Source organism: Methylocaldum gracile, from assembly GCF_053646815.1.
Genome location: NZ_CM132196.1, coordinates 2,055,440 through 2,110,920 on the forward strand (window position 1 = coordinate 2,055,440; position 55,481 = coordinate 2,110,920).

At 60.9% G+C, this 55,481-nt stretch carries 55 protein-coding genes, 1 tRNA gene and 6 pseudogenes (2 of these 62 running past the window's edge); 36 read left to right on the forward strand and 26 right to left on the reverse strand.

What is annotated here, in order from left to right:
- A protein-coding gene (locus ACWJJK_RS08950; protein ID WP_454128896.1) for a hypothetical protein crosses the window boundary here: on the forward strand, window positions 1–179 show its 3' portion. The gene continues 1,315 nt to the left of window position 1, outside the view; the window shows 179 of its 1,494 coding nt (coding positions 1,316–1,494); its start codon lies off the left edge, out of view; it ends in the stop codon at window positions 177–179.
- 75 nt (window positions 180–254) lie between these two features.
- On the opposite strand, the gene ACWJJK_RS08955 is transcribed toward ACWJJK_RS08950, so the two are convergent.
- Window positions 255–404 (reverse strand): hypothetical protein, encoded by a 150-nt coding sequence (locus ACWJJK_RS08955; RefSeq protein WP_156881698.1) that lies wholly within the window; start codon window positions 402–404, stop codon window positions 255–257.
- A gap of 11 nt (window positions 405–415) precedes the next feature.
- Between ACWJJK_RS08955 and ACWJJK_RS08960 the strand changes: the two genes are divergently transcribed.
- On the forward strand, window positions 416–730 hold the full coding sequence (locus tag ACWJJK_RS08960) for an ATP-binding protein (protein WP_077731068.1): 315 nt from the start codon (window positions 416–418) through the stop codon (window positions 728–730).
- Window positions 731–1,765: 1,035 nt separating this feature from the next.
- Here the strand turns inward: ACWJJK_RS08960 and ACWJJK_RS08965 are convergent.
- Window positions 1,766–2,833, reverse strand: coding sequence for an NAD(P)-dependent alcohol dehydrogenase (locus ACWJJK_RS08965; RefSeq protein WP_156881699.1), 1,068 nt, complete (start codon window positions 2,831–2,833; stop codon window positions 1,766–1,768).
- 291 nt (window positions 2,834–3,124) lie between these two features.
- Here ACWJJK_RS08965 and ACWJJK_RS08970 point away from each other — a divergent pair, with 291 nt between their 5' ends.
- The 6 genes from ACWJJK_RS08970 to ACWJJK_RS08995 all read left to right on the forward strand — a co-directional run bounded on the left by ACWJJK_RS08970 (window position 3,125) and on the right by ACWJJK_RS08995 (window position 8,494).
- On the forward strand, window positions 3,125–3,514 hold the full coding sequence (locus ACWJJK_RS08970; protein WP_156881700.1) for a CopG family transcriptional regulator: 390 nt from the start codon (window positions 3,125–3,127) through the stop codon (window positions 3,512–3,514).
- 102 nt (window positions 3,515–3,616) lie between these two features.
- Entirely contained in the window at window positions 3,617–4,870 is a 1,254-nt protein-coding gene (locus ACWJJK_RS08975; RefSeq protein ID WP_156881701.1) for an extracellular catalytic domain type 1 short-chain-length polyhydroxyalkanoate depolymerase, read from the forward strand.
- 175 nt (window positions 4,871–5,045) lie between these two features.
- Window positions 5,046–5,828: a 3-hydroxybutyrate dehydrogenase gene (locus ACWJJK_RS08980; protein WP_434113048.1), complete on the forward strand. Its 783-nt coding sequence runs from the start codon at window positions 5,046–5,048 to the stop codon at window positions 5,826–5,828.
- A gap of 66 nt (window positions 5,829–5,894) precedes the next feature.
- Window positions 5,895–6,716, forward strand: a complete 822-nt coding sequence (locus ACWJJK_RS08985) for an alpha/beta fold hydrolase (RefSeq protein ID WP_156881703.1) — start codon at window positions 5,895–5,897, stop codon at window positions 6,714–6,716.
- Window positions 6,717–6,980: 264 nt separating this feature from the next.
- Window positions 6,981–8,192, forward strand: a complete 1,212-nt coding sequence (locus tag ACWJJK_RS08990; RefSeq protein ID WP_156881704.1) for a molybdopterin-dependent oxidoreductase — start codon at window positions 6,981–6,983, stop codon at window positions 8,190–8,192.
- Entirely contained in the window at window positions 8,189–8,494 is a 306-nt protein-coding gene (locus tag ACWJJK_RS08995) for a cytochrome c (RefSeq protein ID WP_454128897.1), read from the forward strand. The genes ACWJJK_RS08990 and ACWJJK_RS08995 overlap by 4 nt, the downstream gene beginning before the upstream one ends.
- 427 nt (window positions 8,495–8,921) lie before the next feature.
- Here ACWJJK_RS08995 and ACWJJK_RS09000 read toward each other — a convergent pair whose 3' ends face one another.
- From ACWJJK_RS09000 to ACWJJK_RS09025, 6 genes and pseudogenes are all read right to left on the reverse strand, one after another.
- Window positions 8,922–9,311: a hypothetical protein gene (locus ACWJJK_RS09000; protein WP_434113044.1), complete on the reverse strand. Its 390-nt coding sequence runs from the start codon at window positions 9,309–9,311 to the stop codon at window positions 8,922–8,924.
- A gap of 85 nt (window positions 9,312–9,396) precedes the next feature.
- Window positions 9,397–10,430, reverse strand: a pseudogene (locus tag ACWJJK_RS09005) (IS630 family transposase).
- Between the two features lie 134 nt (window positions 10,431–10,564).
- The gene (locus ACWJJK_RS09010) at window positions 10,565–11,929 is read right to left on the reverse strand and encodes a TldD/PmbA family protein (protein ID WP_454128898.1); all 1,365 of its coding nucleotides are present in this window, start codon (window positions 11,927–11,929) and stop codon (window positions 10,565–10,567) included.
- Complete coding sequence (locus tag ACWJJK_RS09015; RefSeq protein WP_454128899.1) at window positions 11,926–13,398, reverse strand: TldD/PmbA family protein; 1,473 nt, start codon at window positions 13,396–13,398, stop codon at window positions 11,926–11,928. The genes ACWJJK_RS09010 and ACWJJK_RS09015 overlap by 4 nt, the downstream gene beginning before the upstream one ends.
- Before the next feature lie 514 nt (window positions 13,399–13,912).
- Window positions 13,913–14,815 (reverse strand): haloalkane dehalogenase, encoded by a 903-nt coding sequence (locus tag ACWJJK_RS09020; RefSeq protein WP_077732195.1) that lies wholly within the window; start codon window positions 14,813–14,815, stop codon window positions 13,913–13,915.
- Between the two features lie 38 nt (window positions 14,816–14,853).
- Entirely contained in the window at window positions 14,854–15,309 is a 456-nt protein-coding gene (locus ACWJJK_RS09025; RefSeq protein WP_143735278.1) for a 2,4'-dihydroxyacetophenone dioxygenase family protein, read from the reverse strand.
- Window positions 15,310–15,386: 77 nt separating this feature from the next.
- On the opposite strand from ACWJJK_RS09025, the gene pdxR reads away from it, so the two are divergent.
- Entirely contained in the window at window positions 15,387–16,847 is a 1,461-nt protein-coding gene (pdxR, locus tag ACWJJK_RS09030) for a MocR-like pyridoxine biosynthesis transcription factor PdxR (RefSeq protein ID WP_245245699.1), read from the forward strand.
- A gap of 145 nt (window positions 16,848–16,992) precedes the next feature.
- Window positions 16,993–17,580, forward strand: coding sequence for an alpha/beta fold hydrolase (locus ACWJJK_RS09035; RefSeq protein WP_454129037.1), 588 nt, complete (start codon window positions 16,993–16,995; stop codon window positions 17,578–17,580).
- A gap of 646 nt (window positions 17,581–18,226) precedes the next feature.
- On the opposite strand, the gene ACWJJK_RS09040 is transcribed toward ACWJJK_RS09035, so the two are convergent.
- The gene (locus tag ACWJJK_RS09040; protein ID WP_454128900.1) at window positions 18,227–18,697 is read right to left on the reverse strand and encodes a hypothetical protein; all 471 of its coding nucleotides are present in this window, start codon (window positions 18,695–18,697) and stop codon (window positions 18,227–18,229) included.
- A 395-nt stretch (window positions 18,698–19,092) separates the two neighbouring features.
- Here ACWJJK_RS09040 and ACWJJK_RS09045 point away from each other — a divergent pair, with 395 nt between their 5' ends.
- Complete coding sequence (locus tag ACWJJK_RS09045) at window positions 19,093–19,941, forward strand: class I SAM-dependent methyltransferase (protein WP_077732180.1); 849 nt, start codon at window positions 19,093–19,095, stop codon at window positions 19,939–19,941.
- Between the two features lie 169 nt (window positions 19,942–20,110).
- On the opposite strand, the gene ACWJJK_RS09050 is transcribed toward ACWJJK_RS09045, so the two are convergent.
- The 3 genes from ACWJJK_RS09050 to ACWJJK_RS09060 all read right to left on the reverse strand — a co-directional run bounded on the left by ACWJJK_RS09050 (window position 20,111) and on the right by ACWJJK_RS09060 (window position 21,890).
- A complete protein-coding gene (locus ACWJJK_RS09050) occupies window positions 20,111–20,746 on the reverse strand; it encodes a ParA family protein (protein WP_454128901.1) in 636 nt (211 codons plus the stop codon).
- Window positions 20,747–20,834: 88 nt separating this feature from the next.
- A tRNA-Leu gene (locus tag ACWJJK_RS09055) sits at window positions 20,835–20,908 on the reverse strand.
- A gap of 55 nt (window positions 20,909–20,963) precedes the next feature.
- Window positions 20,964–21,890, reverse strand: coding sequence for a tyrosine-type recombinase/integrase (locus ACWJJK_RS09060; protein ID WP_454128902.1), 927 nt, complete (start codon window positions 21,888–21,890; stop codon window positions 20,964–20,966).
- A gap of 327 nt (window positions 21,891–22,217) precedes the next feature.
- Between ACWJJK_RS09060 and ACWJJK_RS09065 the strand changes: the two genes are divergently transcribed.
- The 12 genes and pseudogenes from ACWJJK_RS09065 (at window position 22,218) to ACWJJK_RS09120 (ending at window position 32,864) form a co-directional block, all read left to right on the forward strand.
- Complete coding sequence (locus ACWJJK_RS09065; RefSeq protein WP_077732177.1) at window positions 22,218–22,505, forward strand: integrative conjugative element protein, RAQPRD family; 288 nt, start codon at window positions 22,218–22,220, stop codon at window positions 22,503–22,505.
- 42 nt (window positions 22,506–22,547) lie between these two features.
- The gene (locus tag ACWJJK_RS09070; RefSeq protein WP_347258670.1) at window positions 22,548–22,913 is read left to right on the forward strand and encodes a TIGR03745 family integrating conjugative element membrane protein; all 366 of its coding nucleotides are present in this window, start codon (window positions 22,548–22,550) and stop codon (window positions 22,911–22,913) included.
- A complete protein-coding gene (locus ACWJJK_RS09075) occupies window positions 22,913–23,317 on the forward strand; it encodes a TIGR03750 family conjugal transfer protein (protein WP_077732175.1) in 405 nt (134 codons plus the stop codon). The genes ACWJJK_RS09070 and ACWJJK_RS09075 overlap by 1 nt, the downstream gene beginning before the upstream one ends.
- A gap of 7 nt (window positions 23,318–23,324) precedes the next feature.
- Entirely contained in the window at window positions 23,325–23,993 is a 669-nt protein-coding gene (locus ACWJJK_RS09080; RefSeq protein WP_240502632.1) for a PFL_4703 family integrating conjugative element protein, read from the forward strand.
- A pseudogene (locus ACWJJK_RS09085) lies at window positions 23,990–24,803 on the forward strand (DUF3438 family protein). Before ACWJJK_RS09080 ends, ACWJJK_RS09085 begins: the two are co-directional and overlap by 4 nt.
- Window positions 24,790–25,845 (forward strand): TIGR03752 family integrating conjugative element protein, encoded by a 1,056-nt coding sequence (locus tag ACWJJK_RS09090; protein WP_454128903.1) that lies wholly within the window; start codon window positions 24,790–24,792, stop codon window positions 25,843–25,845. Before ACWJJK_RS09085 ends, ACWJJK_RS09090 begins: the two are co-directional and overlap by 14 nt.
- Window positions 25,846–25,856: 11 nt before the next feature.
- Window positions 25,857–26,228: a hypothetical protein gene (locus ACWJJK_RS09095; RefSeq protein ID WP_205780867.1), complete on the forward strand. Its 372-nt coding sequence runs from the start codon at window positions 25,857–25,859 to the stop codon at window positions 26,226–26,228.
- Window positions 26,176–26,586: a TIGR03751 family conjugal transfer lipoprotein gene (locus ACWJJK_RS09100; RefSeq protein ID WP_454128904.1), complete on the forward strand. Its 411-nt coding sequence runs from the start codon at window positions 26,176–26,178 to the stop codon at window positions 26,584–26,586. The genes ACWJJK_RS09095 and ACWJJK_RS09100 overlap by 53 nt, the downstream gene beginning before the upstream one ends.
- On the forward strand, window positions 26,586–29,375 hold the full coding sequence (locus ACWJJK_RS09105; RefSeq protein WP_454128905.1) for a conjugative transfer ATPase: 2,790 nt from the start codon (window positions 26,586–26,588) through the stop codon (window positions 29,373–29,375). Before ACWJJK_RS09100 ends, ACWJJK_RS09105 begins: the two co-directional genes overlap by 1 nt.
- Before the next feature lie 288 nt (window positions 29,376–29,663).
- Entirely contained in the window at window positions 29,664–29,822 is a 159-nt protein-coding gene (locus ACWJJK_RS09110) for a DUF1525 domain-containing protein (RefSeq protein WP_454128906.1), read from the forward strand.
- Window positions 29,819–30,874 (forward strand): TIGR03756 family integrating conjugative element protein, encoded by a 1,056-nt coding sequence (locus ACWJJK_RS09115; RefSeq protein WP_454128907.1) that lies wholly within the window; start codon window positions 29,819–29,821, stop codon window positions 30,872–30,874. Before ACWJJK_RS09110 ends, ACWJJK_RS09115 begins: the two co-directional genes overlap by 4 nt.
- Window positions 30,875–30,887: 13 nt before the next feature.
- A complete protein-coding gene (locus ACWJJK_RS09120; RefSeq protein WP_454128908.1) occupies window positions 30,888–32,864 on the forward strand; it encodes an integrating conjugative element protein in 1,977 nt (658 codons plus the stop codon).
- Here the strand turns inward: ACWJJK_RS09120 and ACWJJK_RS09125 are convergent.
- The 3 genes from ACWJJK_RS09125 to ACWJJK_RS09135 form a co-directional block, all read right to left on the reverse strand.
- The gene (locus tag ACWJJK_RS09125; protein WP_156881721.1) at window positions 32,821–33,348 is read right to left on the reverse strand and encodes an RES family NAD+ phosphorylase; all 528 of its coding nucleotides are present in this window, start codon (window positions 33,346–33,348) and stop codon (window positions 32,821–32,823) included. The two genes, ACWJJK_RS09120 and ACWJJK_RS09125, sit on opposite strands and share 44 nt — an antisense overlap.
- A gap of 8 nt (window positions 33,349–33,356) precedes the next feature.
- The gene (locus tag ACWJJK_RS09130) at window positions 33,357–33,701 is read right to left on the reverse strand and encodes a helix-turn-helix domain-containing protein (protein ID WP_086132883.1); all 345 of its coding nucleotides are present in this window, start codon (window positions 33,699–33,701) and stop codon (window positions 33,357–33,359) included.
- A gap of 83 nt (window positions 33,702–33,784) precedes the next feature.
- The gene (locus tag ACWJJK_RS09135) at window positions 33,785–33,958 is read right to left on the reverse strand and encodes a hypothetical protein (RefSeq protein WP_168183689.1); all 174 of its coding nucleotides are present in this window, start codon (window positions 33,956–33,958) and stop codon (window positions 33,785–33,787) included.
- Window positions 33,959–34,221: 263 nt separating this feature from the next.
- On the opposite strand from ACWJJK_RS09135, the gene ACWJJK_RS09140 reads away from it, so the two are divergent.
- From ACWJJK_RS09140 to ACWJJK_RS09155, 4 genes are read left to right on the forward strand one after another with little or no spacing between them, the layout of a single operon-like run.
- Entirely contained in the window at window positions 34,222–34,467 is a 246-nt protein-coding gene (locus ACWJJK_RS09140) for a hypothetical protein (protein ID WP_086132884.1), read from the forward strand.
- Between the two features lie 60 nt (window positions 34,468–34,527).
- Window positions 34,528–35,127 (forward strand): Ivy family c-type lysozyme inhibitor, encoded by a 600-nt coding sequence (locus ACWJJK_RS09145; RefSeq protein WP_210024176.1) that lies wholly within the window; start codon window positions 34,528–34,530, stop codon window positions 35,125–35,127.
- The gene (locus tag ACWJJK_RS09150) at window positions 35,124–36,017 is read left to right on the forward strand and encodes a DUF3262 family protein (RefSeq protein WP_434113022.1); all 894 of its coding nucleotides are present in this window, start codon (window positions 35,124–35,126) and stop codon (window positions 36,015–36,017) included. The genes ACWJJK_RS09145 and ACWJJK_RS09150 overlap by 4 nt, the downstream gene beginning before the upstream one ends.
- Before the next feature lie 11 nt (window positions 36,018–36,028).
- Window positions 36,029–37,582 carry a conjugal transfer protein TraG N-terminal domain-containing protein gene (locus tag ACWJJK_RS09155; protein WP_434113020.1) on the forward strand — a complete coding sequence of 518 codons (1,554 nt, stop codon included), beginning with the start codon at window positions 36,029–36,031 and terminating at the stop codon, window positions 37,580–37,582.
- Between the two features lie 105 nt (window positions 37,583–37,687).
- On the opposite strand, the gene ACWJJK_RS09160 is transcribed toward ACWJJK_RS09155, so the two are convergent.
- From ACWJJK_RS09160 to ACWJJK_RS09180, 5 genes and pseudogenes are all read right to left on the reverse strand, one after another.
- Window positions 37,688–38,083 (reverse strand): hypothetical protein, encoded by a 396-nt coding sequence (locus ACWJJK_RS09160; protein WP_077732162.1) that lies wholly within the window; start codon window positions 38,081–38,083, stop codon window positions 37,688–37,690.
- 90 nt (window positions 38,084–38,173) lie between these two features.
- Window positions 38,174–38,377: a hypothetical protein gene (locus ACWJJK_RS09165; RefSeq protein ID WP_077732161.1), complete on the reverse strand. Its 204-nt coding sequence runs from the start codon at window positions 38,375–38,377 to the stop codon at window positions 38,174–38,176.
- Between the two features lie 31 nt (window positions 38,378–38,408).
- A pseudogene (locus ACWJJK_RS09170) lies at window positions 38,409–38,579 on the reverse strand (transposase); the annotation flags it as partial.
- Window positions 38,568–38,846 (reverse strand): annotated as a pseudogene (locus ACWJJK_RS09175) (transposase); the annotation flags it as partial. The pseudogenes ACWJJK_RS09175 and ACWJJK_RS09170, both read right to left, overlap by 12 nt.
- 536 nt (window positions 38,847–39,382) lie before the next feature.
- Window positions 39,383–41,299, reverse strand: coding sequence for a sigma 54-interacting transcriptional regulator (locus tag ACWJJK_RS09180; protein ID WP_454128909.1), 1,917 nt, complete (start codon window positions 41,297–41,299; stop codon window positions 39,383–39,385).
- A gap of 428 nt (window positions 41,300–41,727) precedes the next feature.
- On the opposite strand from ACWJJK_RS09180, the gene ACWJJK_RS09185 reads away from it, so the two are divergent.
- The 9 genes and pseudogenes from ACWJJK_RS09185 to ACWJJK_RS09225 all read left to right on the forward strand — a co-directional run bounded on the left by ACWJJK_RS09185 (window position 41,728) and on the right by ACWJJK_RS09225 (window position 47,728).
- Window positions 41,728–42,927, forward strand: coding sequence for a lactonase family protein (locus ACWJJK_RS09185; RefSeq protein WP_240502631.1), 1,200 nt, complete (start codon window positions 41,728–41,730; stop codon window positions 42,925–42,927).
- Window positions 42,928–43,039: 112 nt separating this feature from the next.
- Entirely contained in the window at window positions 43,040–43,585 is a 546-nt protein-coding gene (locus ACWJJK_RS09190; protein ID WP_454128910.1) for a cytochrome P460 family protein, read from the forward strand.
- Window positions 43,586–43,621: 36 nt separating this feature from the next.
- Window positions 43,622–43,788: pseudogene (locus tag ACWJJK_RS09195) on the forward strand (protein-methionine-sulfoxide reductase catalytic subunit MsrP); the annotation flags it as partial.
- Window positions 43,788–43,952 (forward strand): hypothetical protein, encoded by a 165-nt coding sequence (locus ACWJJK_RS09200; protein ID WP_205780863.1) that lies wholly within the window; start codon window positions 43,788–43,790, stop codon window positions 43,950–43,952. The pseudogene ACWJJK_RS09195 and the gene ACWJJK_RS09200, both read left to right, overlap by 1 nt.
- Window positions 43,949–44,113: pseudogene (locus tag ACWJJK_RS09205) on the forward strand (sulfoxide reductase heme-binding subunit YedZ); the annotation flags it as partial. The gene ACWJJK_RS09200 and the pseudogene ACWJJK_RS09205, both read left to right, overlap by 4 nt.
- A gap of 23 nt (window positions 44,114–44,136) precedes the next feature.
- Window positions 44,137–44,319 carry a cytochrome b family protein gene (locus tag ACWJJK_RS09210; protein WP_240506747.1) on the forward strand — a complete coding sequence of 61 codons (183 nt, stop codon included), beginning with the start codon at window positions 44,137–44,139 and terminating at the stop codon, window positions 44,317–44,319.
- 433 nt (window positions 44,320–44,752) lie between these two features.
- A complete protein-coding gene (locus ACWJJK_RS09215; RefSeq protein WP_454128911.1) occupies window positions 44,753–45,661 on the forward strand; it encodes a spondin domain-containing protein in 909 nt (302 codons plus the stop codon).
- A gap of 67 nt (window positions 45,662–45,728) precedes the next feature.
- A complete protein-coding gene (locus tag ACWJJK_RS09220; protein ID WP_454128912.1) occupies window positions 45,729–47,369 on the forward strand; it encodes a CRTAC1 family protein in 1,641 nt (546 codons plus the stop codon).
- Window positions 47,370–47,401: 32 nt separating this feature from the next.
- Window positions 47,402–47,728, forward strand: coding sequence for a hypothetical protein (locus ACWJJK_RS09225; protein WP_086132892.1), 327 nt, complete (start codon window positions 47,402–47,404; stop codon window positions 47,726–47,728).
- Between the two features lie 35 nt (window positions 47,729–47,763).
- Here ACWJJK_RS09225 and ACWJJK_RS09230 read toward each other — a convergent pair whose 3' ends face one another.
- From ACWJJK_RS09230 to ACWJJK_RS09255, 6 genes are all read right to left on the reverse strand, one after another.
- Window positions 47,764–48,501, reverse strand: coding sequence for a transposase (locus ACWJJK_RS09230; protein ID WP_454128913.1), 738 nt, complete (start codon window positions 48,499–48,501; stop codon window positions 47,764–47,766).
- A gap of 260 nt (window positions 48,502–48,761) precedes the next feature.
- Window positions 48,762–50,462, reverse strand: coding sequence for a c-type cytochrome (locus tag ACWJJK_RS09235; protein ID WP_454129038.1), 1,701 nt, complete (start codon window positions 50,460–50,462; stop codon window positions 48,762–48,764).
- On the reverse strand, window positions 50,462–51,073 hold the full coding sequence (locus tag ACWJJK_RS09240; RefSeq protein WP_454128914.1) for an SCO family protein: 612 nt from the start codon (window positions 51,071–51,073) through the stop codon (window positions 50,462–50,464). Before ACWJJK_RS09240 ends, ACWJJK_RS09235 begins: the two co-directional genes overlap by 1 nt.
- A gap of 13 nt (window positions 51,074–51,086) precedes the next feature.
- Window positions 51,087–53,318 (reverse strand): Ig-like domain-containing protein, encoded by a 2,232-nt coding sequence (locus ACWJJK_RS09245; RefSeq protein ID WP_454128915.1) that lies wholly within the window; start codon window positions 53,316–53,318, stop codon window positions 51,087–51,089.
- A gap of 5 nt (window positions 53,319–53,323) precedes the next feature.
- Window positions 53,324–53,827: a hypothetical protein gene (locus tag ACWJJK_RS09250; protein ID WP_077732150.1), complete on the reverse strand. Its 504-nt coding sequence runs from the start codon at window positions 53,825–53,827 to the stop codon at window positions 53,324–53,326.
- 24 nt (window positions 53,828–53,851) lie between these two features.
- Window positions 53,852–55,481, reverse strand: partial view of an Ig-like domain-containing protein gene (locus ACWJJK_RS09255; RefSeq protein ID WP_454128916.1) — the 3' portion only. 254 nt of this gene lie beyond the right edge of the window; the window shows 1,630 of its 1,884 coding nt (coding positions 255–1,884); its start codon lies off the right edge, out of view; it ends in the stop codon at window positions 53,852–53,854.

Here is a 55,481-nt window from a genome sequence, read left to right on the forward strand (position 1 = left end):
TGCTGACCGATTTGGCCAACACGACCGGCGACCACGTCTTGAATAGCAGCACGGACCAGGTCCAGGCCATCGCCATTCAGCCCGATGGCCTGATCGTGGTGGCAGGCGGTTCTGACGCGCCTATCGCCGCTGTCGGCGGTCCCAGCTTCAACTTCGCCCTGGTGCGGTATCTCCCATAAGGGGCGTACGCTTGCGAGACAGCAACCGAGTGGCTGCCTATTGAGTAGTGTCCCGGAAGCCTAAGCTTTATCAGCTTACAGAAAGCGTCTATCGACCTTGCCGCAGTGCTGCAGCAGGCGATTGAAACCTGCCAGCCGCTCATTCAAGCCCGCCGTCACAAGCTGATCGCCTCGCTGCCCGATCAGCCGCTCGGGCCGGACGGGGATAGCCTGCGCTTGGCCCAAGTGGTGTCGATCTGCTCAACAATGCCGCCAAATATACGCCCGAAGGCGGCACAATTTGGCTGGAGGCGGCGTGTGAGCAGGATGACGCCGTCATTTGGATCCGGGATACCGGCGAAGGCATTCCGAAGGCGTTGCTGCCCTACCTGTTTGATGTCTTCACCCAAGCCGAGCGCACCCTGGACCGGTTCCAAGGCAGGTTGGGGCTCGGCCTGACTATCGTCCAGCGCTGTGGCGCTGCACGGAGGCCCGGTGGAGGCCAAGAGCGCAGGCCCCGATCAGGGAGTGAATTCATCGTGCGGCTGCCCCTGAGCGAAGGGCAGGCTTGACGGGCGCTGGCCTTGCGCGACTCCAGGCGCAACGCGGTTGACGATGATCTGGCCACATATTCGGCGCTCGAGCCAACGTTGGAAGTGCACAGCCCGCACGTTGTAGTTCCAGCGCCGCGTCGTGGCTGGCCCCGGTCCGCTGTGGTTATTGAATCGAATGACCGCTGCGGGCACGAACCACTTATAGGAGGCAACCGCACGGAATGTCGGAAGTCGACCGCGTTAGCGAGGATGCTTTCGCCGCTAGAATGTAGGAATGAGATCGAAAGCCAGCTTTAGAGCGTTTTCCGAATCGGTGTAAGGGATTCGGATATGTAGGTCGGCAATCCCTTGCCGACGTATCGGCTCGGCGAAGGGCTTTGTCGGAAGGGTCGCGACTAAAGCGACCGTTTGCGATTGGAAGGGTCGCGACTAAAGCGACCGTTTGCGATTGGGAAGGGATTGCCGACCTACGTTCTCCCCTCCTGGAACGAATCCGTACACCGGGATGGAAAACGCTCTAAGTACATTCCGCAAATACTTGCGGAATCTCGACTGATTGGCTTGATTGGCGGGGTTGTCCTGCAGGTTGCCTATGCCGCAAGACTTCCCTGAATGTACTTGGAACTGGCATCGTGTGGAAGACCCGCTTTACACGTCAGGAGTACGCCCCCTGTCCATTTGTGCGCAATGGCCCATGCCAAAGTCGAACCGCGACGCATCGGACTGCGAACGCGTGAGCAGCATAGAGCGCGTGCCAGCATCGAGAGTATCCATGCACAAGCCATCTACCGTGGTGGGTTACGGCATTCACGCTATATCGGCCTGCCCAAGACTCAGTGCAGCCCATCATCACGTCCGTGGCGGCGAACCCGGTTGGGCTCGGTTTCGGGTGAAACGGTAACCCGTAACATCCCTTGCAGATCGCGGTTTGCAGCCCTCACACGGTCTGTTTTGACCGCTCGAAGAAGCTTATTGAATAAGCCAATCGGATGAACAGATGAACTCTTCCTGATCGTCCACGCTTCTGTTTTGCCGGCATGATCATTTTCCTGATCAAGCCGTGGCGGTTTCCTGCTTCAACGACGCCAGATCGATAACGAAGCGGTACTTCACGTCGCTCTTGAGCATGCGGTCGTATGCGTCATTGATCTCTTGGATAGGAATGAGTTCGATGTCCGAGACGATGCCGTGATCGGCACAGAAGTCGAGCATTTCCTGCGTCTCCTTGATCCCGCCGATAAGCGAGCCCACCATTCGTCGGCGTCTGAAGATCAGGTTGGCGACGCCGGGTGACGGATGCGGCGTATCCGGAACCCCGATCAAGCACAGCGTGCCGTCACGTTTGAGCAGCTCGATATAGGCGTCCAGGTTATGCGATGCGGCCACGGTATCGAGGATGAAGTCGAAGCTGTTGACGTGCTTCTTCATCTCATCGGGGTTCTTTGAAATCACCACTTCGTCGGCGCCCAGCCGCTTGGCGTCCTCGGTCTTGTCCGGAGAAGTCGTGAACAGCACCACATGCGATCCAAAAGCATGGGCGAACTTCACCCCCATGTGGCCCAAGCCGCCGAGTCCGACGATTCCGACCTTCTGGCCTTGGCCCACCTGCCAATGACGCAGCGGCGAATAGGTGGTGATGCCCGCGCACAAGAGCGGCGCGGCGGCGGCGAGATCGAGCTTTTGGGGCAGGCGCAGTACGAAATGCTCATCGACCACGATCACATTGGAGTACCCGCCGTAAGTCATCTTTCCCGTGTGCTTGTCGGGACTGTTATAAGTCAACGTGAGTTCGTTCTGACAATACTGCTCCAGATTCTCGCGACAATCTGGACAGGTGCGGCAGGAATCGACCATGCACCCCACGGCGGCCAAGTCGCCGGCCTTGAAGGTTTTCACTTCGTCGCCGACCGCGGTCACCCGCCCGACAATCTCGTGCCCGGGCACCACCGGGTAGACGGTGTTCTGCCATTCGCTGCGGACCGTATGGAGATCCGAATGGCAGACCCCGCAGTAGAGGATTTCAATCTGCACGTCCTGTGGACCCGGTTCGCGCCGCTCGAAGCGGAACGGACCCAGCGGCGCACTCATGCTGTGGGCAGCATATCCGATGGTTTTGATCATGGAGAGCTCCTTATTCCGTTTCTTAAACGGACCGTGTTTAGGACGGTTTGTTCGATTTACTTCCTGGCTCCCCATATAAAGAGGATATGTGCAATAGGCGGACATCAATGGCCACATACTGGTAAACGGTATTCTAAAGCGATTGGGTAGATCCGAATCCGCCACGCTGCGTGATGTTCGTAGGGGACTGTCAGCCACGAAACCGTTCGGCCGCGGGCACCCCTTGACAGTCCCCCGTTTCGGAGTAGGCTACCATCCCATTGGATGGCTATGAGATGGTAAGCAGAAGGTATGGCAGGGGAGACCGAGAAAATTACGATCAACTTGGGGTTCGTGGACCTCGGGCAGATCGATTTGCTGGTGCAGGAAGGCTTCTATTCCAACCGCACCGACTTCATTCGTACCGCGATACGCAACCAACTTGCCGCCCACGCGGAGGTGGTGAAACAAACCGTGGCCCGCAAGACCCTGGTTCTCGGCCTGCAGGAGTACACCCGCCGCGATCTGGAAGCGGTACGGACGGCCGGACAGAGGCTGCAAATTCAGGTGCTGGGCCTGGTCATCATCGGCGATGATGTCTCGCCCGAACTGGCACGGGACACCATCGAGTCCATCACGGTACTAGGGGCCTTGCGGGCCAGTGCGGACGTCAAATCGGCCTTGACCGGCCGCATCCGCTAGACCTTGTTTTCCCGCCTCGCCGGTGGAGATCCACTTACAGCTCACATGTCTCCACCCACCGAACCATGGCCGCTGTTACAATCGCCAAAGGAGACCTGGATTATGACCGACGCACTGCACGCCGTAATGGCGGAAGCCACCCGGCTCACCCGCTCGGGCCGGCTCGATGAAGCCGCCGCCCTCATCCGGCGCACGCTCCGGGGCGGTTTCGCACCCGACACGTCCTCGAAGACCTCCGACTCTTCCGGTCACGAACCTATTGACAGCACGTGCCGCGTCATCGACGACATTTCCCAACTCACGCCGCCACCGGAGAGCGGGGCATCGGCGCATGGGAGCCCGCACGACGCGAGCCCATCCTCCGCGCCGTCGTCCGCCTTCGAGGCTACGTTTCGTTCGCTTCGAACCGGACTCGAATCCATAATAACCAAACCGAGCCAGTCAAACCCGGACATTCAGGCAGGAGGGCAGTTCATGACAGGTTCCTTCACCAACCCGGCCGGAACCCGCGCCTATAAGCTCTATATTCCCAGCGGCTACCACGGACAAGCCCTACCGCTGATCGTCATGCTCCATGGCTGCGCCCAGGACCCGGACGACTTCGCCGCGGGCACCCGCATGAATATCCTGGCGGAACGGGAGGGATTTTTCGTGCTGTACCCCGAGCAAGCGCCCCAAGCCAATCCGTCCCGATGCTGGAACTGGTTCAAGGCGAGCGACCAGCACCGGGATCATGGCGAACCGTCCATCCTTGCCGACATGACCCGGCACATCGTGAGCACCCATGGCATTGACGCCGGGCGGGTCTACGTGGCTGGACACTCGGCAGGCGGGGCGATGGCCATGGTCATGGGAGTGAACTACCCTGAGCTCTACGCCGCCATCGGCGTCCATTCCGGACTCCCTTACGGCGTCGCTCATGACATCCCCTCCGCCTTCGCGGCCATGCAGCAGGGGGAAACCGCTGCGCTGCTGCAGCGGGAAAGCAGTTTTCCGGCAGCGCTGAAAGCACTCCGGATCGTCCCCACCATCGTCTTTCATGGAGACCGGGACACCACGGTTCACCCCGGCAATGGCGATCGGGTTTTGGCGCAGTGGGCGACCGTACACTCAGGCGCGGGAAGAAAATTGCGGGTCACGGCAAACCGGAGTCAGGTGCCTCACGGGCATTCCTATACCCACTCCATCTATCACGACGCGAGCGGCCAGGTCGTCATGGAGCAGTGGCTAGTTCATGGGGCGGGCCACGGCTGGTCGGGCGGAAGTCCTGATGTCTCGTATACCGACCCCAAGGGACCCAGCGCCTCGGAGGAGATGGTCCGGTTTTTCCGGAAGCACTCGCAGGGCAAACCGTAAGAACTCGGCGAGCCGGTGAGAAGCCTCTTGCGTTCCTGTCTAACCGGGAAGTTTTTGGGTTGCGAGCGCATCACTATCAGGAGATCGTCCAGTAAGCGGAAGGTCTCCCGGAACCTAAACGAAGACCACGAGGTCCATGGATGAGGCGTCCATAGGGAATGGCGGAGAAAAAATCATGCTCCATGGGAAGATAGCCCTGGTCACCGGTTCCACCCGCGGCATCGGTCTCGGCATCGCCACCGAACTCGCCCGGCAGGGCTGCCATATCGGTTTGAATGGCTTCGGGGAGATCGAGGAGATCGAGAGATTGGCGCAGCGCTTGAGCCACGCTCAGGGTGTGAAAACTGCCTATTACCCCGCAGACCTCTCACAACCGGCTGCCATCCGCGGCATGATCCAAGCGGTGGAGGCTGATTTCGGTGCCGTTGACATTTTGGTCAACAACGCCGGTATTCAGTATGTGGCACCGCTGGAGGAATTTCCGGATGCGCAGTGGGAGACCGTGCTCGCCGTCAATCTTTCAGCCGCTTTCCATACCATCAAAGCCGCGCTGCCGGGCATGAAGCGGCGCGGTTGGGGACGGATCATCAACATTGCCTCAACCCACGGCCTGGTAGGCAGCGAGGGCAAGGCCGCTTATGTGGCGGCGAAGCATGGCCTCCTGGGTCTGACCAAGGTCGTGGCTCTGGAGACGGCTAACGCCGGCATCACCTGCAACGCGATTTGCCCAGGTTGGGTGCTGACCCCGCTGGTCGAAAAACAGATTGAGGACTTGGCCCGACAGCAGGGTATTTCGCCGGAAGAGGCCAAACTGGCGCTCCTGCGCGAAAAGCAGCCTATGCTCCAATTTTCGACCCCGGAGGACATTGGCGCCTGGACCGCTGTCCTGTGCAGCGAGGCGGCCAAGACGACCACGGGGGCGGCCTTTCCGGTCGATGGGGGCTGGATCGCCCGCTGACCGGCTCAGGACGGAGCCGCTCAAGGCCAAGCTCGGCAACGGAAACCCGCCGCTTAAGGAATGAGCATGCCCAGACTTCAAATACGAGGTGCAGAACTCCATTATGAAAGCCTGGGGCACGGCCCGTCCCTGCTTTTCATCCACGGCCTAGGCTCCAGCACACGGGATTGGGAAGCTCAGCTCGCTTACTTTTCTCCACGTTTTCACGTGGTCACGTTCGACCTCCGCGGCCATGGCCGATCGGACAAGCCGCCCGGCCCCTACAGTATTCTTGGGTTTGCGGCGGACACGGCGGAACTGATCCGCTTGCTCTCCCTGGGTCCGACTCACGTTGTCGGCCTCTCGATGGGAGGCATGATCGCTTTTCAGCTCGCCATCAGCGCCCCGGAACTCGTGCAGAGCCTGGTGATTGTCAACAGCGGCCCGGAATTCATCCTCCGTACGCTCAGAGCACGACTGCAGATCGTCCAACGGAAACTCATCGTCCGGTTGCTGGGGATGCGCCAAATGGGAAAGGTTCTGGGCAAGCGTCTCTTCCCCGAGCCGGAACAGGCAGAACTCCGACAGCTATTCATCGATCGGTGGGCCGAGAATGATCCGCGGGCTTACCTTGACGCTTTGCGGGCTTTGATCGGATGGACCGTGGCGGATCATCTCGACGCCATTCACTGCCCGGCCCTCGTGATCACTTCGGATCAGGATTACACGCCGATAGCGGTCAAGGAAACCTATGTAGCCAGAATGCCGCAGGCGGAGCTTGCGATCATCCGCGACGCACGGCACATGCTGCCTCTGGAGCGTCCGGACGCGTTCAATCAGGTACTGATGGAGTTCCTATTAAAGCATCGGCCCTTTCTCCGAAACCTTCCCGAGTCTCGCGAAGGATAGCTATGCCGGGAAGCAAATCGGGACGGTATACGTTTCCGGGTGATTTCGGTCCTGCTGCTCCGGACCGAGGGCATACCTTGAAAGCTTTAGGCTTCCATCACTCGATCCTTAAGACCTTTGATTGGACCCGCGTCAGCGTTTCGGTTAAGTCATCTCGGCTCATGATCTGATCGACTCGTCCGAAGCTGCAACGTTCGATCGGTCAGGGAGGTCTTAGTTGAAACCGGGAAATAAAGTATGCCCTAAGAATTGGAGAATGAGACCTTGGATAGGCGGACTTTTCTCAAGGGTTTGGTTGGCGGGGTCGTTGTGACCTGGCCGGGCTTGTTGGTGCCGCGATCATTGCGGGCCGGCGAGTTGCCGATCGGTGCGGTGGAAAGCGCCGTGCGGACGGCATTGTCCGGCAAGAAGCCCCTCATCAAGCGCACCTACCGGCCACCGAACTTCGAGACCCCGGTCAGGGGTTTCAGCGGCGTCATCACGCCGAACGACCAGTTCTTCGTGCGCTGGCACCTTGCCCATATTCCGCAAGTGGCCGCCGAAACCTGGCGGCTTGGGGTAGGTGGCGATTCGGTGGAGCATCCCTTCGAGTTGACGCTGGACCAGCTCAAGCGGGATTTCGAGCCCGTCGAACTGTTTGCCGTGTGCCAATGTGCCGGGAATCGCCGCGGCTTTTCCGAGCCGCATGTGCCCGGCGTCCAATGGGGGGCGGGCGCCATGGGCAATGCGCGATGGAAGGGCGCTCGCCTCAAGGACGTGCTGGCGAGAGCAGGACTCAAGTCGGATGCGCTGGAAATCGTCTTCGACGGCGCCGATTACGGAGCTATCGACGAGACCCCCGATTTCGTCAAGAGTCTTCCGCTATGGAAAGCCCTCGACGAGAACACCCTGGTCGCCTACGAGATGAACGGCGAGGCCCTGCCTCATTGGAACGGCTTTCCGGTACGACTGGTGGTGCCCGGTTGGTCGGGGACCTACTGGGTGAAGCAGCTGACGTCCATCAGCGCGATGCCGAAACCGGAAACGGGATTCTGGATGAGCAGGGCTTACCGGATACCGAAAGACAAATTCCCGCACATCGAGCGATTTCTTTCGCAAGAAGGGGAGGACAATACGCCGATCACCGATATGGTGGTCAATTCTCTCATGACCAACATCGAGGAAGGGCAGCGCTTGCATGCGGGCAAACCGGTGACGGTCAAAGGGCTTGCGTGGGACGGGGGGCATGGAATCCGAACGGTCGAAGTTTCGGTGAACGGCGGCAGGACGTGGCGGGACGCGCAGCTCGAACAGGACTACGGTCGTTTCTCGTTCCGCGCCTGGCACCACACCTTCACGCCGCGACGGGGCGGCAAATCTGTGCTCATGGCGAGGGCGACGAACCGGCAGGGAAGCACCCAGGTTTATGAACTCATCTTCAATCCAGCGGGTTACCACAACAACGTGGTGCAACGGATCAACATGGTGGTCGCATGAGTGCCCATGCCATGAAGATGCTCAACACGCTGCTGCCGGCGCTAGTCGCGGTTTTTTCCACTAGCGCCTTTGCGGGAGAGGCGCAGATAGAGCTCAAGGAAGGGGCGGGACGCGATACCGTGATGGCCAATTGCGTCATGTGCCACAGTATCGACTATATCCAGATGAACTCCATTTTCATGAAAAGAACCGACTGGCAAGCGACCGTCGACAAAATGGTGAATGTCATGGGAGCGCCGATCAGCCAGGACGACATTTCGGTGATTCTGGATTATCTGACGACGTATTACGGCGTCGAATAACGGCGTTAGAGCGTTTTGATCTCGCTCGTACGGCAAAACAGGCTTGGCCGGAGTCGTTGGCGCCTTCGGCCAGGGTAGATCGACTCAAGCATTCGTAGGTCAATCGCAAACGGTCGCTTTAGTCGCGACCCTTCCGACGAAGACGCTCGGCCGGGACGTGGCGTCGGGAAAGGATTCCCGACCTACTCGCGAGTGCCCGTACAGTCGGTATGAAAATGCTCTAAGTACATTCCGCAAATATTTGCCGAATCTCGACAGATTGGCTTGATTGGCGGGGTTGTCGTGCAGGTTGCCTATGCCGCAAGACTTCCCTGAATGTACTTAGAACGCCGCGTTCAGATCGGCAATCCAACCCGGCGGAATGATCTTATCGTGGAAGCGATCCGCACCGACGGCGCAGGTATAGGCCGTGCGGAAGGGTGTAATCTCAATCGATTTTTTCCAGTGCCGGAGATTTGGCTTTGAACAACTCGGCTGCAAGCTCGAGTTGAGCCGTCAATGGCGGTATAGCAGGAATTTCCCAGGCTTTTCCTGCGATACGGGACAATAAGTTATTCAGCCAAAGGCGGTCCGATTTTGCCTGGTGGATAATGAATCTGTAGGAATCACCGTCCTTAAAAACAGCAAAATCTTCCAGATAAACTTCAATTGCTTCCTGTTCACCGTAGAGCCTTGTTTGAACGTAGATTGTTCGCGCGTCGAGATCAAAACGAAATTTCTTTAATTCTGCAATACCCTTAAGGATTATATTCGCCACCCAAATAATCAATCTATTGGGTGTCAATTTTATTGCCATTTTTATTAAGCTGGATTTCATACTCATTTCTTTCACCTTGGTTCGCTAACATAATAAGTTTTATAGTATATTGTTCCGGCGCTTACTAAGCGTAAAGAAAGTATTGTCATGTTATGGCGTATCGGCATTCAGGGTGCCGGAAGAATGCGACCACGATCTGCGGTAGTTTCTGAAGTCGCCGCGAGGCCCCGATCAGGCATCGTTTCAAATCGGCTTTATTCTCGGGTAAGTGTTTGGCCACCCTGGATTCACAGACCCCGAGACCTGCTCATCCGGGTTCAGTTGCGGGGAATAAGGGGGCAGGTACACCAGTTTCAGCCGTCCCTGCTGCTGTTCCACGTAGTCTTTGACCAACTTGGCCTTATGAATCGGGTGCCCGTCCACCACCAGAAAGATCGGTTGCTTGGCCCCGACCATCAGGCGTTTGAGAAACTCCCGAAAGACCACCGTCGTGACCGTTCCCTCCTGGACCATGAAACGGAAATCGCCACGAGCGCTGACCGCGGAAATGACATTCAGGCCAAAGCGCCGGCCGGTCGCCTTGACCACCGGGGTTCGGCCGCACGGCGCCCACGTCGTGCCCGCATGGTAATCGGAACGAAGGCCCGCTTCATCGGCAAAATAGATCACCGCACCGGCCCGTTTCGCCTCGGCTTGCAGGCGCGGAAACGCTTCCGCCTGCCACCTTTCGACCAGCACCGGGTCTTGTTGCCAGGCTCGATACAATGGCCGTTGTGGGGTAAACCCCAGCATCCGCATGATCCGCCCCACACTGGGCTTGGTCAGCCGCTTGCCGAACTGCCGGTAGATCACTTCGCCGATCAGCAACAAGGTCCACAGACCAAATTCAAACTTCATTTGCAGGGGCGTCTGATCACGCACGGTCTCGGCAAGCCAGCGCATTTCGTCCGGGGTCACCTTCGGGGGTCGACCGGGAATCGATTTGGCCAGCAAGGCATTTTGTCCACCGCTGGCAAAGTCCGACAGCCAGCGAAATACCGTTCGGATATTGACGCCAAAGGCGGCGGCAACACTGGCCACGGTCTCGCCTTTGCCGACCGCTTTAACCGCCTGCTGGCGCATGACTTGGAGCGAGAGATTGTCGATCGATCGCCCGTCAGAGTCTCTTTTGCATCTCATGGCCGTAGCCTAACACGAATATGGCATTCTTTATTTTACGGTTAGTATAAGCCGTACATGGCCGTCCCCTTTAGCCGAAAACCAATCGCCGGGGGCTCCCTGAGAATGCCTGGAACGGGCCCTGTGCCGATTATTTAAAGCGTGAAGCGAAAGGTGCCGACGAGCGCGCCGGGTATCTTGCTGCCGCCGAGTGCACGACAGTGATAGGTATCGATGGCGGGATGGATCGGGCTTTCCCGGGTCAGCGCCTCGAGCGCCGAGCCAAACAATCGATACAAACTGTCGTCAAACCGCAGATCATTGATGGGTGCCGCGATTTCGCCGTTCTCGACCCAGAAACAGGCGTAGCGGGTCATGCCGGTCACCCGGGCGGCCTGGACATCGCTCCAGTTGAGGTAATGCAGATTGCCCACGTAAAGACCGGTACCCAGGCAGTTCAGGACCTCGGTCTCAGGCAGGTTGCCGGCCATCAGTTCCGGCGCGCGCAAATGCTCTCCGAACCAGCCGCCCGGATCGGCCGCATTGGACGGCACGCCATATTGTTTTGCGGAACGGGAACTCACCAGCAGGTTTTTCAACTGCCCCTTCTCGATGAGCATCAACTCCACCGGCGGAAGCTCGCCCAGGCTGTTGAAGCGCGGCGTGAGCGCCAAGCAGAAGTTTTCTTTCAAGGTGAACTGTTCGGACAGACCGACCTCACCCTGGATCAGTCGCTTGAGAGGACAGTTACCATCCCGGTACGCCCGGTAACTGAGCGCGCCCCATGAGAACATGGCGATCAGTTCGGCGACGGCGGCCGGCGCGAAGTACACCCGATACTCGCCAGGCGCAATCGGGCGGGCAGGGCGTTTCAAGAAGGCAAGCCGGGCCTTGTCGGCAGCCAGGACGGCCTGGAACCGGTCCTCATCCCATGCCGGCCCCCAGAACCGACCTTTGACGGCCTTGTTATCTCCGGACGCGTTGGTCGTGAACAGGGAATAATCCACCCATAGGGATGCGGTCGAAAACCAGTGGTTCAACCCCGCCGAATTGCGGACCGCGCGGACCTGCGGGCCCGCGGCCAAGAGTCCGGTAAAGTCCGTCCCTTGGGTGACGCGGGCGATGGCCTTGACCGCAGCGGCGGCGTCCGGCTCTGTCCCGGAATGTTCGTGTTCGCTGGTTCCATGGTCTTGCAGGGGCACCGCGAAAGGGTCTTCCGGGAGTGTTCGAGCTTCCCGCCGTGCCCGCTCCAACCAGGAACGCAGGAGTGCCCGATCGTGATCGAGGTGGCCGCTGAGGTCAAACATGAAAGTCACCTGACGGCCAGCCCACTGAAAGGTGAGTGCCAGGTTTCTCTGCAAGACGGCCGTGGCTTGCCGCACTTTGGAATCGTTGAACCGCACATAGGTTTGATCTTCGGCGGTGAGTTGGAGGCTGAGCGCTTCTCCGGCCTTCAAGTCGGAAAAGGTTGTATCCGCGAGATCGTCGAAGAGCCGTCGGGTTTCCGGAAGAAAGCTCACGAGCCACCTCCGAACACGTCGATGCCCGCAAACAGACAGGGCGGGGCGGCATGGCCGACACGGATGAGCTGATTAGGTTCGCCTTTCCCGCAATACGGCGTTCCGAAGAGCTCCCGCTCGTCGCGGCAACCGACCTGCTTCAGTGCATTCCAAAAAGGCACCGTCACCCCCCGGTAATTGGGATTTTTGAGGACGTCGGTCAACCGGCCTTGTTCGATCCTGCGTGCATATTCGCAGCCAAACTGGAATTTGTTGCGGTAGTCGTCGATGGACCAGGATCGATTGGATTGCATGTAAACGCCTCGCTCCACGGAGGCGATCATCTCGGCCAGGGAACTGGTGCCCGGTTCCAGGTTGATGTTCGCCATGCGGTCGATCGGCGCCCGATTCCAGCCGGCCGAACGGAAATTGGCGACGCCGGGAATGCCGAGTCGAGACTGACTTTCCAAACTGCCGAGCCCCCGCAGCAACACGCCGTCCCGGATCAGATATTCCCGTGTCGCGGGGTTGCCGCAGTCATCGAAGGCGTAAGAGGCAAACTCACCCGCGACGGTGGGGTCGAAGGTGACGTTCAGCAGGGGCGAGCCATAGCGCAGCCGGCCGAAATCGTCCGGCTTCACGAAGCTCCAGCCGGCATAGTTGCGCTCGTCGCCGAGGATGCGGTCGAGTTCCAGCGGATGGCCAATCGATTCGTGGATCTGCAGCAGCATCTGGTCCGGCGCCAGGATCAGGTCCAGGGTCTCATCGGGACAATTTTCGGCGTCCAGCAATTCGAGCGCCTCGCGGCCCACCCGCTGGCACTCGGCGTGGAGGGCCGAAAAATCGAAGAATTCCAACCCCGCCTGACGGCAGCGGGCGGCCGGGCCGTTCAATGAACGCTGCTGGGTCTCGGTACCGTCCTGAGCGGTGGCCGCGCAATGACTGGAAACCAGCCACCACTGCTGTTCGATATCCGCGCCGCTGGATGAGACGTAGTGCACCGTGCTTTCCACCAAGGTGGCTTCGGCGGACGTGCTGACGATCTTGTCGGAGACTTTGAGTGACCGGCTGGCGCGGATCAGTTGATCGGTCAATTCGGCGAGCGTCAGACGGTCGAAACCCAATCGCCGGGTGCTGACAAAGCGTCCGTGAGCCGGAGGCCGGTGCCCTTCGGTGAATGGGAACAAGGCATGGGGCGCGCAGATCCGGGCCAGATACGCGGCCCGCCGGGCGGCCTGGACCAAGCCCTGTTGCGAGAGATCGCTGGTGCCGGCATAGGCGATATGGCCGTCCACCCGTGCTTCCGCCATGACGCCCCGCTCCAGAGTGATGGCGTTGTCTTCCGGGAGGTGGTTGCGGACGGTACGCCGATAGGTCTGCTCCTGGACGAAACGCAGGCCAATCCAATCAGCCTCGGCCTGGACCCAGGCGAGTGCCCGGTGAATATCGAACGCGGGGAGTTCGGGATAAAAGTTGACCGGGAGGCTCATGCTTCGCTGATCGAGTAGACAATATCAAGGGTATTGTGGGACCGGGAGGTCAATGGCCGTCCGGCGGCAGCAGGAGGCCCCAGCCGGTTCCTGTGGATCCCGGCAGCCCCAGGTTATCCTGCACATCGACGGGTTCCTTGCGGTATGGCTGAACGCATACGCCTGACTCTGTTCTGCCCGCCCTGCTCAACGGGAGCCGGACGCGCTGAAAGCCCAATGAGCATAAGCTCGGGAGGCCGTTGATGCGGCATCTTATCATGACCGGTCAAGCCGAACGAATGCCTCGGCACATCCCGGCGGAGCAAGAGACGCCTCCAGCGAGATTTAACGGGGCACAAGCAATCGATCATGCAGTCAAATCAACGGCGCCATATTTCGGGCCCCATCCTCTGCGTTCTGGCCGATTACCAGGTCCGCCGCTGGGATGCCTATCACATAGCCTTGGTCATGCTGGGCACCTTGTTCCTGGTGGAGCAGAAGATGGAAGGCCGCCCACACTGGCCGATGCTCTCCGTCATACGCGCGGGGCCGGCAAAGCGCGGAGCCGTGCGACGAACCGCGCCAGCGCCGCGCCGATTTCGTGGGGTGAATCTTCCTGCAGGTAATGGATGCCCGGCACGGTGATTTCGGTCTGGTTCGGCCACTGCCGGCAGAATCGGCGTGCGCGCGCTCCCAGCAATGCGCCCGGTTCCGCGTTGATGAACAGCTTGGGAATATCGCTGGCCGCGAGCCAGGCCCCGTAGGTTTCGACCACTTCGGCGACGTCCCGCGGCTCGCCATCGATAGGCAACTCGCGGGCCCATGCCAACGTCGGCCGCCGGGATTCCGGCGTGCGGAAAGGGGCACGGTAGGCCTCCATTTCTTCCTTGGTCAAACTCCGCAGGACGCTTTTCGGCAACACGGTCTCGACGAAGAAGTTTTCCTCCGCGATCATCCTGACGCCCTCGTCCGAGCGGAGGGCGCGGAAGATCCGCTCCCGCGGCGGAGGGAAATCGGCCCACAGCCTCGGTTGCACGAGGGCTTCCATGTAGGCGATCCCCTGCACGCGGTCCGGGTGGCGGCGGGCCCAATGGAAGCCCAGGGCTGAGCCCCAGTCGTGGACCACCAGCATCACCCGAGCACCGATGCCCACCGCCTCGAACCAGGCATCCAGATAGTTGGCGTGATCGAAGAACCGATAGCTCGACGCAGCCGAACGGCCCGACTGGCCCATGCCCACCAGATCCGGAGCGAGGCAGCGGCCGAGGTTCTGGACGTGAGGGATGATGTTGCGCCAGAGGTAGGACCAGGTCGGGTTGCCATGCAGGAAGACGATGGGGTCGCCTTTGCCGACATCGACGTAGCTCATCTCGGTATCCAGGACCGATACGCGCTTCCGGGGATGATGATCGACCGCGGAAATCTCGGATGGGAACATGATCGGCACTCCTGTTCTCGAGAACGTTACCCCCGCGATCAACGACATAGATCGAGCGGGACGAAGCCCTGCTCGGAGCAGGCGCGGTGGTATTCCTCGGCATTGGTGGCGGCCGTTTCCCGGCGCAGGACGGAGCCGTCCAAGTCGAGGTACTCGACCGCGCCGCGCACGAAAAACAGACTCACGAAGGGGGCATCGCCCTCGGCAGTCCAGGTGTCGACATGACCGGCCGGCTCGTACTCGTAATCGCCGGGACCCAGCAGTCGTCCCTCCGGATCGAGGCGCCGGCATCCGCTGAGGAGGTAGCCGTGAACCTCGCCCTGATGCCGATGCAGGGGGATGCGTGCTCCCGGCTCCAGGCGCAGCAGCGTGACCCATTCGCCGCGCTCGGGAAACAGGGCCAGCAGCTTCTTGGAAATACCGTGGCCCACTGAAATCCACGGCAGCTGATGGTTGCCCGCGGCTGCCGGGATGAACGGTTCGGTTGCTAACATAAGATGCTCCTTTGCCAAATAGTGACTGACGGTACGGACACAATAAGGCGGCGAGTAATAGCGGAAAAGGACCACAAATGACAAAAATCATGGAGCCACTTTTCGAATTACCCATCACCCTGCCGCGCAAGGGTTCCCGAGAACTGCTGCGCTCCGTGTATTGCCAGCTGCGGGAGGCGATCCTCGACGGACGGCTCCAGTCCGGTACGCGACTGCCTTCGACCCGGGCATTTGCCGCAGCGATCGGTGTGTCGCGCAATACCGCGGTAGCGGCGTACGAGCTATTGTTGAGCGAGGGCTATCTGACCGTTCGGTCGGGTTCCGGTACCTATGTGGCCGACATCTCGCCGCGCCCGGCTCATCATCTGTCCAGCGAACCCGGGGCGGACGGCCGTTTGAACGAAGCCTGGCGCCGGGCTCAGCCGGTGCTGCCTGCGGGCGTCGAATCCTGCCATTTCGACTTCAGGCTCGGGCTGCCCGACAAATCGGCGTTTTCCTTTCCGGTCTGGCGGCGCCTGTCCGCCAGGGCACTGAGAGCCTGGTCGAAGACGCCGGCAGTCTACGACCACCCGCAGGGCTGGCCGGCGCTGCGCGCGGCGATCGCCAAACACGTCTCCTTCGCCCGGGCGGTTTCCTGTTCGCCGGAACAAATCGTGGTCACGGCGGGCGCCCAGCAGGCATTTGACCTGCTGGCCCGCATCCTGGTCACGCCGGGCCGAACCGTGGTCGCGGTCGAAGAACCGGGCTATCCGCCGCTGCGGGATGCCTTTACCGCCGCTGGTGCCAGAATCGCCGCCATCCCGGTTGATGAGGAAGGGCTGAGGATCGATTGCCTGCCGGCCGATGCCGGGGTGATCTGCGTCACACCCTCCCACCAGTTTCCCCTGGGCATCACCTTGTCCGCGAAGCGCCGAGTTGCCCTGCTCGAATTCGCGCAGGAAAGGGGCGCCGTAGTGGTGGAAGACGATTACGACGGCGAGTTTCGCCTGGGTGGCCGGCCATTGGATGCATTGCAGACGCTCGACCGAAGCGGCTCGGTTTGCTATGTCGGGACCTTCTCCAAGAGCCTGTTCCCGGAGCTGCGCCTCGGGTTCGTGGTGGCTCCGCCCTGGGCGCGGGATGTACTCGTCGCTGCCAAGGCTCGTGCCGACTGGCATTGTCCGACGCCGTCTCAGGACACCCTGGCGGCCTTCATCGACGAGGGCCATCTGGCTCGCCATGTGCGCAAGATGGGCAAGATCTACGCAGAGCGGCGCGCGGTGCTGCTTCATGCCTTGTCGCAGCACGGCGGCGATCGGTTGCAGCCAATAGGGGATGCGGTGGGCCTGCACCTGGCGGTGAAGCTGAGCCGGGAGATTCCGGCCACCGAATTGGTCAGGGAAGCGGCGGCGGATGGCATCCGCCTTTATGCCCTCGAGCGATACTCGGTCGAAAAGCCGGCACCTAACGGCGTGGTTTTAGGCTACGGAATGATCCGGTCGGACCGGATCGGTGCCGCAATTGAGCGACTGGCGCGGATCATGAGCCGCTTCGAATGACTGCTTTTGGCCATCTCGTTTTCGAAGCGGGGAAACCACCGACCGAAATGGTCTTGCTAGGTCCCGCCAGCCGCTCGTCACAAGTTTTCGCATATAGGCACTCGACGCCATCCATGACGAGGGCCGTAGTGTGCCAACGCGCCCGGTGCGCGGCGTCGACGATCTTCGGCTGTGGCTTGATGCCGTACTCGACGGGCTAGGCTTGACCAATGGCATCCCAATGGCGGGGCAATCGTACGGCTGCTACGCTTCAGCCGAGTACGCACTGCATGCACCTCAACGGGTGAGTAAGCTCGTTTGGATCGCACCCGTCATGATTGGCGCGCCCATCCCGCAGGAGTTCGTTGCACGCCTGATGTCCGTTGCAGATGGGCGGCGGGAGTCGCTTGAGGAGTATTGTCGCTGGATCATGCCAAGCATCGCGGTCAAGTATCCCGAGGAGTTTGATCGGAGAATTGACGAAATACTACTCGTGCGGGAGCGCTACGGCACGATGTTCCCTCCAGTGCGGGCGGCAGTGATGTCCGACGACGATTTACAGCGAATTGAGGTACCGACGCTCGATATCCTTGGCGAGTGCGACGGAGCAACGGCCGACCCTCACGAAGCAATCGAGCGCGTCGAGTCGCTCATGCCGCATGTCGAGACGATACTCGTTCCCAGAGCGGGGCATGACATCGTGGCTGCGGAGACCGAACTCGTGACTCAGCGGCTGCTCAAGTTCCTCCAGTAGCAGTTGGCTAATCTCCAGCGGACAGAGGTGAGTTCGGATGGTACCTAACTATTCATTCATGCCGACGCCGCTTCGCGGGGCGGCTTAATTCAGGACGGTTATGCCGTAAGACGACCTCGTGCTAAGCGATCGGGCGAATAGCGGCTCCTAATCCTGTATGCTTTTCGATTCTGAACAAAGCCGCCATTGGCGAAAGGCCGGTATTGGTCAGCGTGAATGGCCGATTAGACCGAAAACCACCCACTCGAAAACAAACTTCCGGAGCTCGTTCTTGGCCGTCATTCAATATTGAAACAGCAAAGCGTCGAGGTAAAGGATCGGAAAAACACCGGCGAGTCTGAGACGGACCAGGCTGCCGCCGAACGTTCGGGTTCCGGACGGACTTCGGTGCTCGCGGATTCACGGGCAGCCCCAAACGAGGCGCTGCCCGTGACGTTTTTGCCGAATGGCGGCGAGGCGTCGTCCGGTTTATCCAGTCGGATCATCGACCGGTGCCGCCACCTTACAGCGCGCGACTACGGGCGTGAATCTCGTTGTCTCGCCGAACCGCGGATGGCCTCGGGTCGAGACTCAGCGGCTCGAACGCGGCCTCCGACAACAACCGCTCGATGCCGGAACGCCTATCGCCGCTCGGACGCAAGCCAGCCTAAAAATAAACCATCGAAGCCGTGCAGGCGACATCGATGTATTTGGAAGGATTGACCACCCCCTCAAAGGGCGTGGGGATGAACGGCGTGTTCACCGTGGTCAGGACAAGCTGGCTCTTGAAGGTGACCGGCGACTCTCCCAACGAGACGGATGGAATCACCACGGACGCATGTTTAATGTGGAGGTCCGGTATGTGTTCCAACACCACCTCCCAAAGATCGCCAATCAGGGTTGACTCGGTGACGATGTCCGATTCCTGAAAGCGATAGCTTTTTTCGCCCAATTGCAGATTGAGGGTCGTTTGCGTTGGGAGAATGCCAACTTCTGCCTGGCTGCCCACCACCAGGGTAAGGCTGACGTGCCGGCCGGTGCACTCGTAGAAGTTGGGCGTTTGCGCGGCGTCTGCGGCGGTCTGCAGCCCCAGTCCGAGCCCAATGGCTCCCAATAGGGACTTGTTCAGGTGCTTCATGCGAATATCCTCCTAAGTTGATGAGAGATGGCGGTTTGAATCGCCGACCGTAAATGTCACCGGCCAAACCGTAAGATCTGCCTCAAATCGAGGCGGTTGCTATGATGAGGCGATAAGCCCATTCAGTCTGTTAATTAATTCACACGCTGGATACGGCCAGCGCTCTTCAAGATTTCGGTCCGTCGACGGTTCACGGCGATGACCGCCAATTGTCGGCCTCAGCAGTCATTCAGTCTGAAAAATACCAGCCCCCACGAACGACTGCTTTAGGCCGTCTGTGTCCAGAAAACCACCCTGTCGTAGGACATGTAGTACTATCAGTATTCGCTTATCTACTGAGATGGGCGATTGAACTCGCTTTTTGTCCTTTCGTTGTATTTTCTAGAGAGTGATCTATGGCAGGTTATGAAGGTGATGTCGTCACCCCTTACGATCAGGATCTCGGACCCGTGCTTTTCGAGCACTATGGAGCCGACACCGCACGACGCGTAGCGGAAAGATCAGTCCGTGACGTGCTCGAAATCGCCGCGGGCACGGGAATCGTGACCCGGCACTTGTGTAATGAGCTTGCCAAGGACGTGCGATTGACCGCGATCGATATCAGCGATTCCATGATGGAGGCCGCCCGCAAAAAGTTTCTCCCTCACGAGCAGGTCGCGTTCCAAGTTGCGGATGCCACGGCGCTGCCGTTCGACGATGAGGCGTTCGATGCGGTGGTCTGCCAGTTTGGGGTCATGTTCTTCGATAAAGAGGCGGGGTTTCGCGAGGCATACCGGACATTGAGGCGCGGAGGGCGGTACTTGCTCCGCGTCTGGGACTCGGAGCATTACAATCCATTCGCCAGCTTGAGCTTTGAGGTGCTGAAACAATTCTTTCCGTCGGATACACCTCGTTTCCTCTTCGATCCCGTTGCCTGCCATCAAATCGATCCGATCAAAGAAAAGCTGATTCGCGCCGGCTTTGATCGAATCGTCATCTCGGTCGAGCGAAAGGAACACGATATTCTGGACGTGGCGGCGTTCGCGCGGGCACTTGTGTTCACTCCGGTTATCACAGAAATACGAGATCGCGGCGGTGTCGATCCCGAGGAGATCTCCGAGGCGTTGACGGAGGCGCTGATAAAAGAATATGGCTCAAATCCCACGCGCTATCCGATGCAAGCCATACTGTTCGAAGCGGAAAAGCCGATTGCGTCGCCATTTTTGCGAAACCTTTTGGGACATCCAAGTCACCAAAAAGAGTAAAAAAATTGGCGACGAGTATTGCCTTCGGCGGCCCGCGTTCGACCGGTCCCGACCCAATAGTGGGATCGGGACCTGGATCCACAATGACTTGACACGGTGTCGGTTGCCTTATGTTTGATCTCCACCTGCGCTAGCCGCGCAGACTCCGATCAAACATCCGACCCTACGGCTACGCGGAGGCAGGGATCAGCGGTTCGAGCCCGAGGGCGGCGGCGAAACGCCGGGCATCGCGCGAGCGGTCCAGGCGGTAGAGGATGCCGCGCAAGGGACCGATGGGGGCGCCGAGAAACGCCATGGGCCGTAGCCGTTCCAGCATGGTGACGGTGCCGCGGACGAACTCGCGGGCCGAGAGGATTTCCGGCGGAATAGGGGAGAGGAGGATATCGGCGGCGGCGACCGCGGCGTCCTGGAGAGGACCGACCGCGCCCTGGGTGTCGATCAGGATGACGTCGTAATGGGCGAAGGGGGGACGGCCGAGGAGGTGCTTGAGACGCACCCGCCCGTCGACGGCATCGCGGATCCAGTCGCGGAGCTTGCCGTCCGGATCGTCGGAATAGACGAGATCGAGGCGGTCGATAGCGGTCGCGCTGATCACGTCCTCGCAGGCTGCCTCGACCATCAGCCGGGTGAGACCGCCCGGAGCGCGGTGTCGGAGCGGAAAAAAGCTGGAGAGGGTGGGCTGCGGATCGGCGTCGACGAGGAGGACGGTCTGGCCGAGATCGGCGAGAAAGGCGCCGAGATTGGCGGTCAGCGTGGTCTTGCCGACGCCGCCCTTGGTGCTGGTGATGGTGATACAGATGGCCATGGCGCCCTTCTCCGGCATGTTACCCGGGGATGGAGTCCCGGGGACGATGATGAACCGAAGAAACAGAGCGCTCGCGCCTGTAAGGCGTTGGAGCCGGTGATAGGATTTGAACCTACGACCCGCACATTACGAATGTGTCAATGGTCCCTTTTGACTTCCGGCTAGTATCAAAACCTTGACCAGATCTGTTTAGTACTTGCAAGATGTGGCAAATCCCCTAATCCAGGCGCAGCCTGGTCAGCACGGATCGCAGTTGCCCCATTTCCGGCTCGACATACTCCAAGGTCGTTCGCAGGCTGGTATGACCCAGGAGATATTGAAACGACTTAAGGTCCGGTTGCTGGCCTTGGGCGAGTTTCGTCGCCATCGTATGGCGCAGACGTCGCGATGTAATGCGTGCGCCCAAGGTCTCGGATAGGCGCCGAAAAAAACCGCTTACCTGATCTGTCGTTAATTCCTGGCCTTTGTACTCCCGGTTGAAGAGTTGAATGCGAAATACCTGGTGGTGAAGCGTTACTGCGTTTGGATTGACTCTGAGCGTTCGGTTGCGAAGATACAGTAAATCGTCCACACAGTCTGGCGGGATCGGGATGATCCACTCGCGTTTCGTCTTGCTGCCTTCGACTGCCAACAGCATGGTCTTGTGTGTGAAGTCGATGTGGTTCCAACGTAGGGCAGTCAATTGCCGGGCACGCATGCCGGTAAAGAAAAGAAGGCGAACAACGATAACCCAAAACCAGCCCGGTTTGATCGGCTCGTCGGGTTCTTGCAGCAAACGGATGGCTCGGCGCGTTACCTCATCGGGCACTGTCTTTTTGCGCTTCTTCCAGGCTCCAAGCTGTTTGACGTATTGAAACGGGTTATGCTCGATCCATCCCGAGCGAACCGCAAAGGAGAATGCGATTCTGAGGTATGTAAGATAACTGTTCCACGTCACCACAGTGACCCGCTGAAGGACAGTGTCCCGCCACGCGATGACGAGATTCTTGTCAATCTTGCTTAATTCATCGACGCCTGTATCCCGCTTGAATACGCGGGCGGTGATGCGGTAGTTGCGGATCGATCCCGGGCTCAAGACGACTTCCCGGCAATAGGCTTCCACCAAAGCGGACAATGTAGTAGGCGCTTCAGTCTCCTCGCGCATGGAGTTCCTCCCATTTACGGCAATTCGCTAGCCTTGGTGCGGCATTTGCCCAATGGCTGCGTACATTTAGGTTGAGTAGATGGTCGCGGACCCGTTGGCGCCGTGGACGCAGTCTGGGTCGGACGGACGGCTTTGCAGCCCAAGTCTTCGATGTTGCGGGAATGAGGTTAATCCCGCCAATTCATTTCATTTTAATCGGGTTCGACGGGAGGTTCGACTGATGGTCAAGCCATCCGTAAAACCCTTTTTAGAGCATACAAGGGTTTTTGTTCGCACTTTGCGTGCCGCCTTGGGCACACTCGCCGCCGAGCAACTCGGAGACCCTCTATGCGTAATGCGCTGCTGGCGCTTTTCTGTTGTTTCACGACTGCCGCCCGTGCCGATGACGACGGCGAGCGGGCCGCGCTCGCCCGCCTGATCCATGAGCTGGACGCCCTGGCGCCCCTGATCGCCGAAGCCGAAACCCAAGCCAATCCGGAGTCGCGGGTCAGATTCCATTATGGCTGGCTTCGCCAGGACATCGAGCACGTCAAACTCGGCATCCGTGAACACATCGAAGCACCATGCACGACGCCGAGAGAGTTTCCACCGCTCAAGGGCGATTACCGGCGCTGAGCCGGTGAATCATGTCACGGTGATCGCTATCGGAAAAAGCTCATGACGCATGTGAAACGCACCCTCAAACACACCGTTCGGCGAGCACGATCGGTCATGCTTGCCTCCTTGATCCTGGCGGACACCGCCTTCGCCGCGCTGCCGACGCCCGTGCCGCCGACGACTTCACCGGCCGCGGGCGACTGGCTCAACCTCATCAAGGGCTACATCAAGGATGGCGGGATCGTCATCGGATTGTTCCTGGCGGTGGCCGGCTTTCTCTGGCTCTCCTGGCATGTTCTCGCCGATCTCAATCAGGTTCGGCAGGGCCGAAAAGAGTGGGGCGAACTGGGCCTCGGAGCGGTGGCCGGCGCCGCCATTTTCCTGTTCGTGTCCTATCTGCCGGGCGAAGCCGCGGGTGTCATCTGATGGCCGGCTCATCCGAGACACCCGATATTCTCGGGGATCGGCTCAACGAGGAGCCGGTCATCTTCCGGGGGTATGCCGATTCGGAGTTGGGTACGGCCATCAAGCTGGCGGCGGCCTTGCTGTTTCCGCCGAGCGTGGTCATCGGCCTGATCCTGGGGCGTCTCGCGATGGCCCTCGGGGTCGCCATGATCGGCGCGATCGCCTTCGTCTATTTCGGGGCGGGGCTCTATCAGCGGCTGAAACGTGGCCGCCCGCACTTCTATCTTCAACAGCGGGTGCATCTTTTCCTGGCGGACCTCGGTTTCGTCCGCTGTCAGTTCAATTTCCGGGGAGAGTCCGCCCGGTTTCGGTTTCCGGACGGCTCGTACCAAATGAGCCTTGGCCGCGACGCCCTCCGCGATTGAAACGGACATGGGACTGCGTTACCGCGCCGAAAACGAGAACCTTAGGTCCCATATCAACACGCTGCGCGCAGTGATCGCAGGGCTGTTCGTCGTCATTCTTGTCCTTTGGCACGGCTGGGAGGACGCGAAGAAGGACGCGCGCCTCTTCCTTCCGCCGGACCTCCGATCGGGTGGCATGATCCATCGGGACGATCCGAGGCCGGAGCATATCTACGGCTTCGCCCGATACATCTTTCAGCTGCTCAATTACTGGCCGCGAAACGGCGAGGAGGACTATGGCCTCGTGCTCTTCAAAGCTCAGAACTATCTGACACCCGCCTGCCAGGACGAACTGAGGAGCGATCTCGAGGCCCGCGCCAAACGTGGCGAACTGACGGACCGAAAACGCGCCATCCACGACGTGCCGGGCCATACTTACGAGGAATCCAGCGTCGAGGTCAAGGGGAATGGCGTCTGGATCGCGCGGATCGACTTCCGGATCGAGGAGCATGTTCGTGGGATGCCGGTGAAGACGGTCGACATCCGCTACCCCATCCGGGTGGTGGCATACGACGTCAGCCCCGAGGTCAACCCGTTTGGCCTGGCCCTTGATTGTTTCGCGAGTCCGCCCGAACGAATCGAGGGCAGCGAGACGTCACGGCCGGCCTTACCCCCGATATTCAAACTCGGCTCATGAATCCGCATCTCGTCGTTCTGTCCACCCTTCTGCTGTTGACCGTCGCGACCCGTGCGGAGGAGCCGGTCGGCGCGTCTGCCGACACGGAGGGGGAGAGCGGTGTCCACGCGCTCTCCGCATCGGCTTCGGTGCCGGAAACCGCGTTCACCAACCCGGGTTCCGACATCCCGCCGGGCCTCGGGCTCGACGTCGAGCCCGAGGCAGCACCCGGCGCGCTTCCGGTCGAGCGGCTGGCCTGGCACAAACTGCCGCTCCAGATCACCCTCCCGGTCGGGCAGGAGCGCCTGGTGTCGTTTCCGGTCGCGGTGCGGGCGGGGCTGCCGCCGACACTGACCCCCGATGTCCTCAGGACCCAGATCCTCAATGACGGGACCATCTATTGGACGGCGCTCAAGCCGTTCGGACCGCAACGAGTGCGGATCGAGGCCTTGGGCACGGGCAACACCTACCTCCTGGATCTCTCGGCCTCGGACCGGATAGCCGATACCCGCCCCATCGAAGTGTCGATTCCGGAAGGGAAGCCCTCCGCCGCGCCGGTGGATGCGGCAGCGACGGACGTTGCCGAAAACCGGTCCGCCGGGACGGACTACGTCACCCTGACCCGGATGGCGGCGCAGCATCTCTACGCCCCAGAGCGCCTGCTGAACGTTCGAGGACGTGATTCTCGATCCCCGAACGCTCCGGGGCGCCTGGCTCGCCTGCACCTTCCAACACGCGAGGCTCTACCCCAAAGGCGACGAACGGGACGTGACGGCCGCCTATCTCGTGTCCAGCCGGCCGTTCGAGGATGCGCTCGATGGGCGGCAATAAGCTCCTGCCGATTCTCGGCACGTTCGCGCTGGCGCTTGCGCTCTTCGCGGGATTCCGCTCGTGCGGCAAAAAGGCGGCGACAGCCGAGTCCGAGCTTCCGGTCGCCGAGGTGCCGAAGGCACCCGCGCCGGATGCCGATTCTCCGGCGGACACCATCCGCGCGCTGACCGCCCAGGTCGCCTCGGCCAAGTCGGAGATGGCGCAGCTTCGGCGCGAGAACGCGGAACTCCTGAAGCAGCGCAACGACATCGCGACCCAAGTCACGAACGAGGTCACGGCGGCGGTTCGCCGGGACCAGGCCGCACAGCGCAACGATGAATACACCCGCCTGTCATCCCGCCTCGACGATCTCTCCAACCGCCTGGGACTGGTCGCGCCGCCGGGCTCGTCCGACCCGTCGGACGGTGCGGCGGTCGACCTCGATCCGGCCGCCCTGAACGCCGCGGTGGTGTGGGTCGATCCGCTCGGGTCCAGCCTGGTCAAACGCGCCGGCGACGCCGTGTCCCGGACCGCCACCGCGACCGCCGAGGCGGCCCGTTCGGGCGGAAGTCTGCTGCACGGCGTCGGCGAAAACCCCCTCCTGGACCATGCCGGGCCCGGCGGGGGTGCCGCCCATCCCGCCGCTGCGCCGGAACCGGCCTACACGGTGCCGCGGAACGCCACCCTGATCGGCTCCACCGGCATGACCGCGCTGATCGGGCGGATTCCGATCAAAGGCCAGGTGGAGGACCTGTATCCCTTCAAGGTGATCGTGGGCTCCGACAACCTCGCCGCCAACGGGCTCGAGATTCCGGGCGTCGACGGCATGATCTTTTCCGGGACCGCGATCGGCGACTGGGCGCTCTCGTGTGTCCGGGGCACCGTGCATTCGATCACGTTCGTGTTCGACGACGGCACGATCCGCACCCTGAGTTCCGATGATCAGAGTCTGCAGCGGAAAGAGCAGCAGAGCGCCCAGGCCCAGGGCGCGCCGCCCCCGCCACCGGCAGCGCCACCAAGCCTCTCGGCTGGATCTCGGACCGGCGCGGCATCCCCTGCGTAACCGGGGCGCGCGTGACCAACGCCGCGCAATATCTGGGCGGGCGCATTCTGGCGAAGGGCGTCGAGGCGGCGGGTCGGGCCTACGCCCGCTCTAAGACCACGATCGGGGTAACGCCGCTCGGCGGCTACACCAGCACGGTCACGGGCAGCCCGGAGCAGTACGCCGCCGGTGAGGTCGTCTCGGAAGGCGCCAACGAGGTGGCCCGCTGGATCGCCGAGCGGCAGAGCCAATCCTTCGATGCCGTGTTCGTCGACACCGGCGTCGAACTCGCGGTCCACGTGGACCGGGAGCTCCCCATCGATTACGAACCCAAGGGCAGGAAACTCGACTATGCGCACGCTACCCCAGCCGTTCACGCGGGCCGTGACCATGATCTCGATTAGCCTCCTGGTCGGCTGCGCCACCGGCAGCAAGGACACCCTTCTGCCGCAGGGGGGACCCACCATGCGGGAGGTTTACGATGCCCATTTCGAAAAAACCCGGCAGCGCCGAACGGAAGGCGCCCGACGGGAGCGGGGTGCGCGCGGCCCCGGCGATGCCGCCCTGAACCTGGACGGCTGGACCCGCGAGGCCCACACCGAGATCCAGCACCTGTTCCCGTGCCTGCCGAATCCGGACCTCGTCCTGTACGTTTTCCCGCACATCTCGCCCCAGGGCCATCCGGTGCCGGGCTATGCCACCAGTTTTCCGATGTATGAGACGGTGGAATACGCCCTGCCGGGCGAAGCGGAGGGGTGGTGATGCCGCAGTTTTCGTTTTTATCCAAACCCCGAGCCATCGAACCCGCACCACGCGGGCCGTTCGGCCGGACCACGCCGCCCACCGAGGCGGACGTCAGGCGGCGCTACGAGCGGCCGAGCAGTTTCACCAACCATCTGCCCTGGCTCGACTACGATCCCGAACACCAGGTCTTTCTGCTCGACGACGGGCGCAACGTCGGCGCCTTGTTCGAGATCCGGCCCGCCGGCGTCGAGGCGCGCCCGGAGGAGTGGCTGGCCGAGTTCCGCGACAAGATCCAGCAGGTGCTCACGGGCTCGGTCGCGGAGCAACAAGACCCTTGGGTCTTCCAGCTCTTCGTCCATGACGAGTACCGGCTCGATGGCCTGGCCGACCAGGTGGAGGCCTACGCGCGGATCGAAATTCGCGACTTGGCCTATACCCGCCACTGGCTGGCCGTGCTGCGCGACCACTGCGCCAACATCGCACGGCCCGGCGGACTATTCCATGACGATCAGGTCACGGGTGGGCCGTGGCAAGGGAATCGACGGAAGGTCCACGCGTGCTTGTTCAGGCGGCGCAGCGCCACCCCATCGCTCAAGGGACCGGATGATCTCGGTCCGATCCGGGAGCTGAACGAGGCCGCGGCCCGGCTCACCGCCGGACTTGAATCGACGGGGGTGGGCGTCCGCCGGCTCGGCGGGCGGGACCTTTACGCGTGGATGCTGCGCTGGTTCAATCCGCGCCCGGCGGTAACGGCGGGCGACGTGGAGGCCTTGCTCGCGCTTGCGCCCTATCCCGGCGACGATCACGAGGACCGGCCCTACGGCTACGATTTCGGCGAAGCCTTGGTTCTGGGACTTCCGCGTTATCATCCCGAGAAAGGCCTCTGGTGGTTCGACGGCCTGCCGCACCGCGCCATCACCATTCAACAGCTGACCGATCCGCCGACGATCGGTCAGTTCTTCGCGGAACGGCGCATCGGCCGGCATCTGTACGCGGTGTTTGACCGGCTGCCGCCAGGCGTTGTGATGGCGATCACGGTCGAGTTCCAGCCTCAGGACGATGTCCGCGAACGCCTGGTTCGGGTGGAACGCGCCGCGATCGGCGACTACGCCGAGGCCCAGCTCGCCGGCGAGGACGCCAAGGCCGCGCAATTCCAGATCGCGCAGGGGAACAAGCTGTTCCCGACCCAGATCACGTTTTACCTTCGCGGCGAAGACGAGGAGGATCTCCGCCGAAAGCAGAACCAGCTGCATTCCCTGCTCCTCACCAATCATCTCCGGCCCATCGACGAGCGCCAGGACCTCTGCGCCCTGGACACGTACCTCCGGTGCCTCCCCATGGGCTACGACCACCGCTTCGACCGGAAACGCGCTCGCCGATCGCGCTTCATGTTCGCGCGCCATCTGTCGAACCTGGTGCCGCTCTACGGCCGCTCGACCGGTACCGGCCACCCCGGCATTCTGGTCTACAACCGGGGCGGCGAGCCCCTGACGTTCGACCCCATCGTCGACCGGAAATCGAACGCCCACGCCCTGATCCTGGGGCCGACCGGCGCCGGCAAGTCCTCGCTCCGGGTGTATCTCCTGCTGCACATCATGGCGGTGCACCGGCCGAGGCTGTTCATCATCGACGGGGCGAGTTCGTTCCGGCTGTTCGGGCAGTATCTCGAAGCCCAGGGGCTCTCGGTGAACTACGTCCGGGTACGGCCGAAAAGCGACGTGAGCCTGCCGCCCTTCGCCGAGATCGGAAAGCTGCTCGATCCCAAGCACCGGCGACGCCTAGACCTGGATTTGGCCGGCCCCGAAGACCTGGACGACGCCGACGACACGGCGAGCGAGGATCGCGACTTTCTGGGCGAGGCCGAAATCGCGGCGCGCCTCATGATTACCGGCGGCGACGCCAAGGAAGAAGCGCGCCTGACGCGCGCCGACCGGCTCCTGATCCGGGAGGCCATCGTCGAGGCAGCGCGGCAAGCGGTTGCCGCGCAACGCCAGCCGCTCACCGAGGACGTCGCGCACGGTCTCCGCCATCTGCCGGGCCTTGCCGAACTTGATCCGCCGCGGCGTGCCCGGGTACTCGAAATGGCCGATGCCTTGAGCCTCTTCTGTACCGAGGGAAGCCTCGAAGCCAAGCTGTTCAATCGGCCGGGGCAGCTCTGGCCGGAAGCCGACGTCACCGTGTTCGAGATGGGCGTCCTCGCGCAGGAAGGCTACGAGGATAAGCTGACGGTTGCCTACATCTCGCTGATGAATCACATCCACGCTCTGGTCGAGCAGCATCAGTACGAGGGCCGGCCGACGCTGGTGCTCACCGACGAGGCGCACATCGTCACCACCAATCCGCTGTTGGCGCCTTACGTGGTCAAGATCTCGAAGATGTGGCGGCGCTATGGCGCCTGGCTGTGGCTCGCCACCCAAAACCTCCAGGACTTTCCCGATGCGGCCCGGCGGATGCTCAACATGATGGAATGGTGGCTGTGCCTCTCCATGCCGCCCGAGGAGGCCGAGCAGATCGCGAGGTTCCGGGAGCTCAGCGCCGAGGAACGGGCGCTGCTGCTCGCCGCGACCAAGGAGCCCGGCAAGTACACCGAGGGCGTAGTCCTGAGCCGGGCGCTGAAGGCCTTGTTCCGGAACGTTCCGCCGCCCATCGCGCTGGCCCTCGCCATGACCGAGAAGGACGAGAAGGCCGAACGGGCGGCGCTCATGACACAACAGGGCTGCACCGAGCCGGAAGCGGCGCTGAAGGTCGCCGAACGCATCGCTCGGAAGCGCAGTAGCGTATTCACGAAGGAGGCCTCGCCATCATGACGCATCGCCAATCCCTGTGGGCCTCGATGGTCGTGCTGTGCCTCTCCGCACCCCCGGTTCCGGCCGATATCGGGCCGGCCGCCGTGGAAATTTTCACCGATCCGGCGTTTCCAGCCTCCGGCGCTCACGCGCTTCGGCCCCAAGGGGTTCCCATCGACATCTTCGATCTTTCCGCCCCACGCCGGATCGAGGCGGTCCTCTCGGCAGGACTCCCCGCGAACGAGGCGGCGGCCTTGGCGGATCGCCCGGCAGCGGCTCGAAGGGCAGGGCAGTGGGCTTGCGGCGCCGTTGCAGGCGGCCTACGAAGGCCATGCCCGAGCACTGAGCTACGGCCTCACGCGTTATCCCGCGATCGTGTTCGACCGGGGTAGGGCGGTCGTCTATGGCACCGCCGATCTCGGCGAGGCGCTGCGGTACTACCGGACCTGGAAGGAAGGTACGCCATGATCAAGCGTTTGACGCTGAGCTTTCTCGTTCTGGCGCTGACGGCTGACCTTCGGGCCGAACCCATCAACACCGGCACGATTCTATCCAGCGCCTTGAACTTTTCCTGCATCAAGTTCCAGGTGATCGGGGTATGCCTCTGGCTGGTGTGCACGCCCTTCGGCTGCGAGATCGAAACCTCGGCCAAGTACGGCCACTACAATCCCGATCTGGTGGTCAGCGCCCACAACGGTATCGCCAACAATCCCTGGACCGAGATGAAGGCCCTTCTGGCTGGGATTCAAACCACCGGCGCGGGCGCGGTGCTTTCGGCCATGGGCGGCCAATTGCCGAACCTTCTGGGCGGCGGCACGACGACCGAATGCGGCATCGCCGGCCGGCCGGCTCGCGAGCACCCGGCGCACAAGAACCTGATCTTCAAGGACTCCGACGCCATCGGCCATCCGGCCGCGGGCTTTTTCCTGTGCCCCTCGGCGTCGACGCCGTTTCAGCCCTATCTCGTCTCGGCCCTGGATGCCTTGTCCTGGCGTTGGGCGATTCCCGAATTCATTTATCCCCAGTCGCTCATTCCCGGGCTGCGGGAGATCGGCGACTGGCCCTTGAATACCTGGGGTGCGGTTTATCCCAGAGGCGGCTTCGTGACCCAGGCCGAAGACCCCAAGGCGGCCGCGGTCGTGGCGCAGCGCGCCGGAGACGTGGTGACGCGGACGGGTCAGCCGCATGTCTACATCGCGCTCGAGAGCGACAAGCGGAAAGAAAAGAAAAAGTACATGGTGTGGTATCCGCCGTCCCTGAAAGAGGGAGACGCCAAGACCGGCACCTGGCAGATGCTGACGCCCAAACGCGCCGGAAGCTGCGAAGTGTTCGGCAGCAACGACCTCATGAGTTTTTCGGGCTGGGCGGGCAGCAAGGTCGCAGCCGATGGAAATTATGCCTTCACGCTGTGGTGTCCCTACAAGTGCTGCAAGGTGAAAGGCAGCTTCATCGGCAGCATCGACATTATGTCCTATCCGTCCGACAGCTCGACCACGCCAACGCCGACCCGAACCCAGTAGGAGACGACTGTCCATGGTCCGCGCACTCCGCCGTCCTCTCATTCTGTTCGTCGCCCTGTCACTCACCGCGCAATCATCCGCCGTGCCGGTGTCACCCGCCCGATCGAGCCGCTGGTACTACGAGATCGGCGGGGCCGAGGCGATCACTGTCGCGGCGAACCCCTACGCCCACTCGATTACCCTCGGCGGTTCGCTCGATCTTCGACGGGCGTTTTCGTGCGGAAACTTCGATCCGGTGCTCGGTGTCTCCAACATCCTGAACAATGTCAGCCAAGGAATCGAGAACATGATCGGCTCCATGGTCAACGCCGCGACCAACGCGATCGCTTCCTTGCCCGCCCTGATCCTGCAACGGGCGAACCCTGGGCTCTACGACCTGTTCCAGAACGCTTTGCTCCAGGCCGAGGCGACGATCTCCCTCGCCACCAAGAGCTGCGAACAAATGGAGTCGGAGATCGCCCGCGGCCAGAATCCCTTCGAGGATTGGATCACTCTGGTCAAGGGCTACGACTGGAAAATGCAAATGGGGACCGGCGGTCTGAATTCGTCCTCGGTGGACGTAAAAACCGCGAAGGATACGGTGGAGACAAATGCCGGTAAAAACGGCGTTCCCTGGATCGGCGGCCAGCGCGCGGGCGGGGCGGGGCAGGCACCGATCCGGGTCACCGCCGACACCGTGCGGGCCGGCTACAACATCGAGCTGGGCCGCCCGGTGACCGACACCGGCGCGGTGGTGAGTCCCTCGCCGCCACCTCTCGCCAAGGTCTGGCCGAGTCCGGACGAGGCGGTCGCCTACGCCCAGTATGTCCTCGGCGACGTGGCCGTCCGGACCGACAGGGACACGGCCCGAACCGCGACCCCCGGCCACGGCCTTGCCCCCAAGATCGAGCAGGAGACCCGGGAACTTCTCGGAGACTTGATGAAGATCGTCACCGGCACGACGGCGCCGGAGGCGGACACGCTGGCCAGGCTCTCGCCGCCAGGAACGCTGCTGACGCGCGAGGTCATCGACGGCATACGCCGTCTATCGACGCCTCAGGAACAGGGGATGGCGGTTCACAAACTGGCGAACGAAGCCGCCGTCGCCCGAAATCTCGAAAAGGCGCTTCTCTTGCGGCGCCTGATTTTGTCCGGGCGGATGGAGCCGAACATTTACGCCTCCCCGGCGCATGCCGATATTGAACGCATGCTCGCGGCCCTGGATAAGGACATCGACGCCATGTTGTTCGAGACGCGGATCCGCCGGGAGCTGTTCGCACAGACTTCCGCGACCTTGATCGAGCTTCGCGAAGGGCGGGGCGAATCGGGTGCGATACGCAGGCGCCCGCCGCTAATGACCGGAAGCCGATCGAGCCGGGCGGCGCGGTACGCAAATGAGTGCGCGGCGCTTACTGCCCACGCTCGGGCTGGGTCTCGCGCTGCTGGCCGCCCTGATGATGCTGGTCGGCCTGGTCCTGGGGCTTTGGGCGTATCAAGCGGGCCTGCCGGCGGTCGAGCGCGCGCTCGATGCGGCGAAGCCGTATCTCGCCGCTTGGCGATTGCTGGTGTTTCTGATCCTGATCGGCGGGTGGCCGCGGTGGATGGATGGCGCGGCGCGGCGGTGGCGCTGGCCGGAAGCGAAACGGCGGGCGGTATTGGCGCTCCGCTGGCGAGCCGTAGCCTGGCTCCTCGTCATCGAGGCGCTATTTGTTCAGAATGTCGGCGGGGAGTTTGCCCGGAACTGGCTCTTGCCGGCTTGGCTCTTACCCGCAGAGAAGGGGACTTGATGGATGGTTGTCGGGCGCCGCTGACCCGTGTCGTATTCCAGGTCCAGCACATAGGCCGAGCGGGCATTGGCATCGGCCTTGAAAATCGGCGCGAACCGCGGCCCACGCCATTGCTGCACGTTGTCGCGCTTCGACGGAAGTCTGGTTTTGTCTGTTGTGCGTCCAGGCAGCAGGCCGACATTACTCGATCGAAAAAGAACCATCCGGCGTCACGGACGAAATGAAGCCCGGATTTGCGGAAAGTTTTTCCAGGAAGACCACCAGTACCCAGTTTTCCGGGCGATCGAGAAAGGCCAGTGAAGGAACGAAAATGGCTTCGGCCGGCGTGAGTTTTCTGACAAACTCAGCCGTGGCCCGAGCTACGGACTTGTCGATAAAACACTGTGGGGCGTCGGTGATCGATAAGACGGCGAGCACTTCGGGATGGGTCAGATCCAACGTCGCGTGGAAGGCGAGATCGAAGCGGTAAACCTGGCGGCGCTTGACCTGCTGCGCTAACACAGGCGAACGGTCTTCGGTGATATGGCGGGCCATTTCCGCTAGTGCCACATGTTTATGGCGAGCCAAATATAGCGTCGGCTCCCCTTGGATATTCCAGCGATTATCGCGAGCGAGTCCCGCTCGGCTGAAGTCCAGCGGATCCAGCGGTCCTTGCGGCAGGTGGCGATAGGCGGTGCCTTGCCAGGCTTTGAGATGCGATTGGATCAAGGGGCGGGTTAATAGCCGAGTCCTTCGACGTCTGCGGCGAGTGCCGCGATGACGGTGTCGTATTCCCGCAAGCTCATCAGGTCAAGGGCGGTTCGCCCTTGGAATTCCGGCAGCGGGGTCGCGAGGAAGGTCTCGACGCCTTCAGGCGTGTAAACCAGGCTGGCGAGTTCGCTGATCTCCCGGATCTTGGCGAGATCCTTGATCGCGTCCGGGTTCCGCACGCCATCCTGCTTTTCCCAGCGCTCCAAGGTCTTGGCGCTCACCCGCAATATCCGGCCCATCGCCTCACGGGAGAGATGCAGGGACTGGCGGATCTTTTGCGGATTGATCTTGATGTCTCGTACGGCGTTCATCAGCGTCGCGATAGGGGGTAGTAGGATGAGTAGCCACTACTCTAGGCAATGTCTAGACATTTGTCCAGATAAAAAATTAGACCTCATGCAACCGGCATTTCGCCTGACAGGACGGAAAACAGCCCAAGGCACTGCCAGGCGATCATGCTGTCTTGGTGGATCTTGGCGAGGTTGCACGTCGATTCCGGGACACCCGCCAGCCCCTCGGGACAGTAGCTCGCCGGCGACTGCGAGAAGCTGCGGGGTTTTAAGCCCATGTCGAGCTACTGCGATGCTCGGGGAGCCTCTCTGCGCTCTATACCATGTCGCCCTGGAAGTATTGCCAACTTACGGGGGAGCTTCAAGTCCGAGATCACGCGTCTCCAAGCTAAAGCCATCAAAAAACCCTTTCAAAACCAAACAAGGGTTTTCGTTTGATTTCCGTCTATTGGCTTGGGCAGACTCGCCGCCAGGCGCGTTGACTTCTAGCTGATTCGTAACGTCCTCCGCGCGCTTTCTGTTCTTTTTGTGAGGAGCGACCGTGGCTTTACTGTTTGCGCTCTTATTCATCTTTGCCCTGAGCCAATTGGGCAGCATCTCCCGACGCAGCAAGCGTCTGCTCGAACTGTGCGAGAACCTCAGGCGTTCGAACGAAGAGCTCTGCCGGCAACTCCAGACCTTAGGCGATCGCGTGGCGAGGATCGAAGGCGCGATGGGCCTCGGGCACACTGCTTCCTTAACCGTGGACGAATCGGACGTCGCGCCGGACGTTCAGTCAGATGTGTGAGTGGTCTCACTGCCTCGACGTTCGATTCCGATAGCCGACTCAATTTCAAGGAGAAGCACTATGGTTTGCCCCAAATGCGGCGCATCGAATCCGAACACGGAACGCTACTGCGAACAATGCGGGAATCCGCTGATCGAGGCCATGGCGAGTGCGGGCCGGCGACGGCCGCTGGCGATTTTGGCGGTGCTGGGGCTGCTGACGGCTGGAGGGGTTTATGCGGACGAGCGGGTTAACCTTCAACCGAGCGATCGAGAGTTGGAACGCGTGGAATCCTGCTCCGATGGCGGAACCCTTCGGATCGCGGGCGATCCGGCTTACAGCGGCCATCCGTGGCATCTGGTCGCGACCGTTCCGGAAATCCGCGAGCGGCACTTCGCCGTGACCCGCGCCGAAGAAAAGTGGGTTCAGGACATGAGTGGTCCGGCTTACTACGTCCGCCGATATGAGCGAAATGGACAGCGCGTACTCGTATGGGACCTTTGTAAGTCCCACGAGTGCAACGAATACGCGTTGTACGCGGCCTTCGATCTTGGTTCGAAGACGTATGTCATTGAACTCAACGAGAAGGGAAGAGGCCGTCGACTCGGGACATCCATTTCGGTTGCCGAGGCGGCCATCACCTGCGCCAAGGCAGAGGATGCCAAAAGGAAATCGCAATGAATGCGCGGGCATGGCTATTCGTCGTGCTAGCCGCGGTGTCAGCGTGGGCGATCGCCGATATGTATCAAGCTTTCCTCGCGTCCCTCGCGCAACGCGAATCGAGTGGAGATCCGACGAAAACAAATGAATCGGGGCACCTCGGCCTGTATCAGATGAGCGAAGCCGCTCTCATCGAAGCCGGCTATTACCGGCCCGACGGCACCACCACAAACGACTGGAGCGGCCAATGGACGGGCAAGGACGGTATCTACAGCAAAAACGACTACCTGAACGGTTCCACGGCGCAGAACAACGCGGTCCAGGCTTATCATCACAAGCTTTGGAGCTATATCGAGGCTGAAGGCCTCGACCAGATGATCTCCCAGACGGCGAACGGTGCCCCGGTAACTCCTTCGGGTCTTCTCGTCGGCGCCCATCTCATCGGCGCCCATGGCCTTGCGAAGTGCCTCTCGTCCGGAACGGGCTGCGCCGACGGCAATGGGACCAAGGCGATGAGCTACATGACGATGCTCGGCGGCTATGACGTAGCCTCGATCACCGGCATCGTGGGGACCGGGTCCGGCGGTTCAGTCGGCTCTGGCAACGGCGGTGCCGGCGGGGGAGGCGGGGTTGGTTCAGGAAGCGGACATGCCGGTAATCCGCTCGCGGGTTACACGCCGCCGTCGAGCAACGAAGCCTTCTACCGCGGCGCCGGGATTGCGATGTCACAAATGCGACAGGTAATCCTCGAAACGCTATCCGTCATCTTGCTGCTCTGGCTCGCCTGGATCGCGCTTGCCCAATACTCGAACTGGCGGAACGGCGTCATCACCGTCATGCAGATGCAAAACAGCATCGTCCGCGCGGCGGCATTGGTATCCCTGATGCTGGTTGTCTTCCTTGCAGTATAGGAGGAGGGCTTATGAGCGTTGGGTCGTATCTTGAATTGTATCTCGCTGCACTTGGCTGGCATTTCTACGAGACGCTTTGGAGTTCGCTGCTCAATATCGGGCTGCTTTATATCCCTTTCATTGCAATGGCGGTCAGGGCTTGGATCGAAAGCTACGAAGCCGCCGGGGCCGAGGGCGCGGAACGGAACATCCGTGCCGCCGAAGTCTCGATCGCGACGATGTTCACGGTGGTCATGCTCGCGGGTTCGCCCTTCATTCCGCTTCAACCCTCGGGGCTCGTCTATACTCGGCCGTGCTCAAACGATGCGCCGAAGGGCGGCGCCTCCAACACGACCTACGACAGCGTGTTTACCAATCGTGGCATCTCCGGGATTACCGGTCACGTGCCGGTGTGGTGGTATGGCGTCATGGCGGCCGCGGGCGGAGTGGTTAACGCCGCGGTCGCCGTGATTCCCTGCCAGAACGACTTCCGGCTGTATCAATACAAGCTTGAAAACAGCCGGATCAAAGACCCGCAACTTCGGCGGGAGCTTCAACTTTTCACGCACGATTGCTGGTATCCCGCCCGGATGAGGCTCTTCGATAGCAAGCAGCCGCTGCCGAGCGGGTACGACCCGTCGGACATCGACTGGCCGGGTTCGCAATTCTTCTTGGACACAAGTAGCTACTACGGAGTGAACAACATTAACCTTGCGACAAGGGCGAGCGAGGAAATACCGGGCTTTCCCTTCGATCCGCAACGGGATACGGAGTACGACACCGAGCATTATCCGGCGCCGCAGTGGGGCCGGCCCGAGTGCAGGGACTGGTGGGAGGCACAGACTTACGGGATCAGAGACCGGTTGATCCAAGAGATCGAAGTGGAGGCGTGGGCGCAAACCCAGGGGTGGGTGACCCAACTCATGAATGCGTTCGGCTGGGACGCCAGAAAGACCGAAGACGCTGCCCTTCGGTCAATGTGGACCATCGAGGACGGCAGGTTGAGCATGCCGGTGACAGCGGGTCTTGGGGATGCCGCCGGCGGACGATTGGCTAGAGCAGGCGCGACCGTTGGAGGGTGGTGGGAATCGGTCTTCTTTCAGTCGAAGATGTACGCCATTCGCGAAGCGGCGCCTGTCGGCCAGGCGGTTCTTCTGATGCTGATCTTTGCGCTGATGCCGTTCGTCCTGTTATTCGGCGAGTTTTCCGTCGGCACGCTCCTGACTTTGACGATTACTCTCTTTGCCGTGCGGTTCCTGACATTCCTGTGGGCGGCGGCCGTCTGGCTCGATAATACGCTCCAACAAGCACTCAACCCCACCGGCTGGTTCGACTTTGCTGCCGATAAGATGGACTACACCGTGAGCGAAGTGGTGATCGATCTCGTTACCGGCACGATGTTCACGATCGTGCCGGTCTTATGGGTAGGCATGTTGGGTTGGGCTGGATATCACGCGGGCGTTGGACTCAATTCCTTCCTAGAGGGAACAAACTCTAGTGCGGCCGCCACCGGCAGCGGCTTTGGAAACGCGCTCAGCCTTGTGAAGAACCGGTTTCGCGAGCTAAAACCCCCTAACAAGAAGTGATCGTTCACCCCAAGTACTTCTAAGTTCAAAGTAAACCGGGACTGGAATCAGCGTGATTTCAGGCCCATTTTTTGGCAGAAATTCGGCCAGCCACGACCGAGTTATTCAACTTTTTCCTTGCCGCAGGTCCCAATCGTAAATACCACCAGGTTGGCAGCCGTTGTCGCACTTGCCTGTAGCGTAGTTATAAATCCCGCCCATGCTATATTCAGACTCATCCCGTTTGTCAAAAGAAACATCTTCTTCAGCATCGTCCAGTGAGCCAAAAACCAGTTGCAGCAGCATCCAGCCACACGCGACGGCCACCGCGCGGACAAACACCGTTGGAGCAAACGTGAGGCGCATTGCCCGAACGGGAATGGTCCAGCGGCCCCACAGCTCTCGCGTGATGACCACATCGGTCGTTACCGTCCGCCAGAATTCGGCCGGACGCTGCCGCGTCAGGCCGTAGGCAGCCACAGTGATCCAAAAAAGGCCAATGGTGAGTAGGATGGTGTTCATCGGCATTCCTCCATGCCGGGGATCAGCGGACGTATAGACATAAAAATCGCACGGCAGTGCCGATGGCGCAAGTTCCAGCGTGAGAGACACCTACAAGCCGTCGATCTCGCTCAATTCATCAAGATGTTGGCCGATAATCGGCCGGCCAATCAGATCAATGGCGTGCTTGGCATTTCGTCCGCCGCATTCAAGCGCGGGCTCCGTGTCATCTGTGAGGTTGGCTGCTGCCGGATCGATTGCTCGCTCGGGCGGAATCATTACCGGGTAATGGATTGGGGTATCTTCAACGGTCATCGGCGTAGATCTCCTTCAGGCAGGCATTCTAGGCTTCCAATTCCTCCATCCGAGTTATCAAGGATGTGTCCATATCTCCATATTTCGCGCGCCACTTGTAGAACGTCGCCGAACTGACCCCCAACTCCCGGCACAACTCCGGCACCGCTAGCCGGCCTTCTACACGCTTCAACGCTTTCGATCCGGCCTGGGCCTGGCGCAGAAGTTCTCGGAGATCGTGGACGACCGCTTCGAAACAGCCCGCCGCAAGCCAACGCTGGGTCTGCTGATAGACGGCTTCCCAGGGCGGCAGGTCATGCGGTAACAGCCGCCAGGGCGCACCGGCCCGCACCAACCAGCGCAGACCATTGAAGATCTCACGCAGATCGTGCTGGCGTTGGGGCGCGTCCGCCTTCATCAAGATTAAATAAGGCACGACGAACATCCATTCGTCGTCCGACACATCGCTAGGATAAGGTTTACGAGTCATCATGCTCGTAATAACCACTTCTCCAGCAAAAAGTTCATAACACGCTCTAACCCTAAGCCACCGGCTTTCAGCCGGTGATTATTCGAGGCGAGTGGTCAGGAGCTCCTGGATGAAAGGGGATACTCGTTCCAACACCACATTTTCGCTAACGAATCTGCGAAGCAGGCTAAGTCCTTGCTCATCGGCGAACTGGAGTCCGGAAAGGTCAAGGTGCACATGCTCATATGCCGCGCGAGATTCACTCACCGCTGCTTCCAGCGCTGGGTTCCACGGCCCGATTAGCCTACCTTCCACGATCAGGCGAACACGGGTCCTGGAGTCTGCTTGGGCGGTGATTCGAAGCATGAACGCTGCATTTTGTGAGTGATCACGAGGAGAATAGCGAATGTCGTGCCATTTCTTCGCCAAGACGCCGTCCGGCTAGGAACACTTTGGTTAGATGGCCGTGGCACCGGCGATGCAACCGCAAAGCCGCGATTCGTGCAGCGCAATGGGCTTGGTAAATCGTCCTCAACTATTCGAGGAGCCCGCGATAGTTAACGGCGCTCCTGGGTCAAACCGAGCTTTTTCATGCGGTACCGAAGGGTGCTGGGATGTAGGTCAAGAATGTGGGCGGCGCCATTGGGGCCCTCGATTACCCACCCAACCTTTTCAAGCACTGCCAGAATATGTTGCCGTTCGACCGCTTCCAGAGTGGCGCCGCTGGTCACGGCAAACCCTGCGTCAGGGGCAGGGGCGGTAGATCCCGGCAGCATTTCCGCGTCGATTTCTAGGAGTGGCCCATCCGCCAGAATAATGGCGCGCTCGATCACATTCTCCAGTTCGCGAATATTGCCCGGCCAGCGATAAGACTGCAGTCTTTGCAGGGATTTGCTACTGATACCCTCGATTTTCTTACCTATCCGGGGTGCAAACTTCTCGATCAAGAAACGCAGCAGCAGTGGAATGTCCTCTGTTCGCTCTCGAAGGGGCGGCGTGAATACGGGAAACACATTCAGTCGATAATACAGATCGTCGCGGAATGTCTTGTCGGCGACCGCCTTCAGCAGATCGCGGTTGGTTGCGGCGATCACCCTGACATCGACCTTGATCGGCGCTTTCCCGCCTACCCGGTCGAACTCCTGCTCCTGAAGGACTCGCAGCAATTTGACCTGGACTTCCAGCGGGATTTCGCCGATTTCATCCAGAAAAATGGTGCCGCCGTCGGCGAGTTCGAATCGCCCGATGCGCCTGGCGATGGCGCCGGTGAAGGCGCCCTTTTCGTGGCCGAACAACTCGCTCTCCACGAGGCCCGTCGGCAAGGCCGCGCAATTGACTTTGACTAAGGGCTTGTCGCGCCGATGGCTGGCGGAATGAATCGCGCGGGCGATCAGTTCCTTCCCCGTACCCGATTCGCCCTGGATCAGCACCGACGCGTCCGTAGGCGCCACGCGGCGGACGTTGGACAACACCGACTGAATCGCCGCGCTTCTCCCGACGATCTCCTCGAAGTTGTGGTCCGATTTGATTTCCTCCTGCAGATACAGGTTCTGCGCCTTCAGCTGGGCCTGTTCCCGCTCCATCAATACGCGATCAGTGATGTCCAGGAACATGGTACGGGTAAACTGTCCACTGGGGTCCGGCCGCGACCACCACTGAATCCAGATTGGCTGATTGTTGTCCCGACGGCGGAGTTCGAGCACCACGCCGCTGGTATCCGTTCCCCGGCCGATCGACGCGAAGGCCTCTTTCACCCGGCGCTGGGCTTCCGGGGTATTAGGCACGAACGACATACCCAGGGTGCCGGGTACTTGCTCGGGCGTGATGCCGAGTATGCGCATGGCGGTTCGGTTCGCCCGGATGAATCTGGACTGCAAATCTTCGTGGACATAGGCGATCGGCGCTTCATCGAACAGATCGCGGAAACGTTCCTCGCTCTGGCGAAGCTGCTTCAGCAGCCTTATGCGGTCCAGCTCCGCCGCGGCTCTGGCCGCGAAGATCTGGAACGTGAATAACAGCCGTGGTTCCGGCAGCATGGGCCGGTGATCGAAGATCGCCAGATGGCCAAGAATGCCGCCGTCAGCGTCCCGGAGCGGCACACCGAGGTAGCTCTCGACTCCCTCCTCCTTCGGAAACCGTTGCGAGACCCCTGCGGGGTAATGGCATAGCCCACCGCGAAGCACGTCCTCGCAAGGCGTGCCTGCCAGCTCCCATTCTTGGGTTTCGATCCATCGGCCGTTCTTCCAGAATGCCAACGAGCGGACCCGAGTCTCGGAATCGGCGAATTCCGCGACGAAGGCATTGGTGACTCCGGTGGCGAGGCAGAGGTTCCGCACCAGCGCGCGGAAGAACGCCTCCCCCGTGGCATGAGCGGTCCCTTCCACGATGGCGCGCAACGCCGCCAGTTCCAACGCATCGGTCGGTCCTGGCGGTTCTGAGGGGGAGAGTGTCGTAGGCGTGGAATTCTTCGGCATCTCGGTAGATTCCGGAAGTAAGGCCCCTGTCATTTCCCAAGGGAGGTACGACCCCAGCTCGATGCGCAGCACCTAAGCCGAGCGACCCAATCTACCTCGCGTAGTACCCGGCTTCAAGGGCCAGTCGATGCCGAAGGCCCAATCATCGCCCGACGGCATCCGGAGCATGCGGATCGCATGTCGATTGGCGAATGAAGACCGCGGTAGCCACCATATCTTGCGACCCCCACCAGATGTTGCGGCTTTCTCTGGAGATCTGCGGCGGTCCTGACCGGTAGCCCTTCTTATCCAGTGCTTTGATTTCTGCGGCTTACACGGGTTAACAGAGGTCGGCACGATTCTTGTGAAGGAAAAAGGGCGATATCCGTTCATCATCCCGATGACGGGAAAGCGCTCGATTCAACCCATTGCAAGAGGAGGGTAGCGACATGTCATTCACAAGATCTATTCGGGCCTGTGGGCTGGGGAGGGCGGTGAAACCCTTCTTATCATCCGACCTGGCCACTGCGTTATTGATGCCACAGCTTACGCTCATCATGCTCTGTTTCACATCGTTCATCCCGGCCATCGGCTTGGCCGATTCGGACGAGCGCCCCGACCATGAACGGAACGATGCCCAGGAAACAGTGTATACCCTGTCTAACGACGCTATCCAGAATGAAGTGCTCGCCTTTCGGCGCTACGGCAACGGCCACATGGAACCGGCAGGTCGTTTTACCACGGGCGGAACGGGAACCGGTTCCGGCCTGGGCAATCAGGGTGCGCTCGCACTGAGTCACAACGAGCACTATTTGTTTGCTGTAAACGCGGGCAGCAACGACGTTTCGGTGTTCCGGGTGAAACGCGACGGTCTAGTGCTCGTCGACCGCGTTGCCGAGGAAGGATCGACCCCAATCAGCATAACCGTTAACCGCAATCGGGTATATGTGGTCAACGCCGGGGACGATTCCATCTACGGTTTCCGGTTCGATCCCCGCGCCGGGAAGCTGCATCCCTTGCCCGGGTCCCATTGGAATCTCAGCGGGGAGGGCACAGCGCCGGCTCAAATCAGTTTCGGCCAGGAGGGCGACGCCTTGGTTGTCACGGAAAAAGTGACCAACAAAATCACCACATTCTCCCTGAGCGAAGACGGCACACCGGCGAACCGCCATGTTATCGATTCAGCCGGAACCACGCCGTTCGGTTTCGCCTTCGGCAAGCGCGAGCAATTCTTTGTCTCCGAGGCCCAGGGTGGTGCTGTCGGCGGGGCAACGGTCTCCTCTTATCAATTGCTGGAGGATGGAAGGGTGCAAGTGATCGATGGAGAAGTTGCGGTCGGTCAAACCGCCGCTTGCTGGCTGGCCATTACACCCAATGGGCGTGTCGCATTCACTGCGGACACGCCTGCCAATGCCATTTCCGCGTTCGCCTTCGACTCTGCGGGGCGCTTGTCGCTGCTGCAAACGAGAGCGGCCGAAGAAAACCGGCCGACCGACCTCGCTGTTTCTACGGATGGCACGGTGTTGTACACCCTCAGCGGCGGCGATCACAGCATTGGCATTTACCGCATCCGCAGGGGCGGTGCGCTCGAGAAACTGGAAAGCCTCGACTCCCTGCCCGCCGGCGTCACCGGACTAGTCGTTCGCTGAAGTGGTTGCTTTTGGTCAGCAAGCAAGCGCTGGGGCTTTCAACCCAGTGCTTGCCGACAGTTGATGACAACAGATTCGAACGAATGCAAGCCGCTCACTAGAGAGTCACGCCATGAAACACCTGTTTACGATCCCGCTTGCCCTGATGGTCGCCGTTCCGGCAATGGCAGACATGTCCGGAGAGACTTACAGTCGCTGGGTCGACGACAAAGGCGAAACCCGTCTGCCGGAAAATTACCGCACGACCTGGACCCACCTTGGATCCTGGGTGGTCGCCGACGAGAAGGCGCCAGGCAAGGGTTTTCATGATGTCTACACGCAACCAGAAGCCGCCGCCTACTATCTCCAGCACGGTCGCTTCCCGGATGGAGCCGTGTTGGTCAAGGAAATCCGCACACTGCAAACCGGGTTCAAGACCACCGGTCCGGCGCAATGGGCCGGGGAAAACGCAGTCTGGTTTGTCATGATCAAGGACGACAAGCGTCGTTTTAAGAACCACCCGCATTGGGCAGAGGGCTGGGGCTGGGCGATGTACGAAGCGAGCAACCCGGCGCTAAATACGTCAAAGAGCTTCACCGAGACCTGTCAGAGCTGTCATATTCCTGCCAGGGCGACGGACTGGGTGTTCGTCGAAGGTTATCCCACCCTGAAGCCTTGAGCTGATTCGTGGAAATCGGGTCATACACACTGCCGGAAGTACGGCTTCTATGCCAACGTGAATCCCGGAGTGGATCATCCGCGCTGGAGCCGGAGGCGCGAGTGGCGCCTCTTCGAGCTCTTCAAGCGCGAGACGCTGATGTTCAACGCTTGCTCTGAAGTGGCGTCCCTTACACCGGCATGGACCTCAGGATCGACTTCTGATGTCTGCGACGTTCAAGCTCTGGCTTTGGCGGCTCGCCGCATGGACGCTCGCATTCGCCATCCAGTGGACGATCGCCAGTAGGCGCGGGCCCATTTCCGCCGAATTCCTCGAGCACTACACGGGCGACTGGACCCTGCGGCTGCTGCTCGTGACGCTGGGATGACGCCGCTGCGCAGGCTCACGGGGTTGACCGAGCCGATTCGCGTACACCGCGCGCTGGGCCTGTGGGCGTACGCCTACCTGTGCCTGGATTTTCCCATCTACCTCGTCTTCGATCTTGAGTTCTCGCTTCGGCAACTCGGAGATGACTTGATCAAGCGTGCCCCCATCACGCTCGGCTTCGCCGCGTGGCTGATGCTGCTGCCGCTCGCGATCACCTCGATAATGGCTGGCAACGCCGCCTCAAGCACGATTGGAAGCCCTTGCACAAGCCGATCTATCCCGCGGCGCTTCTGGACGCGATCCACTATTTGTGGCTGGTCGAGGCCGATACGCAAACACCGGTGATCTATTTTTTTGGATTCCGCTGATTTTGCCGGCGGTCCGTCTGCCAAAGGCCAGTGTCTTGCGGGCTGCTGATCCAAAGGCGCGTCCGCATGATGGCCGGACAAGGGATGGGTAGAAGCTGCCGGTTGGATAATTGCCTACCCACAGCGTCCTTGGGTACCACACGAGTGGTGAAATCTCATGCCTGGATTGCACGCGACTTTCGTCTTTTTCATCTCCGCGAACATCACGTTCTCCTTAACCCTTGGATCTCAGTCCTGGAGGCGTGTCTGCACAAAAGACCACAGGGTTGTAGCCGTGAAGTGGACGACCAGAGTGGCCAATCACGCGGGTTGGTACCCATCACCAAGGCTACGCTGGATATGCCCGATCAGGCCCACGAATAGTTGAGGTTTCCCTGCAAATGGCAGTGGGGACGATGGCCGAGAATTATGGCCGTATCTCCGTGTAGTGCATATGTCATGGATTTTATTGGTTGTTTTTACCCTTATCCAATACTGGCACGTTGATTGTTTTAACAGTTTCACGATCCGCCGGAGTTTGGTTCCGGAAGCGATCGCAGCAACCACAACACATCACTGCACTAGGAGACACACCATGAAATCGACCATGCGCTTCCCTAATTCAGTTCCGGCCCAATCCCGTCATCTGGCCCCCCGCCAGCACATCGGAACCCCTGTGTCCTCGCGGATTTCCGCCATTCGCGGCCAGCGCTGGATCAGCGGCACGGCCCTCGCGGCGGCAGTTCTATCCTGTAGCGCTGCCCATGCGGAACCCGCGCCCGCGCGCTACCAGGTCTCTTTCGAGCGGACTTGGAGTTCCAAGACGCATCCAAAGGATTTCCCGTTGCTCGCGCACTTTTCTCCGGTCATCGGCGTAACTCACAACGCCGATTACTCGCCGTTCAAGGCCGGCGGCACAGCATCGCCGGGCGTTGAGCATCTGTGTGAGGAAGGAAAGCACCAGCCGCTTGATGACGAAATCCGCTCGGCCATTGCGGCCGGTGCCGCCGGGGTATTGATCGAAACGCCGGATCCGATACGGGACGTCCCGGGCAAGGCCGTTGCGAATTTTGAGATCAACCCAAGTCATCCAATGGTGTCGATCGGCGCGATGATCGCGCCCAGCCCGGACTGGTGCGGCTTTGCTGCCGACGTCATGCTGATGGAGAACGGCCAATGGGTCGGCAAAAAGTCCGTCACGCTTTACGCCTGGGACACGGGCACGGACTCGGGCACCAGCTATCGGGCTTTCGATAGCGACGCCGAGCCACGCGGAACTGTCCAGCCGAGCGACGCAGCGTATTTCTTGAAAAAGGACGGCAAGCGTAATCCGGTCGGCCAGGTCACCTTTGTCCGTCAGTAGTGCGGTTAACAATTTTCCACACCTGCCCGCCACGTTCACTGCGGCGGGCTACCTGGAGGATACTACCGTGAAAAATTCACTCAGAATCGCGGCCTGTGTGCTTGCCGGCCTGGCCTTTCCGGGCTGCGTGTGGATCTACCCCAGCGAACCGCTGCGCGCCCTGCCCAAGGGCGTGGCGCTGCCTCGCTACGAGGAGATCGCTGTCGACTTCTCGCATCGCTGGAACCGCGAGACATCCCACCACCTCACGGGAGCCGCCGTGCTGGATTTGGACGGCGACGGCCGCGAGGAGATTTTCGTGGGCGGCGGCGCCGGCCAACCGGACGCGCTGCTTGCGCTGCAAGATGGGCGGCTGGTGGACCGCATCGCCGGCACGGGAATTTCGTCTCCGGACCCGAAACCTGCGACCTACGGGTCCTGCGCAATTGATCTCGACGGCGATGGAGACGTGGACTTGATCGTGGCACGCGATGATGGTGTCACACTCTATATAAACCAGAACCAAAAATTCCAGCCGCAACCCCTGCCGGTCGCATTACCCGTCAATTCAGTCCCGCTGGCGATCGCCGTGTCCGATATCGATCATGACGGTGACGGTGACCTCTACATCAGTGATTTCGTCGACCGCCCTCACTTCGTCTCGGCCACATTCAACGTGCCCGAGCACGCCAAGACGAACCGCCTGCTGCGCAACGACGGCAATCTCCGATTCACGGACATCACAACACCAGTCACCGCCTCGAAGCAGAACACCTTCACCTCGATTTTCGTCGATCTGGATGGCGACGGTTATCAAGACTTGGTCCTCGCGCAAAACACCGGCCAGGTCGAAATCCTGCGCAACCTCCGCGATGGCCGCTTCGAGGCCGTGCCGCTCGCGTCGGGTTATGGCTTCTGGATGGGCGTCGCGGCGGGCGACATGGACGGCGACGGCGACCAGGATCTCGTGTTCTCCAACGTCGGCGATTCGTTCCCTGCTTTTGCTGCCAAAGGCGACCGCCATGATGACCAGCCTTACGCTGGCGGCTGGTTGTTGCTGCGCAACGAGGGCGGGTTCCGCTTCAGCAATGTCACGAAGGCGGCGGGACTCGGAGGACTTGGTTTTGCCTGGGGACCGGTATTCGAGGACGTCAATTTCGACGGGACGCTGGACCTCCTCGTATCCCAAAACTACGTCAAGTGGCCGGTCCACCACCTGTTCAAGTTTCCCGGGAAAGTGCTCCTCGGTGTCGGCACGACGCCGGATTTCTACCCTGCGCCGGTAGCCGAGAACCCTGCGTTCAGCAACTCGCCCGTCATCGCCGATTTCGACGGTGATGGCCGTCCGGACCTGTTCTGGCTCAACAATGACAGCCCGAGCCGGGCCTACTTGAACCGCAGCGACGACAACCGGGTCACGGTGATCCTGCCGGATACCGTTCGCTCGCTTGGCGCCCGCGCGTCGTTGGAAGGCTCGGGGGCCAAATACACCCGCGAGGTCGCTTCTGCTTCGGGGCTGGGCACCGATCAGACCTCAGCTCTTGTTTTTGGCCTGGGTCGAGGCACGCATGCCGAGCGGCTTGTGATCGCATGGGCAGACGGGAGCCAGACGGTCTTCGATCATCCGCCCGTGAACCGGCCGTTCCGGATTGACGGTCCCGTCACAGGCGCTACCTTGGACTCCGAAACCCACTCCGCCGCCAAATCGGCCGAGGGGCATCCGCACTGAAACGAAATCTACTCTCGATCGGTAGCCTGACGTTGCTGCTGTTCCTGCTGGATCGGCGTTTTCGCATTCTGTACCCTGAAGTCAATCTGGTGCGCGCCAGCTTGGTCGGCCTGACTGGATTTGCGTTTCTCGCTCCGCTCTGGCTGCTGCGCCGCCGCCCGTTCGATCCCTTGACCGGCGCATTATCGATTTTTGCATCGGCCTTCCTGAGCGTGCTGCTTATCCAATCCGGGCTCCTCGTTTCAAGGTCCAATATCTCCGGATTCATCCATGTCTTGATCCTCGCGGGGGCTTTTCTGATTTTGGACCGGATCAGCCGACGATTGCGGATTATCCATCGCAGTGACGGGGTCACGTGAGAAAGGTCGGACAATGACACTCGCTTAAATGCGAATTAAGGGCTGTCCGGCCACTGGTTCAACAGGAACATGGCAGCCGCGAGGCGGCCGAAGACGTGAACGAGGAGTCCCCGCGAGGAGCGGACTTTGCTGGCCGCCTCGATACCGGTTTTCGCCTGAATCCAGTTAAACAGCGCTTCAATGGGTTGGCGAACCCGCGACACGGCCGTGGAATACAACCGGTCGGCGGCATCGAGATGCGCCTGTCCCGGCGTCTTTCGCACCGGCGTGAAGACCGTGAACGGGAGCGAGGTCTGGCGCGACAGGTATTCGTAAGCCTTATCGGCAAACAGATTTCGATAGCCCAGGCTCGGGGCAATCTGTTCGAGCACCGGGCCGTCGTTCAGGTTCGCCGCCGTCAGCGCGATATAGCGGGGCCGGGGTAAGGTGCCCGGCCGCTCATCGCCGATCACGTGGATTTTCACCCCGTGGTAGTAGAGCTTCTTGGTCGGACAATAGCCGCTCGCCGCCAGGTCCTTGGCAACCTTGGCGGTATACCGCCGGGCCTGCTGGGCCAGCACCACCTTGAAGGAATCGGCGACCCCGATCGGGGTGGCGGGCGCGCCAGCTGGACTCCAGCGTTCCAACAGCGCGGGAAACACGTCGGCGAGCCGATTCAGGCGCTGGACGAAGCCGCCGTAGCTGGGCAGATGCGGAAACCAGTCGCGCCAATAGCGCCGGGCATGCTCGTAGAGCGTTTTGATCTGGCACTTTCCATCGAGAATGCCACACAAATAAAGGGTGATGGCCTCTTCATCCGTAAAGCGCAGATCGGCCTAGGGCGCGAATCGCTGTCCATGGACCCAGAGGCCCCTGCGGTAGAGATCACACACCGTCAGATACACCGTAATGAGTTGAGTTTGCCAGTCCATGGTCGTCTCTCCGAGGGGTGTTGCAGAACCCTCCTCAAGAGACACCAATGGGCTGGCATCTTCTCTCCGTTAGCTCTTAATTCGCGTTTAAGTGAGCCTGCGTTCGACTACAGAACCTCGGATCAAGGAACGATCCAGCGGCTGACGGGTACCAGTGTCTCGTTCCTTTCCACATCAGGCTCGACCAGATAAGCGCCGTTCGATCCGAAGCGCCGGCCGGTGCCGAGGCTCAAATGCGGGTAAACCGACGTGGCTATGGTCGTATCCACTTCATGTTCGATCTTTTCCACGAAATAGTCACGTGAAAAATGATCGACCATATGCATCAACGCGGCTCCCGCCTTGGTCACGGCAAAATAAGTGTTCGCCTGAACGCGTTCGTCGATGGGCTCGAGCTTCCTACGCTTCAGCCACGCCTTGAGTCGCAACAACCGCCGATCAAGCGCCTCCGGTAATTCGAACGGATAAACGAAGCGAATTTTGGTTCTCGAATCGGCCGCAAGGAAGGAGGACGCTTTGTTCGACAGGGTTGAAGAAAGATAGATCCGGTCGGGGGCCAGTACAGACGCGGCCAGGCTCTCCAGGCCGCTCAAATCCGAATCTCGGAGCCAGAGGACGAGCAGAGCAGGGTGCTCGCGTTTCAGAAAAGTGCGCCAAAAATCCGCGGTCGGTTTGGCGGCTGGGTCGAGACCGACATCCCGGACCCTAGCGTTTCCGTTAGCTTTCATCGCCTTCCGAAAGGCGTCGGCGGGGATTCTGCCGGTTTTGTCGTTGCGGAAAATCTGGACGATAGGACCGGGCAGGGATCTCTCGGATGCTTCGCTGAGATGCCTGGCCAGTACGTCCGCCTCGAGGGTCACGCCGCGAGAAAAGTAGAAAGCGTAATAGCCGTTTTCGGAGAAGACGGGAAAGTCCACGTTCGGGAACAGGCAGGGAACTTCGTGCCGCTCGCAAAAATCATGGACCGGCTGCCAAGCCCCCGCCCCGATCCCGCTGAGCAGCGCAAAGACCGGCTGTGTGCGGTAATAGGCCTCGAGTTGAGCGCGCCAGGTTTCCGGACGCCCCGTCAACGTCCACAGGTGTAGGCGCCACTTTCGGTAGGCCTTGTATTCACGCTCCATATCCCATGGGGCACGCTCGGCCCGCAGGGTCTCGCGTCGTGTTTCGGCATTCTTGTTCCGAAAGAAAGCCTCCAAGACATCTAGCATTGCCTTTTGTTTCGTCGGCTCCGCATCCTGGGTCGCTACCGTCGCAAAATGAATCGTTTGATCGTTGACTCCGGGAGATGGGGCCGTCGACAGCGTTTTCAAATAAGCGATCAGAGCGTCGGACTCGGTCCGGGTCAACGTATAACGCGGCATGGGCGGGTTGAGTCGGCGTCCCGTCATGTCGATGCCGGTTCGGAGGGCTGTGGCGAGCGTTTCGTCCGTGTACGCGGGGCGGCTCAGTGCGCTTTGAGACCCGGAGCCATGCATCTTCGGGTGAGGGGGGTACGCAGGGTTATAAAGCGAAGGTCCGGTGATCGGCCGCGCGACGGCTTGTCCCTCGCCGGAGCCGAACCCGCTGCGTCCATGGCAATTGACGCACGCGGCGCGGCTCCCCGTCAGCGTCACATCGTCCTGAACCAAGGCACGCAGGGGACGCCCGGAAGGAAGAACTCCTTCGCGATAGATTCGCTTGCCCCATTCGACCATCCCCAAGTTTATCCCAATGGTCTGCGTTGGTGTGGCAGCCGCAGATGCGACACATGAATGGACCGCAAGAAGCGTCAGCAAGCTTCCTTTCATGGCGTCGATCAGGCGGCGTTGCCGTAGCGTGAACATCACTTGGCCGCGACGTTGTCCGGAGCGAGGGTCAAGAAGTGATGGAGCAGGGTGTCGGCGCTCACCACCCCTTCGAAACGGAGCCATCGCGGGTCGTGGGGAAAACGCATGAACGTCAACGCAGGGTGATAGGTTTTGCCGCCCCGGTAGGCGTCGAAAGCCTTCTGAACGGCGAGAACGCTGGCCGCATCGCCGGTAAGAAAACGCCGATCCGGACCCGCGCCGAACTCTTGGGCATACTGCCTAAGCGCTTCCGGCGTATCGTGCTCCGGATCGATGGAAATCGAAATCAGGCGGAATTTTGCTCGCTGGCGGGTCAGCTGCGCCTGAAGCTTGGACAGGCGCGCCGTGGATATCGGGCAGACCGTCGTGCAGGTGGTGAAGACGAAATCGAGGACGACCGGCCTATCGATATCGAGCTGGGAAGATAAGGAAACGCGCCGGCCGCCCTGATCGACCAGCGTGATTTCCGGAATCGCGTACGATAAGCCGGTCTGAAAGGAAATGGAAGCAGCCCTATCGTAAGAGCCCGCATCGCAGGGAGCAAACGCCGTCCCCGCCGTGAGAAGGAGGCAAACCGAAACGAGGCGGCGACAATCTGTTCCGTTCATGTCCTTTGCCTCCTCACCGGGTGACGTTCACCGTAACGGTAGCCGCATTGGATTCGGCGCCCCGGTTGTCGTTGACCGTGTACCTGAAAACCTCCGTGCCCGTGAAGCGCAGCCTCGGCCTGTAGGTGATCGTGCCATCGCCATTGGCGACGGCAGATCCGCCCTTATCGGGTTTCGCGGAGATCGTTACCGTCGCGGGATCGAGGCTGCCGTCCGGATCGGAATCGTTGGCCAGTACGGCAATGAGCTTGCCGGTGTTTCTGCGCGTGGTTGCCGAGTCGTTCGCCGCCACCGGGGGTTTATTGGCGGCCACGGTGATGGATACCGTCGCCGGCGTGCTCGACGATGTGCCGTCATTGGCTCGATAGGTAAAGCCGTCGGTGCCGGTGAAGCCGACGGCCGGCGTATAACTGAAGCTGCCATTGGCATTCAGGTTCAGGCTTCCATGGGCAACGCCGCCGGCCAGAACAGCGTTGAGCGAGTCGCCGTCGGGGTCGCTATCGTTGCCGAGCACGCCGGGTGCGGCGATCGAGAGGGTCCCGCCCTCGACCGTGCTGTAGGCATCGTTTGACGCGACGGGCGGATCATTAACGTCGGCCACGTTGATCGTAAAGGTCTGAGTCGTGGATAGCCCGCCGAAATCGGCGACCTTCACGGTCACGTTGTTGGCGCCCACTTGATCGGCGTTCGGAATCCAGGAGATAAGCCCCGTCCCGCCATCGATGCTCATGCCCGTCGGCGCGCTGTCGAGCGAAAAAATCAACGTGTCGCCATCGGGGTCGCTGGCCGTTACGGTATAGGTGTATCGTTGCCCTTGGGTGGCCGTCGTCACCGGGGTCGAGGTAATTGCAGGCGCGTGGCCGCCGCCGGGCGGATGATCGAGCAGGTAATCATGCGCGGCCTTGGCATCAATCAGCCCGTAGCCGTAGCTGTTGTCGGCGCCGGACTCGCCCAGGTCTTGGGCGGATTGCCGCAGGGTCGATTCCAGGACCGCTATGCCCGTATTCGGAAACGCTTCGAGCAGCAAGGCCATCGTGCCCGCGGCATGAGCAGCGGCGTAGGACGTGCCGGAGACGGTGGCGTAAATAGGCAGCCCGCCGAACGACAAATCGCTGGTGTTGACGTCGACACCGGGAGCGCTCAATTGAGGATAGATGCCGCCATCGCAGGCCGAAGCCCCACGGCTGCTGAAATTCGCCACGACCGATGTGTCGTCCACCGCACCGCTCGAAAAGGCTTCGGGATTATTGGCCGGACTCACGCTGCTCGAAGAGATCGGACCTTCGTTCCCGGCCGAGAACACGAGGCCGATACCCGCCTCCCTGAAGACCTGGATGTCGTTCGCGAATTCGAGGACACACCGGTCCGTGGTGCCTTGCAAGCCCCACGAGGCAGCGACGACGTCGGGCGCGTCGGACGTATCCGGGTTGCCGTCCGGATCGAGCAGCCACTGAAAGCTCAGGTGGATATCGCTGAATTGCGCCTGTCCGGCATCGTCGAACAGTTTGGCCGCGATCCATTCGGCCCCTGGAGCGACGCCTATGGCCGTGCCGCCGGCGCTCCCTCCGACCATGATGCCCATGGTCTGGGTGCCGTGTCCGTGGCCATCGTAGGGGGTGGCGTGCTCGCCGTGCGGGTCGTACCAACTGTTCGCGCCGCCCCGCCAGCGACTGCCGAGGTCTGGGTGATTCGCATCCACTCCGGTATCCATGTTGGCGACCACGATCCCACGTCCGGTGTGCTGCATCGCCCATAGTTCCGGAACATGGATGACGTTTAGGTTCCATTCGGGAGCGGCCTGAGTGCCGGCGCTTGCCGTCGGCGCTTCCAGCGTCTGGTCGAGACTCATGCGCTCGACCTCCGGCCGCCTGGCCACTTCTAGAACCGCTCTTCCTTTGGCGGCAAACGACATCCCGTTGATCAACCAAAGCTGCCGGACGCGCTGAGCCCCCTGGCTTTGCAAAAAGGCTTTCAGCGATTTCTGGCTTTGATTCGCCTTGGCCTTGAGCGCTTTGGTGATTTTACTTCTGCGGAGCCGTTTGTCCTTGTCCTTGAAGTCGCCTAACTCGACTCGGTCGGACAGTGTAACGATCACGGCGATGGACTCATTCGGCTTTGCCGTTCGCAAGACCGCATCGAGCCGGGGATCGATGGCGCCGGCGTGCGTGACCGCGCCGGCAAAGGTCGCGAGCAGTAGAATCGAGACGGTGCGATTGACTGGTCTGCGGAGATTTGAAACACGCATCGCGATCACTCCACGACCAGATTTTCTGCTCTGAAGTCACCAATCACCACCGTGACTTTATCGCCGGCTTCGATTTGTCTGCCGGGATTCGCGAACAAGGCGAAGTAGGTTCGGTTCTCCAGGGGAGCTGCGCTGGTCTGGCGCAGAAAGCCGACGGTCGGCGCGGTGGGCACCAAAAGCCGGCTGCCGGTCTTCTGATCCACCACGTAGGGGTTAAGCGTCCGGTCAGCCATCGGAGCGGCCTTTCCGGCATCGATGATACGGTAGCGGAAATCGAGCATATTGCCCGCCGCCGAAAGTCTGATGCCCAAGAGCCGGATGCCCCACCGTTTCTCCAGCTCAGTCGGAATCTCTGCAACCGGTTTGAGCCCCCGACCGGCGACCTCCGGCGCGGAATCGCCCGGCCATCGGGCAGCGATGACGGCGGCACAACTCATGACGACCAGCATTCCCGAAGCGAGATAGCCGATCCGATAGCGACGCACAGAAACACGCCCCTGTGTTTTCATGACACTCCTCCCATGAATCATTTCCTACCGCGTGACATTCACCCGAACCGTCGCGACGTTGGACGTTGTGTCCAGGTTGTCCCTGACCGTGTAGGTAAACGCGTCGGTACCCCTGAAATTGAGTCTCGGCGTGTAGGTCACCGTGCCATTGGCGTTGGGTGTTGCCGTGCCGCGCCGGTTGGGCTGGGTCACGATGGTGACCGTGCTCGGGTTGATACTGCCGTCCGGGTCGGTATCGTTGGCGATGACATTGATAAGCACCGTCGTATTCGTTCTGGTGGTCGCCGTATCGTCGCGCGCCAACGGCGCCTGATTGGGATTGACCGTGATCGAGACGGTCGCCGGGGCGCTCGTGCTGTTGGCGGCCCCGCTGCTGTCCCGCGCCTGATAAGCGAACGTCGCCGTACCCGTGAAAGCGGCGGTCGGGGTGTAGGTAAAACCGCCGTTCGTGTTGCCGGTGACCGTGCCGTTCGACGCCGTGCCGAAATTCACCGCCGTGAGCGTATCGCCCGCATCCGGATCGCTGTCGTTAGCCAGCACCCCGGGGGCCGCGATATTCAGCGTTCCACCCTGAATCATGCTGTACGCGTCGTTCCGCGCCAGCGGCGGATCGTTCACGGGGGTCACGCTGATGCTCACCATCGCTACATTGCTGCTTATGCTCCCGCTGATGGCTTTATAGCTGAAGCTGTCGATGCCCGAGGTATCGGCGGTCGGCGTATAGGTGAACGAGCCGTCGGCCGAGAGGCTCAAAGTGCCCTTGCTGGTGGTGCTCACCAGCGCGGCGGCGAGCGGCGATGGCCCGGTATCGTTGCCCAGTACGCCCGGGGCGGCGATCGAAAGATGCGTATCCTCATTCGTCGTATAGGGGCCGTCGTTAGCGGCAACCGGCGCGCCCGGCGCAGCCGCGCCCACCGTCAGGTAAGCCAGCATGCCGCCGCCGGGCTGCATGCCGTTGGTCAGATTCAGCCTGCGGTCGTAGATCGCATATTGGCCGTCCTGGCCCGGGGTCGGAGTAAGCATGGCGTCCAGCGTCTTGGCGGCGGGCAGCATCGCCGAGTACTGAGTCTTGACATAAGGGTAAGGATGGCCGTCCTCGGCCACCAGTTGCATGTCGAGTCCCTGGAGTACGGGAACATGCGTCTGCAAGCCGGCGTTCAGGAATCGGATCAGAGTCCTTTCTCCCGCTGCCCCGGCTGAAAACGGCGGCGGGCTGTTCGCGTCGTACGGCTCGCCATTGATCAGGAAGTATTTTGGTTTGTAATCGATCGTGCTGGGATAGGCGGGACCGCCATAGGTGCCGCCGGCAACGGCGGCATGCAGCGCCGGGTCGATTTCGCTGTAGAGCAGCATGATTTCGTTGTCGTAGTCGACGTTGGGATAAGCCCGTCCGCCCGCATCGTCTTTTTTCAGCCCCCCGTACAGCCCCATCTGCACCTGCACCTGTGGGTGGGTGCCGCTGTGATAGAGATAAGTCCCCGGCCTGAGATTGGTCCAGCGATAGGTCTTGGTTTCGCCGGCCGAAGTCTGGTCCGTGAACGAACGGACGCGCGGCCTGCCGTTGGCGTCGTTGACCTTGACCGGCGTCATGCTCGCGATTTGCCCCGGTATGACGATCGAGACCGGCTCGGGCAATCCATTGTTCTTTAAGTGA

What these genes read in the sequence shown, in the direction of transcription:
- ACWJJK_RS09060 (WP_454128902.1), bottom strand. Translation starts at nt 21,890, where the DNA reads ATGCGCGAGGAGACTGAAGCGCCTACTACATTGTCCGCTTTGGTGGAA.
- ACWJJK_RS09165 (WP_077732161.1), bottom strand. Translation starts at nt 38,377, where the DNA reads ATGACCGTTGAAGATACCCCAATCCATTACCCGGTAATGATTCCGCCC.
- ACWJJK_RS09065 (WP_077732177.1), top strand. Translation starts at nt 22,218, where the DNA reads ATGCGTAATGCGCTGCTGGCGCTTTTCTGTTGTTTCACGACTGCCGCC.
- ACWJJK_RS08970 (WP_156881700.1), top strand. Translation starts at nt 3,125, where the DNA reads ATGGCAGGGGAGACCGAGAAAATTACGATCAACTTGGGGTTCGTGGAC.
- ACWJJK_RS09045 (WP_077732180.1), top strand. Translation starts at nt 19,093, where the DNA reads ATGGCAGGTTATGAAGGTGATGTCGTCACCCCTTACGATCAGGATCTC.
- ACWJJK_RS09025 (WP_143735278.1), bottom strand. Translation starts at nt 15,309, where the DNA reads ATGTTAGCAACCGAACCGTTCATCCCGGCAGCCGCGGGCAACCATCAG.
- ACWJJK_RS09250 (WP_077732150.1), bottom strand. Translation starts at nt 53,827, where the DNA reads ATGAAAACACAGGGGCGTGTTTCTGTGCGTCGCTATCGGATCGGCTAT.
- ACWJJK_RS08980 (WP_434113048.1), top strand. Translation starts at nt 5,046, where the DNA reads ATGCTCCATGGGAAGATAGCCCTGGTCACCGGTTCCACCCGCGGCATC.
- ACWJJK_RS09135 (WP_168183689.1), bottom strand. Translation starts at nt 33,958, where the DNA reads ATGGGCTTAAAACCCCGCAGCTTCTCGCAGTCGCCGGCGAGCTACTGT.
- ACWJJK_RS09115 (WP_454128907.1), top strand. Translation starts at nt 29,819, where the DNA reads ATGATCAAGCGTTTGACGCTGAGCTTTCTCGTTCTGGCGCTGACGGCT.
- ACWJJK_RS08965 (WP_156881699.1), bottom strand. Translation starts at nt 2,833, where the DNA reads ATGATCAAAACCATCGGATATGCTGCCCACAGCATGAGTGCGCCGCTG.
- ACWJJK_RS08985 (WP_156881703.1), top strand. Translation starts at nt 5,895, where the DNA reads ATGCCCAGACTTCAAATACGAGGTGCAGAACTCCATTATGAAAGCCTG.
- ACWJJK_RS09020 (WP_077732195.1), bottom strand. Translation starts at nt 14,815, where the DNA reads ATGTTCCCATCCGAGATTTCCGCGGTCGATCATCATCCCCGGAAGCGC.
- ACWJJK_RS09070 (WP_347258670.1), top strand. Translation starts at nt 22,548, where the DNA reads ATGACGCATGTGAAACGCACCCTCAAACACACCGTTCGGCGAGCACGA.
- ACWJJK_RS09245 (WP_454128915.1), bottom strand. Translation starts at nt 53,318, where the DNA reads ATGCGTGTTTCAAATCTCCGCAGACCAGTCAATCGCACCGTCTCGATT.
- ACWJJK_RS09075 (WP_077732175.1), top strand. Translation starts at nt 22,913, where the DNA reads ATGGCCGGCTCATCCGAGACACCCGATATTCTCGGGGATCGGCTCAAC.
- ACWJJK_RS08975 (WP_156881701.1), top strand. Translation starts at nt 3,617, where the DNA reads ATGACCGACGCACTGCACGCCGTAATGGCGGAAGCCACCCGGCTCACC.
- ACWJJK_RS09015 (WP_454128899.1), bottom strand. Translation starts at nt 13,398, where the DNA reads ATGAGCCTCCCGGTCAACTTTTATCCCGAACTCCCCGCGTTCGATATT.
- ACWJJK_RS09190 (WP_454128910.1), top strand. Translation starts at nt 43,040, where the DNA reads ATGAAACACCTGTTTACGATCCCGCTTGCCCTGATGGTCGCCGTTCCG.
- ACWJJK_RS09185 (WP_240502631.1), top strand. Translation starts at nt 41,728, where the DNA reads ATGTCATTCACAAGATCTATTCGGGCCTGTGGGCTGGGGAGGGCGGTG.
- ACWJJK_RS09090 (WP_454128903.1), top strand. Translation starts at nt 24,790, where the DNA reads ATGGGCGGCAATAAGCTCCTGCCGATTCTCGGCACGTTCGCGCTGGCG.
- ACWJJK_RS09200 (WP_205780863.1), top strand. Translation starts at nt 43,788, where the DNA reads ATGTCTGCGACGTTCAAGCTCTGGCTTTGGCGGCTCGCCGCATGGACG.
- ACWJJK_RS09235 (WP_454129038.1), bottom strand. Translation starts at nt 50,462, where the DNA reads ATGTTCACGCTACGGCAACGCCGCCTGATCGACGCCATGAAAGGAAGC.
- ACWJJK_RS09000 (WP_434113044.1), bottom strand. Translation starts at nt 9,311, where the DNA reads ATGAAATCCAGCTTAATAAAAATGGCAATAAAATTGACACCCAATAGA.
- pdxR (WP_245245699.1), top strand. Translation starts at nt 15,387, where the DNA reads ATGACAAAAATCATGGAGCCACTTTTCGAATTACCCATCACCCTGCCG.
- ACWJJK_RS09215 (WP_454128911.1), top strand. Translation starts at nt 44,753, where the DNA reads ATGTCATGGATTTTATTGGTTGTTTTTACCCTTATCCAATACTGGCAC.
- ACWJJK_RS09130 (WP_086132883.1), bottom strand. Translation starts at nt 33,701, where the DNA reads ATGAACGCCGTACGAGACATCAAGATCAATCCGCAAAAGATCCGCCAG.
- ACWJJK_RS09050 (WP_454128901.1), bottom strand. Translation starts at nt 20,746, where the DNA reads ATGGCCATCTGTATCACCATCACCAGCACCAAGGGCGGCGTCGGCAAG.
- ACWJJK_RS09155 (WP_434113020.1), top strand. Translation starts at nt 36,029, where the DNA reads ATGAGCGTTGGGTCGTATCTTGAATTGTATCTCGCTGCACTTGGCTGG.
- ACWJJK_RS09150 (WP_434113022.1), top strand. Translation starts at nt 35,124, where the DNA reads ATGAATGCGCGGGCATGGCTATTCGTCGTGCTAGCCGCGGTGTCAGCG.
- ACWJJK_RS09105 (WP_454128905.1), top strand. Translation starts at nt 26,586, where the DNA reads ATGCCGCAGTTTTCGTTTTTATCCAAACCCCGAGCCATCGAACCCGCA.
- ACWJJK_RS09120 (WP_454128908.1), top strand. Translation starts at nt 30,888, where the DNA reads ATGGTCCGCGCACTCCGCCGTCCTCTCATTCTGTTCGTCGCCCTGTCA.
- ACWJJK_RS09080 (WP_240502632.1), top strand. Translation starts at nt 23,325, where the DNA reads ATGGGACTGCGTTACCGCGCCGAAAACGAGAACCTTAGGTCCCATATC.
- ACWJJK_RS09040 (WP_454128900.1), bottom strand. Translation starts at nt 18,697, where the DNA reads ATGAAGCACCTGAACAAGTCCCTATTGGGAGCCATTGGGCTCGGACTG.
- ACWJJK_RS08995 (WP_454128897.1), top strand. Translation starts at nt 8,189, where the DNA reads ATGAGTGCCCATGCCATGAAGATGCTCAACACGCTGCTGCCGGCGCTA.
- ACWJJK_RS09160 (WP_077732162.1), bottom strand. Translation starts at nt 38,083, where the DNA reads ATGAACACCATCCTACTCACCATTGGCCTTTTTTGGATCACTGTGGCT.
- ACWJJK_RS09180 (WP_454128909.1), bottom strand. Translation starts at nt 41,299, where the DNA reads ATGCCGAAGAATTCCACGCCTACGACACTCTCCCCCTCAGAACCGCCA.
- ACWJJK_RS09240 (WP_454128914.1), bottom strand. Translation starts at nt 51,073, where the DNA reads ATGAACGGAACAGATTGTCGCCGCCTCGTTTCGGTTTGCCTCCTTCTC.
- ACWJJK_RS09145 (WP_210024176.1), top strand. Translation starts at nt 34,528, where the DNA reads ATGGTTTGCCCCAAATGCGGCGCATCGAATCCGAACACGGAACGCTAC.
- ACWJJK_RS09100 (WP_454128904.1), top strand. Translation starts at nt 26,176, where the DNA reads ATGCGCACGCTACCCCAGCCGTTCACGCGGGCCGTGACCATGATCTCG.